The organism is Lacrimispora sphenoides (assembly GCF_900105215.1).
Taxonomy (GTDB): Bacteria; Bacillota; Clostridia; order Lachnospirales; family Lachnospiraceae; genus Lacrimispora; species Lacrimispora sphenoides_A.
Genome location: NZ_FOIP01000002.1, coordinates 1384117 through 1440814, shown reverse-complemented (window position 1 = coordinate 1440814; position 56698 = coordinate 1384117). Strand labels below are relative to the sequence as shown.

The following is a 56698-nucleotide window of genomic DNA, read 5'->3' as shown; positions in this document are numbered from 1 at the left end:
GTGCAATTAATTGCTTCATCATATTCATACCTCCTTTAAAACAATCCCAAGCAGAACATAGGTTCTTTTTCTGTCATTATCATATCACTGCGAACATATGTTTGTCAATTGATTTTGCATTTTTTCGAACAAAGGTTTGCATTTTTATCGAACATATGTTACTATAGTCTTAATGAATAAGGATTGAGGAGGCCGTACCATGGCGCAAGAGAGAATTACCCCAAAACAGAAGGAAATTTTGGAATATATAAAAGAAACAATTTTAAAGAAGGGTTATCCACCGGCAGTCAGGGAGATTTGCGAAGCGGTCTGTTTAAAATCAACATCATCCGTACACTCTCACTTGGAGACGCTTGAAGAAAAAGGATACATAAGAAGAGACCCAACCAAGCCCAGAACCATTGAGATCATAGACGATTGCTTTCAGCTGACACGCAGGGAAGTTGTAAACGTTCCACTTCTTGGTACCGTAGCGGCCGGACAGCCTCTTTATGCTGAGGAAAACATTGAGAATTATTATCCCATACCAGCTGATATTCTCCCAAACGCCGAGACCTTCATGTTAAAAGTTAAGGGAAACAGCATGATCAATGCAGGCATACTTGAGGGTGATCAGATTATTGTTGAACACTGCCCGACAGCCCATAACGGAGAAATTGTGGTGGCATTGGTTGATGATTCCGCAACTGTAAAACGGTTTTTTAAAGAAAAAGGACATTACCGCCTGCAGCCAGAGAATGATTCCATGGATCCGATTATTGTAGACAATGTAGAGATTCTGGGCAAAGTAATCGGTTTGTTCCGTTTGGGGATACATTGATATTTTTATTTGAGAAACGTGATTCCAGCCAAAGGTTTACATAATGATTTTATGTAAACCTTTGGCTGACTAAAATATTGATTAATCAATTACATTCATTAATTCAATTATTACAAGACTTGTAACAAGACATAAAATAAAACATAAAATAAGACATAAAAAAAGACAATACTGATATAGCATAAATATTAGCAATTTCACACTTCTATAGAACTGCACTAAAAAACTGTAATGAAAAAAACGGCTCACAGATTCTGTTAAGCCGTTTTACCCAATTAATTTCCGTTCTTATGATAAAGCTTCCAATTCGTCAGCCTCAATTTTCTTTCCATCTCTCCAGATTCTTTCCAGATCATAGAACAAACGATTATCACGATCAAATACATGGACAATGATATCACCGTAATCCATGAGTATCCAGTTAGCAGACTGATAGCCTTCTATCTGTTTGCAGACAAATCCCTTTTTTCCAAGTTCTTCCTCTACATTGTCAACCATAGCCTGTACCTGATTTGCATTGTTACCGCTGGCAATAATAAAATAATCTGCCATTACGGATACTTTGCAGATATCAATAATTCTGATATCTTCCCCTTTTTTATCTGATAAAGCCGCATAAGCGGTTTTTACCATCTCAACTGACTGATTCATCCTTGTTCTCCCTTCTTTTCTTCGTGAACCTGCTTATAATAAGCATATGCCTGCTTTGACATAGAGTCCACAAAACTGCCTCTTCCTTCCAGATAATCCAAGGTTTCCTTAAGGATCTGATAAACACACTCATCTAAGTCCACAAATGCTACAGACCGCACAAGAGCCAGATTCACCGCTCTGTCGCGTCTGGGTTCAATATAATCTGCCGTAAAAACGATTTTTTCCAGAATAGACATCTCCGCTCTGCCGGTGGTATGCCATCGGATCGCGTTTATGATCTCTTCGTCATTGATACGGTATTTATGCTCTGCAAGCCATGCCCCATATTTCGCATGGAGCACGACCGGGGCCCCCAGTTCATCGTCAGTTAATGGAAGATCTTGTTTCCTGCATTTTCTGATAATATCTTCATCTCCATAAGGCTTGGCGCAATCATGAAGCAGTCCGGCCAGCTCCGCTTTATTTAAATCACATCCATAGCGCATTGCTAATGCGGTGCAAATAAATGATACACTGATCGTATGCTCAAACCTGGAAGGAGTTAATCTCCCCTTTAAATCATTTCTCAACTCTAAGATCAGATCTTTCATGGTTCCAACTCCTGATATAAACCGTGGGCTTCGATAAATTCGATGACCTCCCGCGGTACATAGTCTGATATGGACTGCCCCCTGGCAATCATGCGGCGTAACTCTGCAGAAGAGATATCCATTTCCCCGCAGTGAAGCGTGCGGATATCCGCGCCATACTTAGAGGCCAGATAAGCGATCTGCTTGTCCATGGAACGGTCCGCTTCCTCATATTCCCGCCGGGCAGCCAATATGACTGCCTGAGTCAACACCTGGTCCGGCTCATACCAATTCTCAATCTCATATAAAGAATCAGCTCCAATGATGAAATAAAAGGAATGCTCCGGGTATTCTTCGCGCAGCAATCTTAACGTCTGCGCCGTATACGTGTTTCCGGTTCGTCTTACTTCAAAATCCGAACAGACAAAGCCTTCATGATCTTTCACGGCAAGTTCTGTCATGGCAAGACGGGTAGCCGGTTCTGACACATTACGATTCTTTTTATGAGGCGGATGTCCGGAAGGCATATACCAGACTTCTTTTAAGCCATATTCCTTATATGCCTGCCCGCCAATCATTAAATGTCCATTGTGGATTGGATCAAATGTACCGCCCATAATGCCTATTCTACCCATAATCTTTGACTCCCTGACCCAAAAATGAAACAGGATTATTTTGGAAGCACGATCTTCCTCTTATTTTCCTCTTTCGCCTGCTTATAAAGGATAATCTTTCTTCCGATCACCTGAACGACCTCGGAGTGAGTTCTCTCTGATAATACTGCAGCAATACTGCTTCCATCATCCAGGCAATTCTTTAGTACCGTAATCTTTATTAACTCTCTGGCTTCCAGTGCCTCTGCAACTCCATTGGTGATCTCAGGTGTGAGGCTGGACTTTCCAATCTGGAAGATAGGATCTATATTCATCGCCAATCCCTTTAAATAGGATCTCTGCTTACTTGTCATATTATTCTCCTCTGCTATTTGTAATAGTCAAATTCAAGACCATACATGCGGACCGTATCTCCTTCTTCAATTCCCGCCTGTTCCAGCTCATCTAAAATTCCGTTTTCTTTTAAGAATTTCTGGAAGAAGGTAAAGCCTTTTTCTGATTCCAGATTCGTATAGCCTAACATCTTTTCAATGCGGGGGCCTTCTACCACGTAAACTCCATCTTCTGTTACTTCTACAGTATATGGAAGGAGTGCATCACGCAGGCTCTTAACATCGAATTCCTTTTCAAATATAATCGGACTTAAATTCACGGTCTGAAGCAGTTCATAAATAGCATATAACAATTCTTTTACGCCCTTGCCGCTTACTGCGGATATAGGATAAACCTTAACACCCTGAGGTTCAAATTCAGCCTTAAGCTTTTCAACCGGATCTTCCCCGTCATCATAGATCGCATCAGTCTTATTGGCCGCAATGATCTGAGGACGTTCCATCAACTCCGGATTATAAGCCTCCAGCTCTTTATTAATGGCATGGATATCCGCGATGGGATCTCTTCCTTCCGTAGATGCGGCATCCACCACATGAACCAGGACTCTTGTCCGTTCGATATGACGGAGAAAATCATGTCCTAATCCAACACCCTCAGAAGCGCCCTCAATAAGCCCTGGTATGTCAGCCATAACAAAGCCTTTTCCACCATCCATATCTACAACGCCCAAATGTGGGTTTAAGGTTGTAAAATGGTAATTGGCTATTTTAGGCCTTGCATTGCTGACTCTGGAAAGAAGGGTGGATTTTCCAACGTTTGGAAAACCAACCAGGCCTACATCCGCAATCACCTTTAATTCAAGCTGTACCCAAAGTTCCTGGCAAGCCTGTCCAGGCTGGGCATATTTGGGGGCCTGCATGGTAGGAGTTGCATAATGCATATTCCCCTGTCCGCCTTTGCCGCCTCTTAATATAACTTCCCTGCGATTTTCTCCGGACATATCGGCAATAACTTTTCCGGACTCAAAATCCTTGAGCACCGTGCCTTCCGGAACCTTGATCACTAAGTTTCCGCCGTCTTTTCCATGGCATCGGCGTTTTCCGCCTGATTCCCCGTCCTGGGCGGTATATTTGTGAATTTGCCGGAAATCACTTAATGTGTTAAGGCCTTCATCTACTTCAAATATAATATCACCGCCGCGGCCGCCGTCACCGCCGTCAGGACCGCCGCACGGAACATAAAGCTCCCTCCGGAAACTGACATGACCGTCACCGCCTTTTCCGGATCTTATAAATATTTTTGCTCTATCGGCAAACATTCATTCACCTGTTACCTTTCTTTTCGATTAAAATTAGGGTTTAACCCTTCCTTTAAAGGGTTAAGCCCCTTTCTTAAAGGGTTCAACCCTAAATTGAGCATAAGCAGCGAATTTTTGAATACAGGCAGCCAGGCAGGTCCTGTATTTTAAAAAACGGCTCCATACGTCTAAGGTATGAAGCCGGTCCAATTATTCGTTAATTGCTTTTGGATAAACAGAAACCTGCTTTTTGTCTCTGCCTTTTCTCTCAAATCTTACAACGCCATCCACTAAAGCGAATAATGTATCATCACCGCCACGGCCTACGTTGATGCCTGGATGAATGTGAGTTCCACGCTGTCTATAAAGAATATTGCCTGCTAACACGAACTGACCGTCAGCTCTCTTGGCACCTAATCTCTTAGCCTCGGAATCTCTACCGTTCTTGGTAGAACCAACACCCTTTTTATGAGCGAAAAATTGAAGGTTCATTCTTAACATTACTTACACCTCCTTAAATCGGATTTTAATATATGGTTCTCCATATTCTTCTTCAATATCTTGTAATCCCAATACCAAAGAATTCATTAGGAGTTGTGATCCTGAACTGATACTTGATGTAAAACGGAAATGAAAAGCACCTGACTTCTCTTCCTGATCCACTTCAAAGGAATCTTCAGTAAACTGTTCCACGCTGTTAGTCATATTAAATGTAAGTGCCGACACTGCAGCACAGACAAGTTCCTGTCCTTCCTGATGATCATCAGATAAACCGGCATGTCCTAACATCTGGATTCCAGCATAATGCTGTTCTGAATCAACCATTACGGTTACTCTTATCATAATTAAGCATTGATCTTTTCGATCTTAACCTGAGTATAAGACTGTCTGTGACCATTTTTCTTATGGTATCCGGATTTTCTCTTATACTTGTAAACAATAACCTTCTTAGCCTTGCCTTCCTTCACAACTGTACCTGTTACGGTAGCACCTGCTACGGTTGGGCAACCAACTGCTAATTCACCATTGTTTACAACAAGTACTTGGTCAAATGTGACAGCTTCGCCAGCGTCAACACCAAGCTTTTCCACTTTAATGATATCGCCTTCCGCTACTTTGTACTGCTTTCCACCTGTTGCAATAATCGCGTACATATGGCACCTCCTATTATCATTACTCGCCAACTGCGGTGTTCCAAATAAATGGAAACTTTTTAACCTCATTGTGCGGCATACTTTATTAATATATCATTCCCAAACTGTTCTGTCAATATCTTTTAAATAAAAAATAATCAGTTTTTCCGCCTGCAGCAAGGCTTTTCCTTGTATTTGTTTCTGGTGTCCAGTATAATAGAAGCCATCAGATAAAACAAGGGGATATGAATAGAAACAGTTGGGCATAAATAATCATATATTTACCAGCTTCTGTCATAAACATGCTATCAGTATAAGGAGCGTTCGGTTTACGTAAAATTTTTCATAAGCAAACGAAAGGAGTTCAGACTATGAGAAACTTTTTTAACAGAGAATGGAGTTTACCTGAAAAACGGCTTTCAATCGTGTCAGCTTTTCTGTTTGGCTGCGTCCTTGGCTTTTTATTCGCACCAATAAAGAAAGGAGTCTACTGCGGCAATCATAACGGGAACAGAAATGAAAGTCTTCCGGAAAAAGGCACTAAGGGAATCCTGTAGCATTTCATTACTCTCTCCACGCAACAGGGCCGCAGAGCTAAAATATCTGCGGCCTTTTCTTTTCTTAACTATTTTTCCATGTAGAAGGTGCAAAAATCAATAGCAATGGGAATACCTCCAAACGTCCCGCAAGCATGTCAAACATCATGACATATTTAGACAATGCAGAAAATTTGGAGAAGTTCTGGAGAGGACCGGCTCCTGCCAGTCCTGGTCCGATGTTATTAAAAGTTGCAGCAACAGCAGTAAAATTAGTAGCAAAATCAAAGTTATCCAGACTGACAATCAGCACAGAGAACGTAAAAATTACGATGTAAGCACATAAAAATGTATTGATGGACCGGAGCACATTATGTTCAATGGGCTTTCCATCCAGCTTTAATACCTTTACGCTTCTGGGATGGATCAAGGATCCCAGTTCTTTTTTTACAGCCTTTAAAAGGATAACGACTCTTGATACCTTAAAACCTCCGCCCGTACTTCCTGCACATGCACCGATAAACATGAGAGCAACCAGGATCCCCTTTGAAAATTCCGGCCATAAATCAAAGTCAACGGTGGAATAACCCGTTGTGGTAATAATCGAGGCCACCTGAAAGGCCGCATGATGAAAAGCGGAAAACAGGCTTCCAAAGCTGCCGCGGATATTAAAGGTAATAAATAAAACAGACGCCGCAATGATTCCAAGATATGCCCTGGCTTCCTCACAGCGGAAGGCTTCTTTGGGGTGGCGGGTTAAAAGCAGGTGATACACATTAAAGTTTATACCGAATAAAATCATAAATACGGTAACAACTCCCTGCAGGTAGTAACTATCATAAAAGGCCATACTGCTGTTTTTGATTCCAAATCCACCGGTACCGGCTGTTCCGAAGCTGATTGCCAGGGAATCAAACAGCGGCATACCTCCTATCAGCAGAAGAATGATCTGCAGCACCGTCATAAATAAATAGATTGTATAAAGGATTTTAGCGGTCGACCGCACCCTTGGCACCAGTTTTCCTACGGAAGGGCCAGGGCTTTCTGCCTTCATAATGTACATATTATAACCGCCAGAAAGAGGCAAGAGGGATAAGATAAATACCAGAACTCCCATACCTCCAATCCAGTGAGTAAAGCTCCTCCACATGATCATGCATTGGGAAAGAGATTCCACATCCGTCAAAATACTGGATCCGGTAGTCGTAAAGCCGGAAATCACCTCAAACATGGCATCTTCAAATCTGGGGATCTCCCCACTTAAATAAAAGGGCATTGCCCCAAAAAAGCTTAGAACAATCCAGCTTAGTGCAACGGAAACAAAGCCTTCTTTTGCAAAGAAAACCATGTTTTCAGGCTTTTTGCGTGTTAAAATAATTCCAATGCCTCCGCAGACTGCCATAACTGCCAGAAACCAATAACCGCTGGTTTCTCTGTAGATCAATGCAGTGACGCACGGCAGCAACATAAAAACTGCCTCAATATTTAAAATCCAGCCCATCAGATAGATGATAACTTTTTTATTCATAGCCTTTTCGCCTTTTCTACCTTAGTATGTCCTTTAAGTCATTAAGCCCGGTTACCGTGGTGACTACGATCACCCGGTCGCCTTCCTCCAGGGTGTCCTTTCCGCGGGGACTGATAAACTGTCCCTTCCGGTTGATAAAGGCCACAAGAAGATTATTTTTAAGCTCAAGCTTTTCAAGTGGAATCCCTACGATACTCGGCTCATTTGCAACACGGAATTCCAAAGCTTCCGCCCGGTCCGCCACAATTTTATAGAGGGTCTCCACATTGCTCCCCATGGAATTCTGCATGGCGCGGACGTATTGGAGAATGGTCTCACTCGTGATGAGTTTGGGATAAATCACACTGCCTAAATTCATGGAATCAATGACATTTTCAAAAGCGATCCGGTTTACTTTTGTAATAAGTTTTGCCTTGGACTGACTTGCTGCATAAAGAGAAAGCATAATATTCTCCTCGTCAAAGCCGGTAAGAGAAGCGAAGGCATCGATCTGACCGATTCCTTCCTGAAGCAGCAGTTCCTGATCAGAAGCATCTCCATGTATGACCATAGCCTTTGGAAGAAGCTCGCTCAGTTCATTGCAGCGCTCCATATTCTGCTCCAGAATCTTTACGTTGATCTTTGTACTTTCCATCAATTTCGCAACATAATATGTAATCTTTCCGCCGCCTACCATCATTACTGTCCGAATTGTATTGTTATCAATCCCTGCCTGTTTGAAGAACTCGTTGGCTTCTGCAGGTGATGCGATAAACGATATCTTATCTCCTGCCATCATGACGGATTCTCCGCTTGGGATGATGACTTCACTGCCATGCTCAATGGCACAGATCAGCACATTGCAATGAAGCTTTGACAGGACCTCCCGTACCCTCATGTTATGAAGGATGGAATGATCCGGCACCAGGAATTTCAAAATTTCAATCCTACCCTTGGCAAACGTATCGATTTTGATTGCAGACGGAAATCGAAGCAGCCTGGCTATTTCCATGGCTGCAGCCATCTCCGGATTAATAGCCAGAGAAAGTCCAAGCTCTTCCCTGATATAGTTGATTTCAGAGTGATATTCCGGATTACGGATCCTGGCAATGGTATGACAGTCTCCTGCCTTCTTCGCAATCAGGCAGCATAGCATATTCAGCTCGTCGGAATTAGTTGTGGCAATTAAAAGATCTGTCTCCTGAATCCCTGCCTCCATCTGTACTTTATAAACTGCCCCATTTCCCACGACGCCCATGACATCGATTCTCTCCGTAATAGAGTTAATGACATCTGCGCTTTTATCAATGAGCATAATATCATGATGCTCATTGTTCAGCTGTTCTGCCAGGGTTGCACCTACCTTACCGCAACCCACGATTATGATTTTCATAATGAAACCTTCTCCTTCATCTGCAATGCCTGCTCATAAAGAGGCTTTCGTATTTTTTTTCTGGTCACTTCCACCAGATTTAATTTTGTCATTTCAACAACGGTCGTTTTGACCGGATCTTTGGACAGAATCCCCTCCAGACGTTCCATAAGGATCCGCCTGTCTTCTTCTGCTTCCATATCAATAAAATCAATAATTATGATACCGGATAAATTTCGAAGCCGAAGCTGATGCCCGATTTCTTCGGCAGCCTCTAAATTAACCTTTTTGATCGTTTCCCGGAGTTCTTTTTTTCCGGAATATTTACCTGTATTTACATCAATGACTACCAGGGCTTCCGTAGGTTCAATGACCAGATAACCCCCTGATTTCAGCCAGACCCTTTTCCCCAAAGCTTCATCCATAGTCTTTTCTATCCGGTAAAGCTTTCCTAAGGGAAGCAGATTGTCCTCATACCTTGTAAGAAGCCCCAGATCTTCCGGCTGGCACTGGGTAAGATAATCTTTTATAGCATCGTATATATCCGGTTCATCGGTAATGACTGCTTCCAGGGAAGATTTAAGGCTGTCTCTTAAGCCGGTCAAATAGGAAGGGGCTGAACTGTAAAGAAGGCTGTAGCAGGTTCTGTGTTTTGCATTGTCCAGCATCTCTTTAAAAGAATCCATTAACTGGATCAGTTCCGACTCCAGTTCCTCTTTAGGAACCTTATAGGCATTGGTGCGGACAATCATACCAAAGTCTTCTTCCTTCCTGGATTCCAGATAGGACTTCATCTCCTGTTTCCATGCCTGATCCGTGATCTTGGTTGAAAAGCCAATCTGTTTCTTTCCGGAGGTCAGTACAAAATATCGGCCGGTAACATTTAAGTTTCCAGTGAGAACCGGAGCCTTTGTCTTTACCGCGTCCCGTTCTACCTGGACGATAATTTCATCGCCCTGGCGAAGTTTTCCATTATAAGTCCGCTGGTCCACAAAGAGGATATTGGCGTCAGACAGACTTAAATATCCCATCTGTCCCCCTCCAATATCTACGAAAGCTGCATTGATATTTTTTACGATATGATTTACTTTTCCTATATAGATATTGCCCAAAACAGACTGGTTTTCCTCCGGTTCGATGTTGACCTGAACCGTCTCTTTTCCTGACTGGAGAAGGGTGATGACCGAGCCGTTCCATCTTGTTATGATTAACTTATTCAAGGGATTCTCCTATATGCCCCAAAGGCACAAGCATTCTATGTTCCTCGTCGACCTTATTGCCGTAAACCTCTTCTCTCTGAATCTGGAAGGCAAACTCCGGACAGGTCTGTCCAAGCCACTGATAATAAGCCTCCATCACCAGCTCTGGCTTTACATTATCTGCACTTCCGGCAGATATCTTCATGAAGATCGTCTCTCCATGAACCGAGAGTTCATAGATAAAAGCTTTTAAGTCTATTTCTCTTTCGCCCTTTTTCGTTTTTTTGGTGATAAAGATATGGTCCTGTCCCATAAAATCTGAAAGGCCGTTTAGAAATGCATCCAAATCGTTTGTCTGCTTTCCTTCCCGGAACGTCAGCGTATAGTCTGCGGCAGCAACAAGAGACATGGCATTTTTCGCCCGTTCTTCAAGGATATGGCATTCCATGATCTGGATTCCTTCTGCCATTACTTCATTTAACTGGCTCACCATGGTTTTGCAATCCTCCATGGAATTCACTTCAATATCCATGTATTCTCCATTGCTGGTAAGCCCCACTCCTAAAGGTGCTGCAAAAGACATGATCTGATGCGGGCTGAAGCCTTCACTGTATTTGATATCAATCCCAGCCCTTCTCATAGCCTTCTGAAAATAACGCATCACATCCAGATGGCCTACGAATTTGACCGGGCCTTGCTTGGAAAATTTAATTCTCAGTTTCATAGCAGACTCCTCCCTCGAAATTCATAGCCCCACAGCCGGAACATCTCTCCCTGCAGTTGGGGGTGACTTTCGCATCGATGGCATTCTGCCATTCTCTCTTTAAAAATTCTTTTGATACGCCTGCATCAATAAAGTCCCAGGGGAACACTTCCTCTAAATCCCTCTCCCTGACCGTATAGAAATCCGCATCCAGGCCGCAGGTCTCAAAAGCTTTCATCCAGATATCATTTTTAAAATGTTCGGACCAGGAATCATACAAGGCGCCATTTTTATAAACTTCTTCAATCAGGGGGGAGATTTTTCTGTCCCCACGTGCCAAAACACCTTCCAGAACCGTCAAGTCAGCTTCATGATAATTATATTTTAAGCTCTTTTGATTCAGCATCTTCTTAAATTTATCTTTAACGACATAAGCTCTTTCTAAAAATTCTTCTTTTGTGCACATCCTCGCCCACTGGAACGGGGTAAATGGCTTTGGAACAAAGAAGGAAGAACTTGCTACTACCTGGACCTTTCCGTTTCTCTGATCCTTTGGAATATCATAGTAGACTTCCGCCACCTTTTCTGACAGTTCTGCAATCCCTTCCATATCCTCTACGGTTTCAGTAGGAAGTCCCAGCATAAAGTAAAGCTTTACCCGGTTCCAGCCGCCCTGAAAGGCTTCTCCTGCTCCTTTTAAGATGATCTCTTCTGACAGTCCTTTGTTAATTACGTCACGAAGTCTTTGGGAACCAGCCTCAGGAGCAAAGGTTAAACTGCTCTTTCTGATATCCTGAACCTTGCTCATGACATCAAGAGAAAAAGCGTCAATCCGAAGGGAAGGCAGGGAAATATTGACTCCCTTGTCCTTAAATTCATCAATCAGGAAATTCACAATTCCCTCTAAATGGGTGTAATCACTGGAACTTAAAGAGCTAAGAGAGATTTCTTCATGTCCGGTGCTCTTTAAGAGCTTGCTGGCGTAGTCCTTTAAATATTCCAGACTGTGTTCCCTTAGTGGACGGTAAACATTACCGGCCTGACAGAAACGGCAGCCCCTGATGCAGCCTCTCATGACCTCTAAGACCACCCGGTCCTGAGTCACCTTAATAAATGGAACTACCGGCTTTTCAATGTAATAAGCCTCATCCATAGTGACAACCAGCTGCTTCGTTACCTTTTCCTTTGCGTGGAGATTGTTGGGCTTCATGCTCTCTATAGTGCCATCCTCATGATAGGATACATCATAAAAAGCCGGTACATAGATACCATCAATCTCTGAAGCCATCTCCAGAAATTCCCGGCGGCTTCCTCCCTTCTTCTTATTTTCCTTATAACGGTCCATAAGCTCAAAATAAACGGTTTCTCCTTCGCCGATATAGAACATGTCAAAGAATTCCGCCAAGGGCTCAGGATTGTAGGCACACGGGCCTCCGCCGATGATAATAGGATCTTCCTCTGTCCGGTCCTCCCAGTGAAGGGGAATTTGTCCCAAATCAAGAACCTGGAGGATGTTTGTATAGCACATTTCATACTGAAGGGTGATTCCAATAAAATCGAATTCCTTAATAGGATCCTGGGATTCCAAAGCAAAAAGAGGAATATGCTGCTCCCTCATGATCTGGTCTAAATCCGTCCAGGGGGAAAAAATACGCTCGCAGTAAATATCCTCTCTACGGTTAAACATATCATATAAAATCTGCATTCCCAAGTGGGACATCCCAATCTCATAAACATCCGGGAAACACATGGCAAAACGGATGTCCACAGCAGACAGGTCTTTTTTTACCATATTTACTTCGCCGCCGATATAGCGGGCCGGTTTTTCAATTCTCAATAAAATCTCATCGCTTAATGCTAGTTTTCTCATGGTCATTCCTTTTTATTATTTGCAGTTTATGAAGCTTTTTAGTAGCTATCTGTTATAAAGCTGTCAATGAAAACCAGCGATCGCATAAATCTGCAGCCGCTTCATTTTCTCCAACGAACCATTCTTAATGATACTTTGCATAATTATAGGATACTTTCAGGGATTAATCAACTCAAAAATTACCTGTGTGAATCCAGACATGGAAAAACCCATAGAACACAGAAAAAGGCAGCGATCCATGGGGCTCATTATTAGTCTTTCGGATATTCGCAATCCAATTCGCTACTTGATGAGGTAAATGTCCCGGTATCCATTTCCGGAACCCCTAATTTACAAAAGCAGAGGCTGGCCAGCTTTTTGTCCTTTCTTTTCTATACCAACGGTTATCCAGGATACCAATAGCAGCACACAAGCCATCCAAATCGCCTTTTCTTCCAACCGGAAGGATAGCCAGCCTCCTGTAAGAGCTCCGGTGAAAAAGGCCAGCAAGATTCCCGAGTAATGATATGCTCTTATCCGGCATTCTCTGTCCTTTCTGACAAAACCTTCGTAATACATTTCCGCACAGGAACGCATATTTCCCGTACAAAAAACCGGCGCATAGGCGGCATTCCCTCCAAAGTTTCGGAAGGTACAAAATTGCACTGCAGCGGCAAATGACACCGCCGTGTTGGCAAACAGGTGCGGCAAGGTGTGAGGAATGAAGCCGACCAAAAACAATACGGCAATTTCCAGAAATAAAATACCCGATATCCAATGGGTGTGTTTTTCATTATATATTTTATAATAAATATGTCTTGCAAGAAAAACCCCCAGCCAGAACGCTCCGATGGGCACAAATGCCCGCCCCATGCCTTTATAGTCCTTTGATAGGAAACGAATTGCAGCCAGTACGAAATTCCCTGTCTGGCCGGTGGCAAATACATTGCCTCTGTCAACATAAGAATACGCATCCATTAATCCGCCTATTGCAGCCAAAAGCATGTGAAATCCGATGTGGTCAGTAAACTTTTTATTTGATTCATTTCCCATATGCCAATATCTCCTTACTTCCTAATGCCCATGGCCTCCTAACATTATAGTACATTCCTTCAGCAAGTACAAGGGTTGCAGGGATAATGTAAAACCAAATCTAAGCCCTAATCGTGAAATCCATGTTTAAAAGCGCGAAACTGACATTGCCAGTTTCACGCTTCCGTATCAATACTCCCCTGTTAATTATATTTTATTACTTAGCCCTATAATAACCTGCAATCCCCTTAAATATCAATTTTCCAACAACAGAACCGCCGTCTAAAATGCCGACGCTGCGATCTGCCGAATAAGCAGCACGCCCGTGGACTGCCCGCATCTGCCGTGTAGCTTCCGAACCCTGTCCTGCTGCCTTCTCCGCTTCCATCACTGCCGTTTCCGGATCAGATGCATGCTTTAAAAGGGCTTCTGCTCCCGGATACAGGGCGTCAAGAATGGTCTTCTCTCCCACCTTTGATTCCGCCTTTGCCATGATATTTTCCACTGCTGCAAGCATCGCCCCTGCTGCCTCTTCAAAACCCACCTCTTCTTTTCCCTTTAACGCCTTTGCCATGCCCATAAAGCCAAAAGAAGTAATCGTTCCAAGGGAAGATGGAGCGGATGCATTGAATACCTTGCCGCATGCCATAAAAAGCTTCCCAAGATCCTTTTCTTCCGCAGTTTTTAAAAATTCCACCACCGCCCGGTAGCCGTCATCCATGGATATCCCTAAGTCCCCATCTCCGTTTACCTGATCCAGTTCCACCAGATAATCCCGGTTTGCAGACATTTCCTTGCTGATCGCTTCCATGATTTTCTTTACTGATTCCCGATTCATGCCACATTCCTCCCTATTTATTAGAATTGGTATAGAACGGAGATTCTGCCGGAGCCTGAAGCAATTCCTTTAATTCCTGATCCAGTTTAAATATCGTTACAGAAAGACCGGCCATTTCCATGGAAGTTGCATATTCTCCTATGTGGGGCATTACAATGCTGACTCCTGAACGGGAAAGGATCTGATGCACTTTTCTGTACACAATCAGCTGTTCCTCCAAGGGGGTTCCTCCAAGACCATTGACCATAACGGATACTTCATCCCCGTCTTTCAAAGGCATATCTTTTATAATCGTATTCACCAGTGTTTCCGCTATCTCGTCAGCGGTCATCATCTTCCTTACCTCAATACCTGCTTCTCCATGAATCCCCATTCCAATTTCAATCTCATCCTCCTCTATTGCAAAGGTCGGTTTTCCCGCCTTGGGAACGATGCAGGGAGACAGGGCAACCCCCATAGAACGGATGTTGTTTAAAGCTTTGGTGGTCACAGCAGCCACTTCTTCCAGATTCATCATGTTATCGGCAGCCGCCCCGGCTATTTTAAAAGCATATACCATGCCTGCAACACCCCGGCGCTTCTCTGCATTTTCCTGAGGAGAGCTGGCAACATCATCCTTTACAAGCACTGCTTTTGTTTTAATATCGTCAAATTCCACTTCCTCACAAGCCATGGTGAAATTAAAGCGGTCACCGTTATAATTTCCGTATAAACACAGCACTCCATTTCCTCTGTCACAGGCGCGGATCATGTCAGCCATTTTAGCGGCTGCCGGGGAGGCAAAGACTTCCCCTACTGCACAGCCGTCCAGCAGTCCTTTCCCAACATATCCTAAAAATACAGGAAGATGGCCGCTTCCTCCGGCTGTTACTACGCCGACCTTTCCCTCTTTGGCCGGATAATTGGATACCAGTACCTGAAAATCATTATGTAACAGCTTCACCTTATCACCGTATCCACAGATAATGCCTTCCATGGTATCCTGCACGAATGTGTCCGCACTATTGATAATCTTTTTCATATAATCCCTTTCTTTCTATGGTTCAGATCTACCTAATTTTCCTTTACTCCCCATGCACTGCGAAGCAGCTCCGGATATGGCTCCAAATGGGCATAATCATTAAACCGTTCCAATGTAAAATTCCCTTTTTCTTTCCGGTAATGAAGCTCAGTAATGCTTCCATTCTCAAATGTGACACCCATGGTCCTCCACTTTGCCATATCCATACCAAGAATATGGCAGAGGACTGCGCGGATCCATACCCCATGGGTTGCAATGGCGATGCTGCTCTTATGCCGTCCGGTAACTTCTATCAGCTTGGGCATTGCCCTACGTACCAGCTCTGTTGCAGATTCCCCTCCCGGATAGGGGATATCCTCCTTCCTCTCGTCCTGATTTGCTTTAAACTCACGGAACCTACCTTCGATCTCTTCGTCATACAGTCCTTCCATATCGCCAAAGCACAGCTCCCGGAATTCCGGAATAATTTCATGAGGCACATTCCAGTATTGGTTTGCATAGTAAGCAGTTTCCTTAGCCCGAAGCATGTCACTGGAATAAACCATCTCAATGCCCCAATCCTTCATCCGCATTCCAACCTGCTTAGCCTGGCGGATCCCTTCTTCCGAAAGAGACACATCCACATTGCATCGTTTATCACATTGCCGTCCATGCCGGATCAGATACAGCTTCAAAGATTATTTCCTCCTTATCATACACTGGGAAACGAAATCTCTCTCGGATATTCCCACCTTTGCAGCTCCTTTTGAGCAAAACCATCCGGCTCTTTTCCCCCGCCTGCGGTCAATGCCAGATAATATAATTCTGCCAGTTCTTCAATATAAGCTGCCTTTAAAAACGCTTCATAAACATCACGTTCATCCACTGCAACGGCTCCATGCTTTTCCAGCAAAAAGCAATCTGCCTCCAGGCAGCTTTCAATGACGCTGTCCGCTAGTCCGGTGGTTCCCGGACGTCCATAGGGGGCGACAGGGACACGGGCTTTTGTCAGGCCTAAATTAGCTACTTCATACACAACTGCCGGAATCGGCTTGTTCAGTAAGGCAAATGCAGTGGCATAGGCAGAGTGTGTATGGGCGATAGCCGCCGCTTTGGATCTCTGCCGGTAGATCATAAGATGCATCAGGGATTCGCTGGTCGGTCTTAAGCCGGACAAGTTTTCAATAACCCTGGCCTCCAGATCCATGACCACCATATCCCTTGGAGTCAGCAAGTCCCGGTCAACACTGGTTGGAGTAATGACCACATAGCCGGTTTCTAAATCCCGTGCGCTGAAATTTCCAGACTTATGCTTACACAAACCATCTCTCTGAGCACGTTTTGCAATTTCACATACATCTTTTTTCAATGTTTCAAGCATTCTAATCTCCTCTTTTCTATTTCATTTTTGCAACCTATAGTAATTCTAAAATGTTATCAGCTGTCTTGGCCTCCTTCATGGAGGCCAGCTTCTTTTCATCTTCTAAAATATTGATTAACTGGTTTAACGCTGCCAAATGACTCTCATAATCCGGAGTTGCCAGCACAAAAATCACCTTTACCTCCATGTAATCATTTACCATTATGGTCTGGGGAAGCAAAAGCATGGAAAGTCCCACATCATATACCCCTGCATCGATTCCCGCATGAGCAATCATGACATGCTCTGCAATTAACATGATCTGCTGATGTTCGATAATATTAGAGATAATCGTTTCAACATATTGGTACTTGATAATATTTTTATACAGCAGGGGAACTGCTGCAAATTCTATGGCTTCCTTCCAGCCCATGCGTTCCTTAATGATCCTGATGTTGGATCTTGTCAGCAATTCCCTTAAGTCTGGTTTCCTTTTCTCTATGGTTTCTCCTGCTTTCCGGTCAGACTGTACCATGTACGAATCAATTTCCATTCTCAGCTTCTGAAACACACTTTCGTTTGTATGCTTTTTTATGATCTGAAGGATTGTCTCTACCTGGGGAAAGATCTCCCCTGAACTTTTCAGGCTATCGAATACATTTTTACGAAGTTTCCTTCTTCTTTCCTTGTCCAGCAAAGGTTCGATCACAAACTGTTTTTTTGATGTTCTTAAGGATGTTGTCGTAAATACCAGGTCGAAGTCTTCCTCGTACTGATAGAATTGGCGCGCCGACATATAGTTTAGAAAGTCGATTTCCGGAAAGGTGTGCTTTAATGAGGTCAGAAGAAAGTGGGATACGGTAATGCCGTTCTGGCATACCACCACAGCCCTTGGGCGTCTGTCTGTTTTCTCTTCCTCATCCTCCCTGCTGGTCTGGGCAATAAAAATCAGGGTAATATAAACCAGTTCACTTTCCGGAAAAGACATTCCGATGATTTTTTCCAGAGGTGTCACAGACTTTTTCACCATATCATGTACTTCCTGATATGCAGGAAGTACGTATTCAGAAATATCCGGACCGATATGAAAATTATATCTGATGCGGTACAGGGCAGGCAGGCTGTGGTTCATGAGCAAATGTAAGGTATTCTCTTTATTCTCAAAGCAAATGCAGGCGATCCGTTCGAAATTGCGGATGGTTTCCTCCACTGCCTGATAAACCTCTTCCTGCCCTGCAACAGCCTCCAAATGGGTGTTGATCTTCATGCTCTGGATATGGGCGGTAAAATACATGGTTTCCTGGATGCTGTTTACGCCCTCGGCAGACAGGCAGGATTTGATCACCATATACTCCTTTGTTCCTGCCACATGGCGGAAGGTTTCCGGAACCGTATCTAAAGCCATACCGTCCCGGATCCTTCTTAACACCAGGGTGAAAAAGCACCGGTTCACTTCAATCATTTCGTCCGTAAAACGGGTTTTCAATTCCCCTTCAATGGTTTCCGTCATATTCCGCATATGCTCCATCTGCTTTTGAGTGATCTTTCCGATCCGAAAAACCTCTGCCTGCTGCCCTCGTCCTGACAAAATATTTCGCAGTACCAGAAACAGCCGCTGCCTCAAATCATATTCCCGGCCTTCCAGCTGGTAACCCTTTTCCCTGCTGTATATCAGCTGAATGCCTGAATCAGGCAGTTCTTCCTTTAAGCGCTTTAAATCCGAAAGCACCGTATTTTTACTGGCCTTTAACTCAGCAATGAAATGCTGCAGCGACAGTTCCTGCTGTTTTGTAAGCAGCATCAGCTGAATGATATCTCCCCGCTCTTCCTTAGTAAGCCAGACATCCTGATTCTCCTGCTCCAGCTGCGTGAAATCCAGCTGTTCTATAACCTCATTTGGGATGAGAATCCTCCCGTTATTTACTCGTTCCAGAATCGGCAGCTGCTGTTCCTCCAGATATTCATTAATTCTAGTAATCCCATACTCCAGTTGTTTTCTTGAGAGATGTAATTTTACCTCCAGAGCCTTTCCCGTGACAGATGCACTATGATTAATAATTTCTTTCAAAATCAAGCAATTTCGTTGGCCGATTTTCATGTTACGCTCTTTCCTTTGCCAGGTCTTCCTTCTTTTCCTGAATCAGGCTTCTCGAATAGAGTACAAAAGACACGATCCACAGAACCAGAATAATCAGCGGAAGGAAATCTCCCTGCAGCGCCTTTACTGCATGTGAAAATGCATACGTAAATATAGGGCCGTCAATGCTTGAGTTGGAAATCATCTGCCCAGGCGCAAGCTCCACAGCCTTTGTGGTATTTGCCAGCTCTGTCATAAAGGGAGCAAAGGCAGTACCCACCCATAAAAATACCGGTGTAAAAATGGTACATTGAATCAGCATGCGAAGGATGTTTCCCCTGCACACCAGGTATGCAGGCACTGCAATGGCAATGTTAATGATGCCGGCAAAAGGCAATATCTTATTACCTGGAAGGATAAAGGACATAATAAGGGTCACGGGTACGGTCCAGATAACAGCCAGCCAAATCTCATTGGCCCCGCCAAGAAACGGCCAGTCTAAACCTACATACATCTCTCTGTCTGCAAATTTGCTCTGCATAAATTCCGAAACCGCGTTGGAGATCGGCTCCAAGGCCTGCATAAAGTATTTCGAGATCACCGGGAATAAAGTGAGGGCAGTGGCGCACTGTACTCCAAGAGTTAATATCCCTGCTAAATCGTACCTTGCCAAAGCTCCGAATATAATCCCTAAAAGGAAACCTAAAATATGATTTTCCGCAAAAATACCAAGCTTTTCTTTTAAGTCCTCTGCATTAAATGATTTGTTAAGTCCGGGAATCTTGCGGAGTATACAGTCTACAATATACATAGGTGCTGCAAGAAAAACCATCTTATGAGTACAGGTGACTCCCGGAATTCCGGAAAGCTTACTGATACGGTGCTGATGGAAATCAGCGGATTTCAGTTCAAAAACAACCTGAACTGCCGCAACGATAAATGCTACGATTACATTGCCGGTTATGTAGTATACTGCAACTGCCGTAAAGATTTTCCCCCATACATTCCATAGATCCGCATTAAAGGTATCCGTCTTGTTCATGGCAAGCATGATAATATTAATTATGATTAAAAGGGGAAACATCAAAAATGCATAAGGCCAGGACCAGGAAATCGTGGACATTGTGGTCCAGCCTCCATCGGTAATGGGAAGATCAATACCGGAAAACTCCAGCATGGCAGTTGCCGCCGGTGTGATCACGCCGGTCATGTAGTTGATCAGCATGCTCATTCCCGAAAATGCCACACCAAGGGTAATGCCTGATGAAACAGCGTCTTTTACTTTCATTTTAACAATTAATCCGGCTATGATAATGATTACCGGTACAAATACAGCAGCCCCAAGCCCCAGAAAGAAATTTACAGTATTCGCTAATATCTGCATCCTCTTTACCTCCTTATTTTACAAACTCTAATTTTATAGATTCTTCTTTTTGTAATCTGCGATTGCTTTTAACAGTTTATCAAACTCCTGATCTTTCCCAATGCCTGTGAGAAATGCGATTCCATTGATCACAGGAATCGGGTATTCCTTGGCATTTTTAACTATGGTAATATAGGCTGCGCTGCCGTCCATATAACGGTCAACAGACTTTAAATCCACTGCCTCCACCAAAGCATCCACTTTCTTTTCCTTTAACATACGGTTTACCTTGCTTGCTACTGTCTGTGAAGTAGCTACACCGCTTCCGCAGGCTACAATAACTCTGATTCCCATGGTCAAAACCCTCCTCTGATTTCATACGGATCCTTACGATTCCATACCCTTGATGCCGCAGACCAGCTCAAAGTATTCATCTGCTGTTTTGGCATTGTTTAAACGCTCCATTAATTCCTCATTCTGAAAACTCTCCACCAATATCTGAAGCAGATCAATGTGTTCATCTGATTTTAAAAATCCCAGCATAAAAATAAATCTGACTTGATGGACTTCATCATTGTTTGCCATTTCCCTCCATTCAACAGCTTCTTTCAGCCGAATAGGAGCAATAAACGGCCGGATGATCTGGCTGATATCTGTATGGGGAATGGCAACCGAATAAGGCTTAATGGGTAGTGCTGTGGGATAGCTTTCTTCTCTTACCTTTAGTGACTCCAGATAAGTTTCTTTTACAAATCCTTTTTTAAACAGAATGTCTGCCATCCGTTTAAACACTTCGGTCTGGTCCGCCGCTTCCCAATCCAGCTGAACCAGATCCCGAAATAACATATCCTTTTTCAAATGTAACCTCCTTTAATGCTTATCATTTACCGGTAATAATCAAAGCAATTTGTTATGTGCAAATTATACCATTGGACCACCCCATTAGCCACAAGCGTTGTGTACAATTATCAATTTCTCCATTGCGCAAAATTGGGCTCATGAAAAAAAGCCCTGTCTGATATGCCCGAAATCATCCGACAAAAACCTCAAAAGCCCACCCCTTTGAAAATGGGGCAGGCTCTGCATAACTTCCAACAGTCAGACTATCATAGCGTGATTAACGCTTTAGAAATTAACTTTCATATTTATTGCAAAAGGCCACATCAGTCAAACTGAGTGGCCTTTTTATCAATTCTATCTATAAAACTCACCAACGTCTGCCATTACCCAGTATCATTTCCACTAGTTACAGCTGGAAAAATCGGATGCACACTGGCGCCCCGGCATTCATTTGGTTTACCTGACTCATATGACCATTCTCTTTGATTTCAAATACTGTGATTGTATCACTGTCTTGATTGCCAACTAAAATATATTTTCCAGTCAGGTCAATTGCAAAATTCCGAGGCGTTTTTCCACCGCAGAGTTGTCTTTCAACGAATGTCAGACTTCCATCCTCTTCGATTTGATAGCATGCCAGACTATCATGTCCGCGATTCGATGCATAGAGAAACTTTCCATTTGGAGTAATATGTAGATCAGAGCATGTATTATTCCCAGTAAAATCCGACGGAAGTGTATTCACGGCATTCTGAAATTCCATCTTGCCAGCAACATATGTAAAATGCATTACCTGTGAACTAATTTCATTAATCAAATAAAAATGCTTCCCATCTTTTCCGAACTCTCCATATCTGGGGCCGCTTCCTGCAGGCACTCGAACCGAAGCACTATTCTCAGAATATGCAACGCTTCCTTCATATCGATATGCTACAAGATTATCGATTCCCAAATCGGCAACATAAAGCAATTCCTGATCCGGCGCAAAAATACAACTATGGGCGTGGGGGCTTTCCTGACGTGACTGATAAATACTGCTGCCCTCATGTTTAAATAACTGGTAATCATTTTTTACATATCCTTTTTCATCCATTGGATACACAGTCACTGAGCCGCTGGAATAATTAGCTATAGCAACAAATTGTCTGTTTGGCCCAATTGCAATATGACACGGGTCTTCCCCATAAGTATTCCAGCTTCCTTCTATGCTCATATTGCCTTCGTCATCATAAGTGAGCTGGGTCATACCGCCGCCGGTCTTTCCCAAATATTCTTTCATCTCATTAACTGCATAAATCTTTTTATTTATCTCATCTACACATAGGAAAGAAGGATTTTTGACTGCAATTTCTTTTTTTATTTCTATTTTGCCATTTTCAAACGTACAGAATGAAATTCCCTTTCCTTTTCCTTGAAATACCTCACCTGTTCCAAATAAAATCGGTTCCGTGTAACTGCCTATAACAAAATATTGTTTCATAGTTCTTATTCCATCCTTTCTACTAGCTTTTAAAGTATGAAACCATATCAATCAATCGGATATTCGCAATCCGCTTCACTACTTGATAGGTTAAATACGATCCTGTTTACTGGTAATCTTTACAGCCTAAGCGATAAACTGATCTCTGCCACTGCCAGATCTGTTTTATCACCCAAAACAACTTATACGAGAGGAGCCAGAGTCCAACTCATAGCTGCAAGGTATCGCTTTGATTAAATATTGTCTATATTATCTATACTTTTTATTTTTTTTGTACAATACGAGGTTTCTTTCTTATTTCAATCAGCTTTATCGCATCATCTAAATCATCTTCCGAGAGTATCCTAACATGCACCCAGCCGCCATTGTTACCGCAAGGATAGCGATTCTCCCAAAGGGACTGCGTTTTTGATGAAAGCGTAGATAGTACCTGATTGAGCAACTGCACTTCTTTATCGCCTATTTGTAAGGTAATTGTGATTGCATCTTTCTCAAAAAAAGTATAGCAAAGGTGTTTTGTTTTATGGGAGTATTTGTACCCCCAACCGTAATTATTGCCAAATGGAAAACGTATCTCACGTTTTATATCATACCGTATCATTAATGCGTCTTCTAAGAACTGTAAGAATTTGCTGCCGTTCAATCCGATGTGCTGTTCAATGTCATTTATTTCAGGCTGAACACTTTTATCCATCATTCTTTCATACATTTTCTTCACCAATCCCTCCAGCCATATTTAAACCTTCTTAAATAATTACTCACATTCCTTTGCTATTTTCTCCCTGTCCAATAACCATACCTATAAATATATAAATTCATTCTTTCTTCCATAATATACCACTATTTTACCACATAACTTATCATATATAAATGACATTCTCTGTTTAATATTACTGCAAACAAAAACTGCTGACTTATAAAGTCAACAGTTTTTGTTTGTCGCATACCCTTTACATAATTGCACTATTCTGATGCGAATCTATTTAAGTTTTTCATATCAATTTTATCAACTTCTCTGAGCTCGTACCCACTATGAAATACCTCTTGAGCCTCTACAGAAATGCACGGAATTATTCGATCATTAAACAATGCACTTGTAAACCATTCTTCCTTAAAGTCATACCAATCATCATTTAGCCCAGCCTGCCTAAGTAGAATTCTACTTTGTCAATAGCTGCTTTTTTAATCTGAATTGCAGAGTACTATTCCCTCTGCATATTATCTTTCTGCAAACTTCTCTACGATTTTAAGAAGCAGCTCTACCACTTTCTCCATGGACTGAACCGGAATGAACTCAAACTTTCCATGGTAGTTATAGCCTCCGGTGCACAGGTTTGGACAAGGAAGCCCTTCATAAGACAAACGGGCCCCGTCCGTACCTCCGCGGATGGGGGTTACCAGGGGTTCTATTCCGATTTCCTCCATGGAAGTCTTTGCTATATCGATCAGGTACATGTGAGGCTGGATCTTTTCCTTCATGTTATAGTAACTGTCCTTTAAAGTAAGTTCCACGGTCCCTGCATAATAGCGGCTGTTGAGATATTCCGCCACCCTCTCTATAAATATCTTTTTCTCTTCAAATCTTTCTTTGCTGTGATCCCGGATAATATAATCCATGCGGGCTTCTTCCACCGTTCCGCTCATAGAATCCAAATGGAAAAATCCCTCATATCCTTCCGTATACATAGGATTTTCAGCAGCTGGAAGCATGCTGTGGAACTCCATAGCCATAAGCAGGGCATTTCTCATTCTTCCCTTGGAAGATCCTGGATGGATGCTGGAGCCGTGCACCCGGACCTTTGCGGAAGCTGCATTGAAATTCTCATACTCCAGCTCTCCTAAGCCACCGCCGTCTACGGTATAAGCTACATCTGCGCCAAAGCCCTTTACATCAAAGAAATCTGCGCCTCTTCCAACCTCTTCATCCGGTGTAAAGCCAATGCGGATGGTTCCATGGGGAATCTCCGGATGGGATAAAAGATACTCCGCCATAGCCATGATCTCGGCAACTCCGGCTTTGTCATCCGCGCCCAACAGGGTGGTTCCGTCCGTTGTAATGATATCCTGTCCCTTGTACTTTAATAGATCCGGAAAATCGCTTGCTTTCATGATCAGTCCGGTTTCTTTATTCATCAAAATATCACTGCCGTCATAATTTTTCACGATCTGCGGCTTCACTCCCGTCCCGGAATATGCAGGCGCGGTATCCATATGGGCAATAAAACCAAGCACCGGAACAGGCTTTTCCATGGTGGCAGGTATGGTAGCATAAACGTAGCTATGCTCATCCACCATCACATGCTCTGCCTTCATGGCCTGAAGCTGGGCCGCCAGTTCTCTGGCTAATACCCGCTGCTTTTCTGTACTTGGAACTGCCTCCATATCCTCCTTAGACTGCGTGTCAAAGGATATATACTTTAAAAAATTATCTAATACTTGTGACATAATCAAATCGCCTCTTTTTCTAAAATTTATTTTTCATATTTAAAATGGCTTTTATAGCTCCCGCCGCGGACCATATGGACAGGCCATAACCAATGGCAAGGTCAATGAAAAATCCTCTCCACATATCCATATCGGACATCAGTTTTCCAAAGTTGGAGAAAACATAGGTTAAGGTTTCAAAGCTGGCTTCATACTGGAAGTATCCCCTTGTCATGGATACTGCATAATCCAGAAGATTGGCTCCGGTGATCATTCCGGCTGTTATTATAAGACAAATGACGGCCCCCTTTTTATCCAGCGAACCTCCAAGCTTCTGATAGCCACTTAAGGCAAGCTTCAGCATAACAAATCCGGCTATTCCGGCAACAAATCCCACCTGACCGATGAGCACCCAAAGCCCCACTCCTAAAAGAGAGGCAAACAGCGCCCCGATCACGCCAAAGAACGGATTGGAAGGCTTTTGTTCAAGGGAGGCGGATACCTGTAGAATCGCTTCTGGATCCCCATTTTCAGGATACTGGTGGTATTCCCCGGTCAGAATATTTTCCGCTAATTCCTCTTTTTTATCCTCAATTTTCCTTTTCACCTGGGTGATGAGTTCCTGGAATCCATCCTTGTTCTTTCTTCCCCCCATAGCAAGGGTATGGTATTTCTGATCCTTCGTTTCAACCATAAGCCTTTTTCCCGTTGCATAGGAGGTATCATAAATCCGCACAACAGCCTCATATGGGATGATAACAAATCCTTCTGCATTGGCAATGATATAATCATTGGTCAAGTAAAGCTGTTCTTTTTCATAGGAGGAGGTACTGGCCCCATTAAGCTGTCTGTCTAATGCAAGCAGTCTTTCTCCTGTCCATGCCTTTAAGGTTGTACGGCTTATCTTAAACCTCCGGCTTTTAAGCTTCCATACCAAAAGCAAGGTTCCTGCCAGGGCGGCCAGAAATCCGTATGAAAAAATGAGAGAAATTGTTTCCGAAGCATTGGAGGCCGGCTTTCTGGTGGTATCCAGATAGTATTCTCCGAAATAATCCGAAAAATTATCCTCCGTTACAAGTTTCTCTCCCAACATCTCATTGTAGCTTTCCATGGCATACTCCCGGATATCAGCCTCAATGCGCGACGACATTCCGTAAAATACCGCTGGCTCCGGTGCTTCCTCGGACTCATCGTACAAATAGGATTGAATCTGTAAATATTCCTCAGGCAGGTCCCCATGGACCTGTACAATATAAGGAAGCAGGTTTTCATCATAAGCAAAGTAATAATGATTGGTTTCCTTAAAATCCGATGCAAACTCCCATGTCATCATATGGGCCTTTAAGCTGCTGTAAATATCTGCGCCATCATACACATGAAACCCTATCGGTTCCACACCAGGCTTCGTATTTCCCAAAAGCTTCATGCCCATTCCTGCACCAAAAAAGGAAACGGCGGTGATATACAGGAAAATAACCGGTAACACCCAGTTGTAAATCCGTGTCATCCGTGTCATCCTGCCAGACATCTGTTCTTTCATACCCATAGCCTCCCATAATTTCCATTTTTTTATTATACCATGGAACAATCAGGCTGTCCATGGCTCTATGTACACAAAAAACGCTGGAAAAGCAAGCAGCCTTCCCAGCGTTTTTATAAAGTTTATCGATTGGACAGTTCTCTGGTAATATCTTCCCAGGATACTCCTTTATAAGCCATGAGCACCATCATATGATAAAGGAAATCTGAAATTTCGTATTTTACTTCCTCCGGATTTGGATTTTTAGCTGCTATAACAATTTCCGTTGACTCTTCTCCCAGCTTTTTTAATATCTTGTCAAGACCTTTGTCAAATAAATAATTGGTATAGGAACCTTCCTTTGGATTTGTCTTTCTGTCAAGGATTACATTAAATACCTCTTCAAATACCTTTAAGGGATTGCTCTCCTGATATTCTTTTTTTACCAGATTCTGATAAAAGCAGCTTCTCGCCCCTGTATGGCAGGCAGCTCCGATCTGGTTCACTTTTGCTAACAGCGTATCATTGTCGCAATCTATGTCCAGGGACTTCACATACTGATAGTGGCCGGAGGTTTCTCCCTTCCGCCAGAGGCTTTTACGGCTTCTGCTGTAATAGGTCATGCATCCTGTTTTTAGCGTTTCGTGAAAGGCCTCTTCGTTCATATAGGCCAGCATGAGCACTTCTCCTGTCCTGTAATCCTGGGTGATTACAGGAATGAGGCCAGCATCACTAAGCTTAAACTGGTCAAAGCTTACCGGGCTTTCAAAGGTATCTACTCCGATTCCAAGGGCTTTTAAATCCTGCTTCAAATCCATGCAGTTCACTTCCCCGTCAAAGCTTCCCACCAGGCCTTCCACATTTTCCACTCCAAGGGCATAAGCAAAGAGATCTGCATCTTCCCCGCAGCTGGTGATCAAAAAGGCCTCTTCACAGGCTGAAACAGCCTGGAGTTTTTCTTCTGTGACTTCATCCCCCAGAATCATGACAGAAGCACCCAGCTGGGCGTATTCCTTGGTCCGCTCCAAATACGAACAGTCCGGAAGATAAGCATAAATCTTATCATCTCCGAACCTGTCTGCCGCCTCTTTCATCAAATCCACATTTTCATCAAGGCTTACGTCAAGAAATGCTGCTTTTGCTCCTGCGTAAAGGTATTTCTTCACATCTTCCAGCCGCCTGACTCTTCCCCCTAAAATCACAGGAATATCTGACAGCCTTGCAATTTCCTTCATAAGGCCGATTGTACGTTCATGATCTTCCTCTGACTCAGACAGATCATGCAGAAAGAGCTCATCTGCTCCGCTGTCACCGAAAAAACATGCCAGCGTCAAAAGATTTTCTCCATAGCACGTCATTTGATCATCAAGCCTTACTGCCTTCCCTTCCCGGATTCCAAAACCTGCAATTAGTTTTTTATACTCCATCATCATATCCTCCCCTGATGATCCCGCTTTTCAAAGGCTTTAATGGCTTCCTTTAAATCGATCCGCTTTTCATACAACGCCTTCCCTATGATGGCACCGCGGACACCTGCACGATAAAGCTGCCTTAAATCTTCCATAGAAGACATTCCGCCGGACGCAATGATATCCATTCCGGTTTCTTCCGTCAGCTTTTTCGTATACTCCACATTGGGTCCTGTCAGCATCCCATCCCTGGATATATCGGTATAAACGATATGGCGGACACCATATTCCCTCATCCTGTTGCAAAGCTCTGATGCAGTGATTCCGCTGATCTTTTCCCAGCCTTCCACCGCTACCATACCATCCTTTGCGTCAACGCCTGCCACAATACGGTCCTGCCCGAACTTTTTCACCATATCCCGGATAAATTCCGGATTCTCGACGGCCTTCGTCCCGATGATTACCCTGGCTACTCCCAGAGAAAGCATGGATTCGATTGCCTCTTCGCTTCGGATGCCGCCGCCTATTTCGATTGGCATGGAAACGGTATCCGCTATTTTTTTGATCACCTTTTCATTAACAGAACGACCGGCCAAAGCCCCATCTAAATCTACCAGATGAAGAAATGTAGCGCCCTGGGACTGCCAGAGGGCAGCTACCTCCTCCGGCTTTTGGGAATATACGGTGATCTCCTTAAATTCTCCCTGTTTTAAACGGACGCACTGCCCGTCTTTTAAGTCAATTGCTGGATAAAGCTGCATATGGATTCTCCTTTATAATGTTCCCTTTGTAGACAGTACCCCTGTGATTCTTGGATCAGGGGATGTTGCCTCATCCAAGGCCTTTGCAAATGCTTTGAAGGCTCCTTCGATCACATGGTGGTTATTCTCTCCTGCCATTTTTCTGATATGCAGGTTCATTTCAGAAGCATATGAAACAGCATAGAAAAATTCCTTCAGCATTTCTGTCTCAAATTCCCCCACCCGTTCGCTGGTAAGCAAAACATCGTAGCCTAAATACGGCCTGCCGGATAGGTCAATGGCGCAGAGGACCAAGGTTTCATCCATAGGAAGGATCATGCTGCCGTAACGCCTGATGGATTTCTTATCACCAAGGGCCTGTTTGATGGCAGTTCCCAGGACAATGCCCGTATCTTCAACAGTATGGTGGGTATCTACCTCAAGATCTCCTTTTACCGACAAGGTTAAGTCAAAAAAGCCATGACGGGCAAAGCTGTTTAACATGTGATCAAAAAATCCAATCCCCGTATGGATGTCAGCTTTTCCGCTGCCGTCTATATCAAGGTTCAGCCGGATATCTGTCTCACGGGTTACACGGGAAATCTCTGCACTTCGTCCCATTTTTTAACCTTCTTTCATGTTTATAATTAGGTGACTCCGCAGTGGCGCTCGCAAAACCTGCGGTTTTACTCACTCACGGGCATTCGCCCTATGGAATAGGCCGGAAGAGAAATTTCTTACGTGCAAGCACGACGAAATTTTTCTACCGTCCTATTCCGCACTGCTCATTGCTTTCGTGGAAAAGCGCACTTTCACAGAATTGGCGTGGGCGGTTAAATGCTCTGCCTCGGCAAATGCTTCGATATCTTCATGGATCTCTTCCAACGCTTCCTTTGAGTAATAAATAATGCTTGATTTCTTTATAAAATCATCCACACTTAAAGCTGAGAAAAATTTTGCCGTGCCATTGGTAGGAAGCACGTGGTTTGGTCCGGCAAAATAGTCTCCAAGAGGCTCAGAACTGTACTCTCCAATAAAGATTGCACCTGCATTATGAATCCTGGTCATGTCCTCAAAAGGATTTTTGGTGATGATCTCCAAATGCTCCGGAGCGATCTCATTGACAGCATAGATGGCTTCCTTCATAGTATCTGCCACTAGAATATAGCCGTAATTATCCAGGGACTTTTCAATGATCTCTCTGCGGGACAGTTCCCGGGTAAAAGTCTCTATTTCCTCTGATACCTTCTCAGCTAACTCCATACTGGTAGTTACTAAAATAGCAGAAGCCAACTCATCATGTTCTGCCTGGGACAATAAATCTGCCGCCACAAAGCGGGGATTGGCGCTCTCATCTGCAAGTACCAGAATCTCACTTGGACCGGCAATGCTGTCTATGCTTACATGCCCGTAAACTGCCTTTTTCGCCAATGCCACAAATATATTCCCGGGTCCTACGATCTTGTTGACCTTAGGGATGGTTTCCGTACCAAAGGCAAGGGCCGCTACCGCCTGCGCTCCGCCCACCTTATAAACTTCAGTAACACCCGCCAGATGAGCTGCTGTTAAGGTGACAGGATTGACCTTTCCATCCTTTCCCGGCGGAGTCACCATGGCAATGCGGCTCACGCCTGCCACTTCTGCCGGAATGATATTCATCAGGACCGAAGACGGATAAGCCGCCTTTCCGCCTGGAACATAAACACCCACGCTTTCTAATGGAGTGATCTTCTGGCCCAGTATGGTACCGTCCGGCTTACTGTCAAACCAGCTGTACTGCCTTTGCTTTTCGTGAAACTGACGGATATTTTTCATGGATTTTTTAAGGATCTCTATGAGTTCCGGGTCCACTTCCTTCATGGCTTCTTCAATTTCCTGTTCGGTCACCTTTAAGTTTCCGGCCTTTATTTCCGCCTTATCAAATTCCTTTGTATAGGCAAATACTGCCTGATCTCCATCCCGTTTCACCGTTTCCACGATTTCCTGGACCGTGTCAGCATATGTGCCGTAATTATTAGGATCTCTTTTTAACAGATCAGCAAGAATATTTCGTCTGGAAGTTTCGTTAAGATTTACAATTCTCATCGGTTTTCCTCCTGCAGCAAGGTACGCAGATCATGGATCAGTTTCGTGATCCTGTCATTTTCCCGTTTCATACTTACCTGATTGACCACCATACGGGCGGATAAGGGGCAGATTTCTTCCAATACCGCAAGTCCGTTTTCCTTAAGGGTGGCACCTGTTTCCACAATGTCCACTATGACCTCGGAAAGCCCTACAATAGGAGCCAGCTCAATGGAGCCGTTAAGCTTTATAATTTCAACGGTCTGATGTTTTTTATTATAAAAATAATCCTTGGCAATCGCCGGATATTTGGTGGCTACACGGATCCTTTCGTGGTGCTTTAAAAGCTCCCCTGTCGATGGAGGACCGCAGACGCACATTCTGCAATTTCCAATTCCCAGGTTCATGACCTCATAAAGCTTTCTTCCTTCTTCTAAAATGGTATCCTTCCCCACTATGCCAAGGTCAGCCGCTCCATACTCTACGTAGGTAGGCACATCGCTGGCCTTTGCAAGAAAGAACCGAATGCCCAGCTCCTCGTTGGTGAAAATCAGCTTCCGGGAATCCTTATCCTTCATCTCTTCACAGGTGATCCCGATTTTTTCAAACATTTCAAGTGACTGTTTTGCAAGCCGCCCCTTTGCCAGGGCAAAAGTCAGATATCTCATACGTACCCCCGATTATTTTAAATATTCCGACAGAGGTATCTCATCTGTACGGTCCAGAATAAGGTTCATGACCTTTACGGAAAACCCGCTTTGGTCCAGATACAGCAGATTATTTAAATCCCGGCGCCTTGCGTATGCCTGATAGTCCTCAAGGGATCGGGCCGTATCCTTACGCTGAAGCTGGACCGCCATGCCGGATTCCCGGAAATGGCTGGAAAGCCGGATTGCATGTTCCCTGGCTTCTTTCTCATATAGGATCATGGTGTTCACCAGATCAACCTTCATCTCGATCTTCTGCCTGGAAAGGGCCAGTAAAAGCTCATCCACCGAGATTCCGAATCCCACGGCAGGAGCATTTTTACCAAACTGTTCCAAAAGCTTATCATATCTTCCACCGTTGACCACGTAATCTCCAGTCCCGTACGTATAAGCCTTAAAAATAATACCGGTGTAATACTGATACTGACTCAGCATGCCAAGGTCATAGGAAACGTAATCAGAAAGCCCATAACATGCAAGAATCCGGCTTACCTCTTCCAAGCGTTCAATCGCCTTTAGCGCCCTTGGATTGGAAGTCAGTTCCCTTGCTGCCTGGATCTGTTCAAGGGAACCGAACAGTTCCGGGAGCTTTAAAAACACCTGTTTTAACTCCGCATTAATGGGCTGGGCCATTACCAGTTCTTCTACGCCAAAATAATTCTTATTTTCAATAAGCTGTCTTAAGGCCTCCTCCATTTCCTCATCCATGCCGGCTTCTTCCATCAGACCTTTAAAAAAGTCCACTTCGCCTAATTCCACCTGGAATTCCGTTAATCCTGCTGCCTTTAAGGCCCTGATCACCATCGCAAGGATTTCTGCATCCGCATCCGCGGAATCGTCTCCGATAAACTCCACTCCGGTCTGACTGGCTTCCTTAAGCCGGCCCTGATAGCTGGAATTATTGATAAAGGTTCTCTCTATATAGCAAAGACGGATGGGCATATCCTCATCCAGAAAATATTTGGCCGCACATCTGGCTATGGCAGGCGTTTCATCCGGACGCAGCACTAAGGTGTGGTTATCCCTGTCAAAAAACTTAAACATCTCCTTTGCCTTGACACTTCCCCTGGACTCATTGAAAATATCAAAAAATTCGAAGGTGGGAGTTTCAATGTCCTGATATCCGCACAGATGAAAAACTTTTAACATCTTCTCCTGTACAGCAGCCTTTCTCGTACACTCTACTCCATAGATATCCCGGACTCCATCCGGCGTATGTAACAGTTTATTTGCCATAATAACCTCCGTCTTCTGCTTCGATCTTCCATGATAAGCCGCCATAATATGCAGCGAAGAAAATTATTTTCACGGTTTATCATTTTATATCACTTTCTTGTAGTAAAGTGATAATTTGATAACGTATAGTCGATTATAGGGGAAAAAGTGGTTCTTGTCAATCTCTTCTATCCAAATCTTTCTGAATCAGTTCCAGGTAGTGAACGAAAATATCCCGCAACCTCCGTATCCGCCAGGTTTTATCCACCTCTTCATAGGTAAAGCTTTTCCGCCCGCCCTCTTCCATTCGTGTCCAGAACCGTTTCAGCTGGTCAAATGGAAGATAATACATCTCATCCTTCTGGGTATAAGATAAAATGATAAAAGCAATACCTCCCTGGCTTTCAAACTCTTCCATGAAAGCGACTTGATGAGGGTGGATATTTTGTAGGGGAAATGTGCCAGCCGAGCATTCCTTGGCATCAAAGCATACCGGAATCCCCTGTACAGCCCCGATATAATCCACTGTACTTTTCTGGTCGAAATACGCCAGGGTGATGTGGCGGCTTTCCTTATCAATGGAAATAGGGGTGATCGGCGTGGGTATTTTCTGGATCAAAGCCAGTCCTTTTTCCCGGTAGCTATCATTACTTCGGTTAATCAGATCTTCAAGTGCAGAGCCTCTTAACCCTCTTGTATTCCAGGTTCCCATCTCTGCCTCCTATCTCCAGTCCCTGCATATTTTGGAAAAGGTCTTTGGTAAAGGCGCATAAAAAGTGCGGCCAGATAAATAGGCAAGGGGCTCCGCCAGCTCCGGAAATGTCACCTGATAAGAGTGTAGGAGCTGGGACTGAATGTGATAAAGCTTTTTTGCTTCCTCATTCACCCTGCTGTCCCCATATTTATAGTCTCCTACGATTGGGTGTCCAATGGAGGATAAATGAGCACGGATCTGATGGGTACGTCCTGTGATCAGAGTGACCTTAAGGAGAGTGTATCCTTCATGCCACTTTACCGGCTCATATTCCGTCTCAATCGGAGCGCTCCCGGGAACCTCCTGTATATGGACCGTCACCTGATTGGTTGCTTCCGACTTGGTTAAATACCCTGTGATCACCTGTTTATCTGAAATCTGCCCCTTTACCACGCACTGATAATACTTGTGGATGCTCCTGTCCTTAAAGGAGGCTGACATGAGCTGAAGACCTGGAAGCGACTTACCACACACTACCAGGCCGCTGGTGTTCCGGTCCAGACGGTTGCACACGGAAGGCCGGAAGCTCCTTAACTGTTCTGTGGATAACTGGCCGCCTGAAACCAGATAATCGATCATGTATTCCACCAGGGATTCATCCGACTCCTTAGCTTTCTGGGAGAGCATGCCTGCAGGCTTATTTACCAAAAGGATGTGCTCATCCTCATATATAATGTTTAACGATACTTTTTTTACTTCCTGAAGCTTTAACTGGGAAAACTTTTCAATAGTTTCATCGGAAAGAAAAAGTTTGACCTCGTCTCCTTCTGCAAGCTTTTCCGAGCCTTCACACTTCCTACCGTTTAAGGTGATGTTTTTCTTTCTCATCATCTTATAAAGAAAGCTCTTTTCTGCAAGATTCAAATATTTGGAAAGCAGCTTATCAAGGCGCTGCCCTGCTTCATTTTTCGATACAATCAAAGACTGCATGTTTTATCCTTTCCATATACTACTCATGTATTTGGGACAGAGCCCGCCCCGCTTTATTGGGTGTAAAGGGATACCCGAAGGGTATTTCTGTCCTGCCGGTTACATGGATAAGCTTTTTAACAACGTGACTCCACGCTCCACGCTGCCGTCATCCTTGTACTCTGCTTCCGGTCTCAAGCTGGAAAGGTGTTTGAAAAATTCCTCTTCATCCAGAATGAGCCTTATATCCAGCTTTACCTGATGGCTGAGGAACATATCCTTAAAAAAACATTCTGCTTTTCCTGTGTCCAGCTTTTTAGCTGTACAGTAAGCATAGATGCCGGTTGGATGAACCGCAGCCACATCCACCGGCATGACCGCATCCCTTGAGGTGATGATCAGATCGTAAAGCAATCTGCTTTTTCCTTCATGGGAACATGCTTTTTTATAAAGTTCCTCGTTCAGCGTTTTGTACTTCCAGGAGGCCAAAAGGGGGGATGCCCAATTGGCCATCGGAAGAACGGATAAAATGGCTGTAACCGTCAGGATATTTTTAAAGGATGAGCTGTCTGCCATTGTCCGGGCCAATAGCTGTATGAGAATCAGGGCCGCCCCGGCAAGGACCTTCCCTAATTCTGTTCTTCTATGATAATTACGGTAACCGTACTGTCCCTTCCTGTATCGTTTCACTTTTGTATTCCTCTTCCTTTGCCTTCCTTTAAGTAGTCTTCATAAGCCCCTTCATAAGACGAAAGATTACGGTATGAGGGATTGTCTTGCACATAAGCCGGAAGGACTTCATGGTGGTTCCATACACGGAAACCGGACGCCCCATCATGCTGTCCCGCAAAGCAATTCGCACCACTTTCTTAGGATCAGCCATGACGATCCGCTTATAAAGAGGGATCTTTCCTGTGGTTTCCGCAATATCAAAAAATTCGGTTTTCACTGGTCCCGGGCAAACCGCCGTCACATAAATCCCCTTTTGCTTCAGTTCTTCATTCAGAGCCCTGCTGTAACTTAACACAAAGGATTTAGTAGCCGCATAAATGGCAAATCCGGGTTGGGGCAGAAAGGAAGCAGCAGAGGAAAACTGTATGATGCGGCTGTTCTTTGACATATAGGGAAGGACCATATGGGTTACGGCACAAAGGGCTTCGCAGTTTAATTCCACCATGCCCATCTCATCCCCTATATTTATGCTCCCCACGGCGCCGATTTTTCCATAACCTGCCGCGTTGATCAACCACTTTACCTCCGGTTTTTCTTTCGCCAGGATATCCTCTAAGCTCATCAGTTTACTCTTATCCGTCAGGTCAATGGCAAAGGTCCGGACCTTAACCGGAACATTAGGGGACAGCTCTTCCAGCCGGTCTTCCCTTCTAGCTATGGCCCATATTTCTCCAATCCCATTAAAACGGTCAGCAATCTGCATGATAAATTCTCTTCCCATGCCGGAAGACGCACCTGTTACAATGGCAATCTTCATAATCGTTCCCTTCTTTTCTCTTATTTTTGCCTACATATTTGGGGCAGAGTCCACCCCGCTTTTCCGGATGTGAATATACCCGAAGGGTATTTCTTTCAAGTCAGGATTATTTTTTACCTGCTTTTTTATGGACGTTCCTAATGGTCTTTTTCTTTTGTTCCCGACGATCTTTTGTCTCTGAAGCAGCCCCTCTTTTCCCGCTGTAAGGATTCTTCCCTGTTTTGTTATCTGAGAAACCGCCTGGAGCACCTGCCCTTGGACGGATTAAGCATTTTTTGTCATACCCGATCAAATCGGTGCGGCCTGCAAGTCTTAATGCCTCGGAAACCAATTCATAATTTTTCGGATTCCGATACTGGATGAGCGCTCTTTGCATGGCCTTTTCATGGGGATTGACCGGTACATATACCTTTTCCATGGTACGGGGATCATATCCCGTGTAATACATACAGGTGGATATGGTGGAAGGGGTAGGGTAAAAGTCCTGTACCTGTTCCGGCATATATCCCAAATCCCGTAAATATTCTGCAAGCTCCACAGCTTCCGAAAGTCCGGAGCCTGGATGGGAAGACATTAAATAGGGAACCAGATACTGTTTCATTCCAAGCCGCCCATTCATGTCCTTATATTCCTTTACAAACTGGCGATATACCTGATTCCGGGGCTTTCCCATTTTTGAAAGCACCTTATCCGACACATGCTCCGGTGCCACCTTTAGCTGTCCGCTGACATGGTACTGACAAAGCTCCTTTAAAAACTTTTTACCGGGATCCGCCAGCACATAATCAAACCGGATGCCGGAACGGATGAATACCTTTTTCATCTTTGGCAGGCTTCTCAGCTTTCTCAGTAACTCAATATAATCCGTATGGTCCGCTTTCAGATTTTTACATGGTTCTGGAAACAGGCACTGCCGGTTGGCGCAAGCCCCTTTCGTCATCTGTTTTTCACAGGCCGGGTACCTGAAATCGGCCGTAGGACCTCCTACGTCATGGATATATCCCTTAAAGTCCGGTTCCTCTGTCAAAAGCTTCGCTTCATCTAAAAGGGAGTTATGGCTTCTGGCTTGTATAATCCTGCCCTGATGAAAGGTAAGAGCACAAAAGCTGCAGGCACCAAAGCAGCCCCGGTTGCTGATCAGGCTGAATTTAATTTCACGGATAGCTGGAACTCCTCCAAGTTCCTCATAGGAAGGATGGTAATTCCTCATATAAGGAAGGGCATATACCTCATCCATCTCCTCCATGGATAGAGGCTTGGCGGGAGGATTCTGAACGACAAACAGATTGTCCTTATATGGCTCCACCAGACGCTTTCCGGTAAATGGGTCCGTATTATTATATTGAATGTAATAGCTTTTTGCATATTCTTGTTTTTCAGCCTTCATTTTATCAAAAGAAGGAAGGATCTGGGCATCATATACGGATTCCAGGCTATCCGTCTTATAGACAGTGCCATCGATAAAAGTGATATCCTTGATGTCGATCCCGCTGTTCAATGCGTCTGCAATTTCCACAATGGACGTTTCCCCCATCCCATAGGAAATTAAGTCCGCCTGGGAATCAATCAGAATGGAATGCTTTAACCGATCCGACCAGTAATCGTAATGAGCCAGACGCCTTAAGCTGGCTTCAATGCCGCCGATGATGACAGGCGCTTTCTTATATACGGACCGGATCAGATTACAGTAGACCGTAACCGCATAGTCAGGTCGCTTTCCCATAACGCCCCCTGGTGTATATGCATCCTGCTGTCTGCGTTTCTTTGAAACGGAATAGTGATTTACCATGGAATCCATGTTGCCGCCTGAAACCAGGAATCCCAGGCGTGGTTCTCCTAAAACCTGAATGCTTGCCCGATCCTTCCAGTCCGGCTGGGATATAATCCCCACTTTATAGCCATGGGCCTCTAAAAGGCGGCTGATAATGGCATGGCCAAAGGACGGATGGTCCACATAGGCATCTCCGGTGACATAGATAAAGTCACATTGCTTCCACCCTCTGATATTCATATCAGCCCGGCTCATGGGAAGATAATCGTGCATCATGATATTTCGACCTTTCTTTTCAGTATCTGGTGATAATCGTATATAAAATAGTCAGCCAGCTGCCGTTTTTCTTCTTCCATCTCTCTGGAAAATTCATCATCAATGGCGCAGACCGTCATACCGGCCCGCTTTCCTGCCAGAATTCCGGCAGGAACATCCTCAAAGACCAGGCATTGAGCGGGAGATACGGAAAGCTCCCCTGCAACCTTTAAATAAATATCCGGCGCAGGCTTTCCACAAGTCACCTCGCAGGAAGTAACCACTACCTGAAAATATTGCCCGATATTTAAGGAATCAATCACCGCATCCACCATCTGTCTGCCATTACTGGTGGCAATTCCGGTCTTTAATCCTCTTTCAGTAATGTATTTAAGAAAATCTCCTGCTCCCGGCTTTAACCAAACCTCGTTCCTATATTTTTCAATGGACATATCCGTCCACACAGCCTTGATTTCCTCAAGGGATTCTTTCAGCTTGAACCGCTCTTTAAAATAAAAAGCAGTTTCCGAAAAGCTCATCCCTTCAATCTCCTTTTGTAAATCTTCCGGACATGCAAGCCCTCTGCTGCCAAGAAATTCTATATCAATGGATTTCCACATCCACATGGAATCAACCAGTGTTCCATCCAGATCAAAAATTACTGCTTTCTTTTCCTCTAACATCTTCTGCTTTTGTCTTCCTTTCCTTGTTATCGCCCATGTAGTCTGGGCATTAAGGTATACCCGAAGGGTGTTTCCTTATTTACCATGACTTTTTAGTTTCAGGATTTCATCCTCTGAAAGCGGGCGGTATTCACCCGGTTTTAACTCCTCATCTAAGATCAGGCTTCCCATAGACATCCTCTTTAAGTATATCACACGGCACCCAAGAGTTTCAAACATTCGTTTGACCTGATGAAATTTTCCTTCGCGGATGGTCAGGTAGATTTCAGAAAGCACTTCATCCTTACCCCGCTTTCGTACTTCCAGCAGGGCTGGCATTGTGGGAGTTCCATCAGAAAGCACAAGACCTTCCTCCATACGTTCCTCTGCGTCATGCGGAAGCTCCCCTTCAACCCGGGCAAAATAAACCTTATCCACATGCTTTTTGGGAGACAGAAGGCGATGAGCTAAGTCTCCGTCATTGGTGATGAGAAGAAGCCCCTCTGTATCAATATCCAGCCGTCCCACCGGAAAAAGATCATCCCGTTTCCGCTCCTCAATGAGACTGATCACGGTTTCATAGCGGGAATCTTCTGTGGCAGATACCACGCCCTGAGGCTTGTTAAGCATGTAATATTCATATCGGACATAGGATACCGGACGCCCATCCACGGATACCTGTTGTTGTTCCGGATCGATTTTGCGCTCCGTCCTTTTCTCCGGTATGCCGTCTACCAGAATCCTGCCTTTTCTGGCCATTTCCTTGATCTGGCTTCTCGTTCCTTCTCCCATCTCTGTTAAATATTTATCAAGTCTCAGTTCCTTCATTATTGCCACCGCCATCCCGGATAGTATTTGTTTTTAAGTGTCGCTCCGCTCCCCTTGGCAAAGCCAAGAGGGAAGCCTTCCACACAGATCAGGCACCAGCCTTTGATAGGTTCCTCTCCGTCTTTCAAGGAAATGGTTTCTCCCTTTAAATAGCGGATTACCCTATCATCCTGCTTTTCCCAGGAGACAACTTGTTTGAACTCTTCCGGCTTTAAGGCCATAGCAAAGGCCTGTCCCGGCTCAAAACGGTCCTTTTTCATCTCTCCCAGCAAAAGTCCGGTCCTTAAGTAGCGCAGGCCTTTTGTATTCTCCTGAAAATGTTCCGGCAAATAGTAAACCGCATCATTCTTTATCCGGATCCGGGAACTCTCCAGGGGCTTTGAGACCATGGAAAGAAAATTAGAAAGTTCAGCAGGAAGGGGGGACTGTTTGCTTCCGGTCTTCCCATAATCCTTATATCCAGCCGGGCTTCCTTTCTTTTTTAACAACGCCATAAAATGGCCCTCTCCCTTGATCTTATGGGGAAAAAGGCGGAGGCAGCCGGGGAGGCCGATCCCACCGCTGGCTCCTTCAAAAAGAGGAAGCCTGATAAGCTCCATCTCCTCATGGCACTCCAGAGTCCGTCTGATGATGTCTTCATTCTCACAGGCTGAAAACGTGCAGGTAGAATATAAAAGATATCCGCCAGGTGCAAGCATGTCTGCCGCCTGATCCATAATTCCCCTTTGGATCGCAGCATAATACTCCGGCCCGTGTTCCTCATAGCTTTTCACCATATCCGCATCCTTGCGGAACATCCCTTCTCCGGAACAGGGAGCATCAACCAGTATTTTATCAAAAAATTCACCGAAGGTTTCCTTTAATTTTTTTGGTTCCTCGCTGGTGACACAAATATTCTCAATCCCCCACAATTCTAAGTTCTTAAGCAAAGCCTTTGCCCTGGAATTGCTGATGTCATTGGACACCAAAAGGCCTTTGCCTTTCAGCTTTGCCCCCAGCTCCGTGCTTTTCCCTCCTGGCGCTGCACAAAGATCAAGTACCTTGTCTCCCGGAACCACGGGAAGCAGGCTTGCCGGCGTCATAGCGCTGGGTTCCTGGAGATAATAAAGCCCGGCGTAGTAATAAGGATCTTTTGCCGGACGTTCTTCCCCCTCATAGTAAAAACCGTTATGAATCCAGGGAACGGGCTTTAGCTTAAGGGTTGTCATGTTTGTAAATTTTTCCAAGGTTATCTTAAGGGTATTGATACGCAGCCCATAGAGCCGCTCCTCATCAAAGCTTTTTAAATACGCTTCATACTCTTCTTCCCCTAATAAATCTTTCATTCTGTTTAAAAATTCTTCTGAAATCTTCCGTTCTTTCACGTTGTCGCTCCCATCTTGCGTCAAAGATGTTCGATTCGCCTTAAGCTCATCGAACGGCTAGTTTACCAAAGCATGGCGTGTAATTCTGCCTTCATTAAATAAACTATGCCTATGTAAGCAATCTTAATATAGCATATCGAAATTTGCAAGGCAAGTTTCGATAAAAAGCCGGTATACTAATACGAATATTTCAACCGGTATTTCTCCAGATATTTTAAGACCCAATAGGGATTTACGCTCATCTCCTCATTATGATCGGTCCGCAAATAAATTCCCAAATGCAAATGGACTGGAAAGTTGCCGGTAGTACCCTCTACCTGGCTGTAACCAGTGTCCCCCATAAAGCCCAAAAGTTCTCCCGCAGTTACCTCGTCCCCTTCCTTCCACTGCTTGCTGTAGCCGTAAAGATGGGCATAATAAAGATACGCTCCCTTAGGAGTCCGTATCCCGATCCGCCAGCCGCCCTTTTCCAGCCACCCCACTTTTTCCACCACTCCGTCGCTCATACTGACCACCGGATAATGCCCTCTTGGCTGATCATTGCTCATGATGTCGCAGCCTTCATGCCCTCGTTCTCCTCCATAGGTCCTGGTGTCCATCCAGCCGTTTTGATAGCTAATATCCGGAGAACCGGGCTGAACGGATAAGGGGATCGGAAAAAACTTTAAATCATATAAAATAGTTTCATAAGCCTGACGGAGCTTTCTATACTCCGCCGGCTTTACCTTTAATAGCCGGTCCGTATGGGTATCACGGTCTGTGACCCCAGTCAGATCATATTGATGCTCCACCATTAAGGAAGTCAAAGTATCATAATCAAGAGAATCCCATTCTGCCACCATTTTTCCAAGCTTTAAGCTTCTGAAGTCATCGCTTTCCCAGGTATAAGCGTCGAGCTGGTAAAAGGTAGGATTATTATACAGGTAATCGATCATGGTTACCTGGAAAACAGAAAGGATCAGGATGAAAAGAAGAATCACCATCATATCAGTCATGCCATTTCATATAATTGTATAAAACAATCTATTCAGGTGTACATGAAAAAATCCTTCTTCCGTCTGCTTTCCGTTGCTGCCTTAATTCTATTGCTCCGTTTTCCGTCCACAGCCTTTGAAGGTGCAAGAAACGGACTTGTTTTATGGGGCTCTGTAGTGATACCCACTCTTTTGCCCTTTATGATCTGCTCCAATGTCATTGTTGCCTTAAATGCAATCCGCATCCTTATTTTCCCCTTCAGAAGGATCCTGCATCGATTCTTTTGCCTTTCGGATGCCGGAAGCTATACCCTTGTTTCCGGACTTCTCTGCGGTTATCCCATGGGAGCCAGAACCTGCAGTGATTTCATGGATAATGGACGTATCTCGGAAAAAGAAGGAAGATACCTTTTAGCCATCTGCAATCATCCCAGCCCCATGTTTTTATTAGGCTATGCTGCCGGAGGGCTTCCACCAGCCGTACCAGTCTGGCTCCTTCTTGTCTGCGTTTACCTGCCCATAATTCCTCTTTCCATTGCAGCCCGGAGCTGTTATGGCATAAACGGACCTGCCCTGTCCCTTCCGGTCACCAGAGAATCTTCCAAATCCTTTGATGACAGCTTAATGGATTCCTGCGAAGTCATGGTAAAAATTGGGGGATATATCATGCTTTTTTCCATCCTGGCCCTCTACATAACTACGATTCCCATAGACCTCCCCCAGTATAAGGCCCTTATCCTGGGATTTGTTGAAATGACCACAGGAATCAAGGCTGTTTCCCAGGCCTTTTCAGGAGTCTCTACAGGCTTATGGATCGGAACCGTAACCGCATTTGGAGGATTATCCGGCATCTTTCAGACAAAGAGTGTTATAAAAAATGCCGGATTATCCATCCGGCACTATGTAGCTTGGAAAGTACTTCACAGCTTCCTTACCATCATATTTTTTATTCTGTTGTCCCGTTTTCTTCCGTTCCTTCCACGGGCATGACAGCTCCTGTCAGCTCCTGGCGGTTAGAGGAGACGATATCATAGCTTGACTGCATGGAAGTCATAAAGGCATCAAAACGGCCCTGAGCTCCTTCCATGGAATGACTGATAATAGTCTGAAGGCTCTTTAACATGTCATCCGTATACTGGACAGAGCTTTGCCTGATTCCGTTGGCGTCAGAAACCGCCTGTTCCACGATCTGCTGGGCTTGGCTGTTAGCCTGTTCAATAATATCATTGGCCTGGGTATATGCTTTCTGCATAATCTCATGCTCATTAACCAACTCATTTGTCTGAGCATTGGCCTGGGCCAAAATAGAATCCGCCTGCTGGCGGGCTTCACTCATAATGGCGTCACGATTGCTTATGATCTTCTGATACTGCTTGATTTCATCCGGAATGCGCAGACGAAGTTCTACCAGAAGCTCTTCAAGTTCATCCCTGTTGACCACAATCTTACTGTTGGAGAGCGGCTGGTATTTGCAGCTGTCAATATATTCTTCAATTTCACCGATTAACTGTTCAATTCTGCTCATCATAATACGAACACTCCTTACTTTTATTTCATTCTATCTTCCATCTTCTTCATTACACGCTCTGCAACGCATGCAGGTACAAACGTGTTTATCTCTCCACCATAGGCGGCGATCTCCTTCACAATGCTGGAACTCAAGTAAGAATATTTTAAATTCGTCGTCAAAAACACAGTATCAATTTCTGGGGCCATGACCCGGTTTGTCTGTGCGATCTGCAATTCATATTCAAAATCCGTTACAGCCCGAAGCCCGCGAATCACTGCATCCGCCTGTTTGGCTCGTACAAAATCTACCAAAAGTCCTCCAAACGACTCCACCTCCACGTTGGGAAGGTGTTTCGTAAGGCTCTTTAACATATTAACACGTTCTTCTACAGAAAACAACGGAGTTTTTGAATTATTATTTAAAACTCCTATGATCAGATGGTCCGACATCCTGGCAGAACGTTCTATAATATCCAGATGACCAAACGTCACCGGATCAAAGCTTCCCGGATACACTGCTTTTCTCATATGGTCTCTTCCTCTTCCTTATTATTGTCCATGTATTTTGAGCAATTTCTTATAGTTCTTTCCTTGCTATAAAAGCATGTTTATTGGTTTTATAATTCTTTTCCCTTATCATCCGGTATCCCAGATTCTCCAAAAAATCAAAAGAAGTTTCTAAAGAAGCTTCCACAATCATCGTCGTGTCCTCATCAATCAGCCGGGAATCAGCCAGATACTGCAAAACCTTTTTTTCCCAATCCTGATTATAGGGAGGGTCCATAAATATAAAATCAAATACATACCCTTTCCCTTCCAGCCTTCCAAGTCCTGTCATAACGTCACAGTTCATCACAATGGCGCCATCCTCCAGCCTGGTGGTCATTAAATTCTCACGGATGCATTCCGTTGCCCCCGGACTCTGTTCCACAAAAACCGCCAGCCTGGCTCCCCGGCTCAGTGCCTCAATTCCGATAGCCCCACTGCCAGAGAATAAATCCAAAAAACAGCAGTCAGGCATGTCCCCTTGTATCATATTAAAAAGTGTTTCTTTAATTCTATCTGTCGTAGGCCGCGTATCCTGCCCCTCTATCGTCTTCAAAACAAGCCTCCTGGCTTTTCCGGCAATTACTCTCATAACAATTCCTCACTTTATTTTTCCAAACCATTATAGTATGAAATCGGCAGATATACAACTGATTTTTCGCGCCAGCAATGAGCCATGGTGAAAAAATGCAGAAATTCAGGCGCGTTGTGCTTGCACATAAGCACCTGAACTTCTGTATTTTTTCATAGGGCGAAGCCCGCGACCCTGACTGCGCTCCGCGCAGTCAGGGTTCCATGGCGGACTCAACTACCGCACCAACCCTACCTATACCATCCCACCCCAAATCAAAAAAAACAGGAGCCACAGCCCCCATAACTGATTGTCAGTTACGAAACTGCAACTCCTGCTTCCCTTCAATCGTCCATGCTATTGGACTAAATGTTATTTCTTGTTATATTCGAAGGGTGTTTCATTGTTTTTTACAGATTATTTACCTGCCATCTGTCTTTCCTGGGCTTCGATCATCTTCTTAACCATATAACCGCCTACGGAACCGTTCTGAGCAGAAGTTAAGTTACCGTTGTAACCGTTGGTTAACGGAACACCAATCTCGCTAGCTACTTCCATTTTAAAACGATCCATTGCTTCTTTTGCCTCTGGTACATTTGTAGTATTAGATCTACCTGACATAATGATATGCCTCCTTTTCATCTATTCACCATGATTTTGTTTTTTTAATAATTCATGGTTGTTTTGTGCTACACTCCTATTATGGCTGGAATAGAATGAAATACACTAGAAGGTTTTTCGTAAAATGTTTTTTTCTGGAAAAAAATCTAGCCCTCAAAAACATTCTCATGCAGATACATTATTAACCCTAATTAACAGACTCCAATATCTTTTCAATATTCGTTTTCACCAACTGAAACGCAACCTCATTCATGCCGCTGTTTATAATAACATCTGCCATTGGTTTCGTAGGCTCCACATACAAATAATGCATAGGCTTAACTGTGGTTAAATACTGTTCCACAACACCCTCGATATCCCGGCCTCTTTCCTTTACATCCCGGATCACCCGGCGAAGGATCCGTTCATCGGCGTCAGCCTCCACAAAGATTTTTATATCAAACATGCTCCTTAAGCGCTCATCCGCAAAAACCAGGATCCCCTCGACTAAAATAACCTTTTTAGGCTCCACCTTCACCACATTTTGAGAACGGTTGTGCATGGAATAATCATAAACAGGACAATCAACCGATTCACCTGCCCGAAGCTTTCGAAGCTGATCCAGCAAAAGCTCTGTTTCAAAAGCTTCGGGATGGTCATAATTCATTTTCTTTCTCTCTTCAAAAGAGATTCCATCCTGCTTTTTATAATAATTATCATGATAAATAACCGCGATATCATCACAAAATGCATCCTTTAACCGGTTGGTAAAGGTCGACTTCCCTGAGCCGGTTCCTCCGGCAATTCCAATTATCACACACTTCATCTTCCGTGCTCCTCCACTCGTTTACCGTACAAAAGGGTTCAACCTCTTAAAAAAGTTTGAACCCTTTTATCTTTTACTCAATTACAGTCGCTTCCTCAAATACAACCGTATTAGGCTTTATTGCATTATAAAAATTAGTAAAAGTAACCTTCATATAAGGATATACATAAATGAAAGCAATACCGCAGGTGACAAGGCCTAAAAGCTGCCATAAAATAAAGGACAGCTCCAGAACAAAGAATTCCCACTTATGTCCTACCATCATTTCCTTACTTTCACGAATGCATTGCATAATACCTTTACTTGGATCCTCAACCATAATAATAACAGCCTGTGAATAGCGGTAAGCAGCTATAATTCCCGGAATGATTAAAAGCAATGTCCACAAAAAAGTAAGTAAAGACACCATGAGAATCAATCCCAGAGCTTTTAACAAATACCTTACAGATCCGAATAAATCCCCATATGACATAGTATCATCCCTGTTAGCAACTTTTAAACAGTAAGACTGATACCCAAACTGGATAATGGTGCTAACAACAATATTAATAACTAAAAAAATAATGCTGCTGACTGCAAATGCTCCGGTCTGGCCCAAATCATAAGCGCCAGCATTGTCTATCATTTTCTGCCATATATCCAAAAAACCTTGCACCGCAGATAATATAACCATGATGACACCCATTATTAATGTAACTATAATAGGACTTACCAGCGCATCCCTCATGGCATCCTTTGCATCAAATTTTAAGGCTTTTCTACTCATTACATTCCTCCTGTTTCCTTGCATTCATAATTTTACGTAAATTAGTGTATCATTTGCAGTCGATTATTGCAAATATTTTCTGCAAAAATCAAAAAACCAGATAATTATAACTACAAATTAAGCTTATCATAGCTTTTCTCAAGATACTCTTGCAGCTTGCCTTTCAGTTCCTGGTGTTCCTCTTTTTCCAGCTCCGGATCCACATGAAAAAGCCGTTTCACTTCTTCTGATACAGTCTTTAACAGGTTTGCATCCGTAAAAATATCCCCCAGTTTAAATTCCAGATCCCCACTCTGCCTGATTCCGAAAATATCGCCGGGTCCCCGAAGCTTTAAATCCTCTGAGGCAATAAAAAAGCCGTCATTGGACTGGTTTAAGATATCCAGGCGTTCTTTCGTCCCTTCCTGTTCCGAAGCTCCTACCATAATACAGTAAGACTGATATTTTCCCCGCCCTACACGCCCTCTCAGCTGGTGAAGCTGAGCCAGCCCGAAGCGCTCTGCATTTTCAATCATCATTACCGTTGCATTGGGAACATTCACTCCTACTTCGATTACAGTAGTGGAAACCAAAACTTTAATTTCCCCACCTGCAAATCTTTCCATGATCCCGTTTTTTTCCTTAGGCTTCATTTTCCCATGAAGAAATTCCACAGAAATTCCCGGAAGTGCCTCTCTTAAGGTTTTCGTATAATCCACTACATTTTCCGCATCAATCATCTCGCTGGCTTCTACCATAGGGCAGATCACATAGGCCTGCCGGCCGCTTGCTATCTCTTTCTGGATAAATTCATAGGCCTTCTTCCGGTAGCCGGTATCTACCACACAGTTTTTAATGGGCAAACGGTTTGCCGGTAGCTCATCAATAATAGAGATGTCCAGATCCCCGTAAATGATAATGGCAAGGGTTCGTGGGATGGGCGTTGCGCTCATAACCAGAACATGAGGCTCTTCTCCCTTTTTACCCAGCATTTCCCGTTGGCCGACTCCGAACCGATGCTGTTCATCGGTGATCACCAGTGCCAGATTATCGTATACCACCTTCTCCTGAATGAGGGCATGGGTTCCGATTATGATATCCGCCTCATGGGAAGCTATCTTTTCGTATGCAATCCTTTTTTCCTTTGCCGTCATGGAGCCTGTAACAAGTATGGGCTTTTTGTCGATCTGATGCGCGTCAAACAGCACTGTCATGGATTCAAGATGCTGCTTTGCCAGTACTTCCGTAGGCGCCATAAGAGCTCCCTGATATCCGTTATACGCTGCCTGAAGGAGGGCGAGTATGGCAATGATCGTCTTACCGGAGCCTACATCTCCCTGAATAAGCCGGTTCATGACCCTGCCTCCCGACAGATCGCCGTATACCTCATTTAAAACCTTTTCCTGGGCATTTGTAAGAGAATAGGGAAGACTTTTCCTCAAGGCTTCTACTTGAGGAGAGAGGCTTAAAATATAAGCACTTTTTTTATCCTCTCTGCCATCCTTTAAACGCCGGACCGCCATGAGAAAAAGAAAAAATTCATCAAACACCAGTCTTTTTCTGGCAAATAGCAGTTCGCTCCGGTCCGTCGGAAAATGAATATGTTCAATAGCAAAATTATATTCCGCCAGTTCGTGTTTTTTTCGCAATTCAGCAGGCATATAATCCCGTACCATACTCCGGAGGCTTAACGCCTGTCTTTGAGCTCTTACAATGGTTTTATTGCTCAGCCCCTTGGTCTGTCCATAAACAGGCTGCATGGAATGCACCACCTGCTCATAGGCTTCTTCCGTAAATACCTCCGGCTGTTCCATGGTAAGACGTCCGCTTTTCTTCACCACCCTGCCCCGGAAAATAGCCCGTGTTCCTGCTTTTAAAGTGGAGTGAAGATAGGGCATATTGTACCAGGTGAGCAAAAGAGTTCCCGTCATATCCTTTAAAGTTGTTGTGATGACCTGGATATGGCTGTACCGTTTAACATCCGGAGTCTTGTAAAGCATACCGGCCACAGTCATCACCTGATCCGGTTTAAGCTCCCCAATAGGGCAAGGCTCCTCATAGGTGTCATAGGCCCTTGGATAATATTCCAGAAGATCCCCAACGGTTATCACTCCCACCTTTTGAAACAATTTCCCTGTTTTTTCACCGATTCCCTTTAAGGAATCAATTGACTCACCATTCAAAGACGGGTTCCCCTCCTTTCTTTTTCCCTGCACAGCAAAACCGGGCAGACAGGCCTCGTCTGCCCGGTATATAAAATGCCGCTGGCTCTTTTTATTCTACTGATATGAGATAATAATAAATTGGCTGGCCGCCTGCATGAAGCTCTACCTCGCAATGGGAAAACAACTCTTCTGCTTTTTCCTTAAGCTCTTTTGCCTCATCTTCTTTGACATCCTTGCCGTAATAAACGGTCACTAATTCAGATTCTTCTTCCACCATGGCTTCCATGGCTTCTAACACTGTGGACTCAATTTCCTTTCCAACAGCCAAAATACCACTGTCGCCAAGCGCCATGATATCCCCTTCCCGGATCTCAATATCATCGATCATGGTATTGCGGACCGCATAGGTAACCTGTCCGGTTTTCACTCGGGACATCTCTGCTGTCATGATCTTTTCATTATCCTCCGGTGATAAATCCGGAGCAAAATTGATGATGGCAGTAATGCCCTGTGGTATGGTTTTTGAAGGGATCACAATAACCTTCTTGTCTTCCACCAGGCTTTTGGCCTGCTCGGCAGCCAATATGATGTTTTTATTGTTTGGCAGGATATAGATGGTATCGGCATTCACCTTTTCGATGGCATTTAACATATCCTCTGTACTTGGGTTCATGGTCTGACCGCCCTGAATCAGGTAATCTGCGCCGATCCCCCGGAATATTTCATCAAGTCCTTCCCCTGCCGATACGGATATAAAGCCATAGGGTTTTCTCTGCTCCGCCTTTTTTTCGCTCTCAGCCTTTTGCTGCGCTGCAAGCTTTTCTGATTCTTTAATTAATTTTTCCTGATGCTCTTCCCTCATATTATCGATCTTCATGCGGGATAAAGAGCCATAAGTAAGGGCCTTCTGGATTGCAAGTCCCGGATCATTGGTATGAACATGGACTTTTACCACGTCATCGTCTGAAACAACCACAATGGAATCACCGATAGATTCTAAGTATCCCTTGAAATCGTGTTCCTTCTTATCATCATAGTGGTTTTCCAGATTAATAATAAATTCGGTACAGTAGCCGAACCGGATATCAATGTCAGCAGTTGTAGCCCCTGAGGCTCCGGCAGTATCAACCGGGCGCTTTTCAACCTCTACAGATAAGTCTACCTCTTTGCCCGACAGGCAATCAAAGGCACCCTTCATTACCTGCATAAGGCCCTGGCCGCCGGAATCTACTACTCCGGCCTGCTTTAAAACCGGAAGCATCTCCGGCGTCTGGCTTAATACATAATCACCATGTTCGATTACCTTCTGACAGAACTCAAGGATATCCTCTGTCTCGGTGACCAGCTCCGCAGCCTTTTCTGCCATTCCTCTGGCTACAGTAAGAATGGTTCCCTCTTTGGGTTTCATGACTGCTTTATAAGCAGTTTCTGTTGCCCGCACAAAGGAATTGGCTAAAACGGTGGCAGTTACCTGATTGGCGGTAGCGATCTCTTTTGTGAAACCACGGAACAACTGGGACAGGATCACACCGGAGTTTCCTCTCGCTCCTCTTAATGAACCGGAGGAAATTGCTTTTGCTAACGATTCCATGGTAGGATTCTCAATGGCAGCCACTTCCTTTGCCGCCGCCATGATCGTCATGGTCATGTTGGTTCCGGTATCTCCATCCGGTACTGGAAACACATTCAGTTCATTAATCCATTCTTTCTTTGCTTCCAGTCCTTTTGCTCCTGCCAGAAATGCCTTTTGCAGCATTTTGGCGTCTATATACTTCATACCCACGGGTAGTTTCCTCCTTAATCAATCACTCTTACGCCTTCGACAAAGATGTTAATCTTATCTACTGTCATACCTGTGAATTCTTCTACTTTGTATTTTACATTTTCAATCAAGTTATCCGCCACCGCAGAAATGCTGACCCCATAGGCTACAATTACATGGAAATCGATGGTGATATGGTTGTCCTGGATGTTCACATTGATTCCGTGAGTCAGGCCTTCCCGTTTTAAAAGTTTAACAAGTCCGTCTTTCATGCTGACAGCCGCCATACCGACGATACCGAAGCATTCCACTGCGGTCGTTCCGGCATACATAGCGATAACATCAGGGCTTACCTGGATTTCGCCCAGTCTATTATTAATATAACCCTTCATAGTCTCTACCTCCGTTCTTTCTGTCTGTTTTGATTATACATTATTTTTCCAAAAAAAGAAACAAATTTTTAATTTTCACTTGCAAATCCATGTGTTTTCTGTTATCATACATTTGTTGTGGATTTTTCAACCATAAAAAGTCCAAGTCGCTTTTAAGGAGGTGCAATCATGGCTAAATGTGCAATTTGTGAAAAAGCTGCTCACTTTGGCAACGCAGTGAGCCATTCCCATAGAAGATCCAATAAGATGTGGAAAGCAAATGTGAAGTCCGTTAAAGTTAAAGTTAATGGCGGCGCTAATAAGAAGATGTACGTATGTACTTCCTGCTTAAGATCCGGATTAGTTGAAAGAGCTTAATCGAAGGAAACTCCTGGCTGATAACAGTCAGGAGTATTTTTTTGTCTTTTTTCATGAGGCCGGACCTTTTATAAGGCTGGCCTCATTTATTTTTAACAGCATTGCTTATTCAGCAGCAGAACAGGTTATATCCCAGTACCAGACATCCGATAATAAAAAGGATCGTTACGATAGTCGCCGGGATAAAAAGCAGAATTGCCATGCCCGCTCCAAAGCAGAACAGCATAAGTCCGCATACTCTTCTCATATCATCCCTCAATCCATTCAGGCTATATGACATCCTATGCGGCTTATCCCTTTATTATTCTTCCGCTTTTTGTTTCTCTTCAGAAGCAGCCATCTCCTCCGCCACCTTTAATGCTTCCGGGGAAACCTCTTTTGTTCCACCGGCAAATTTATTGACAAAATCCGGTACCATATCCAGAATTTTCGTTACAGCATCCTGCTGTTTGATGTTAACCAGCTTTGTTACTCCATTCTGAATGATTAACACCGCACTGGGGCTCATCTTTGCATGCATGCCTCCTGCCCCGTTATGCTTTGTATCTCCCGCAAAGGATCCGGCGGCCATGCCGCAGGTCACATCCACCAAAGGCAGAATGATCGTATCATCCACCTTTACCGCATCTCCTACCACAGTTTTTGTCGCCACAAAAGAATCCATTCCCTTAAACAGCGACTCTACCGTAGATGTAAAATTATTCTCTGCCACGTTAAGCAATTCCTCCTTTATGAAGCCATCCTTTTAACAAACGCCTGAAATTTCTATCCAACAGCATCCGCGATCCAATGAGAAGAACCGTTCCCATACGGATCCTGCCGCGAAACGTTCCTTCCACCGTAAACACAGTCTGGTCAAAAACCGGATACAGGTTCAAATGCTTATGGCAAAGCGGATAAATAACGCTTGCATAGGTGAGCACCTGACCGGTCAGATACGGATCATCAAAGCCAAAGGTTATATTTCCCTTTCCCCGGCGGGGAAGGATATGGCGGACCAATCTTTTTACCTGTCTAAAAAGCAGCTTTCCTGTCTTCTGGTTCTCCTTATTGGAAATCCAGGCATAAATCTCATCTTTTTTGTCTTTTATTGTTCTCAGTGTATCACAGATCCGCAGGAAAAAAAACTTAAGTTTTGTAAAAGCCCTAAGAACCTTCTTCTTTAGCTTTTCAAACACTCCCATGACCCGGAATCCTTTTTTCTTTTTTGGTTCTTCCTTTGGAGGCGTCGGACTTCTTAACTCCTCCTTTGGAGGCGGCAGGTTCTTTGGTCCTTCCTTGACCCTGTCATGAATTTCATCTTTCACTTCCAGTGCTTCTCTTATGGGTTCCGGTTCCATTATTTCCATGGCCTGAACCATAATATCTTCCGCTTCCTTAAGCTCTGAATCCATCTTTTTGGGTTTTCCTATGCGGAATCCCAAAATCCGGACCCTCACGATTAAGTCTTCCTCGTACTGAGCTGATACGGAAAGGATATGTAGCAGCCAGGTAATCCTGGCTTTCCCCCTAACCTTTCCGTCATAGGATCCCTCTGCCTGGTACCGTACCGGGACCAGAAGGATTAGCAGTGCAACAGCGAGGACGAGCCCTAATACGATAAGCACCAGCAGCCCTAAAATTTTAAGTATAAACAATATTATATGAAGCATGAACACCTCACACCTTACCGGCTTCCATCCCTATAAAGGCAGGCAGATCGAAGCCTCCAGTTTTCCGGTACATATCACCGATGATATTCCCGGCCACCTCTAACGCTTCCCAGTAACCGGACGCAATGCCTAAAATGAGAAATTCCTCCTCCCGGTAAAGAGGCCACAAAAGTGTCATTGCCGGATAGATATCAAGTATATTATTCCCATTTGCAGCAGGCGTAATCACATAAATCCCTGGTCCAGGCTTTGACCTGCGGATTCCCTGAATAATCCGGTAACGTTTCTTCTTCGCTTTCTCGCCTACGTACAAACGGTCAAACCAGCTTATTTTCATCATCCATCAGCTCTTCCAATAATTCCTTGCAAGTTTCCTTTTCCGCTTCATCCAGGCAGCTTTTTAAGCTTCCTACAATATATTCCTGTATTTCGTCAATTGAATTAAAATAGACAGGCAGGTCTGATAAAACCTTCGCCATTATGGACCGGATCACAGGTCTGGAGACGCCAGAGAATACTTCCTCAAGCTCTTTAAAATACTCCTTCGCCGTTTTCTCCAGATAGGAACGGTCAACAACAGCCGCATTATCCGCTTTACCTGTTTCTTTCCGCTCGTCCCGGCTTTTTAATTCCACAAAAGAACTTCCGGATAAAAGCCTGTCTACATTTACAGCTTTCACGTAATCCGGATCTTTATTCCAATCGTTGCTCTCTTCCGGCAGTTCGGTCCTTAAATACCGCTCAAAATAAGCTTCCTGCCTTCCCTCCAGCTGAGTAAGCCTGTCAAAAAACGCTTCTCCTGCAGGGGAATAATCTTCTTTTATGAACTTTTCTAAAATCTCCTCAACCATGGAGAAGTAAAGTTCTTCCTCCATTACATCAACAACTGCTTCCGGTCTTGCAAATATAAGAACACAAAAATCATTGATAATGTCCTGGAGCATGATATAAAGGCCGGATTCATCCATAAGCCCCTCGCAGGCAAGGCCAAGTTTTTCAGAAGCTTCTTCAAAGCCTTCAGCGGTCATATTCCCGTAATCCATAAGACGGAACTGTTCCAGAAGCTCAAAAAGTTCCTTATGCCCTTCTTCCATTCCTGAAGGAAGCTTCACCATGGACGACCCGCGGAGGTTATACATCATATCCTTAAGATTCTCTATGGGAGAACCAATGTAAACGGACAATCCTTCCATGACAAGACTGAAAAACTTCTGTTTTGTCAGTCGGACCGGAAGCTGCCCGATGATCTGCCTGATCCTTCCGTTCATAACGGCCGTTTCCTTTGTATCCGTTACGAATCCCATAAGGCGCTGTGCAAAGCTTTCATCATCACCTTCGGTTTCCGGCAAAGACATAAACTTCCGTTCCAGGCGGTTTATAACATATTCATAAATCTGAAAGCAGTCTGTGTAGGAAGTCAGAACCTCCACTTCATGAGTGATACTCTCACGAAGCTTAAGCAGCTCCTCTTCCACATCTTTTCCGAAAAAATGCTCCTTTAGCAGCCCGTTAAGCTGCAGACAGTAAGCAATAATCCTCTCCGGAATCACCGGCTCCTCCCCTACGGTTTCAAATAAAGTATAATAATTCAGCACCAGTCTTACATAGGAGTACTGGTAGGCTGCAGTCATCTGTTTTTTCAGCAAACGGGTCTCCAAATTTATCTCCTCCCGGAAGGTTTTATGAATGATAATTCTTAAGAATGGAACGGCGCAGCAGGTCTAGTGCCTTTACTACAGACTGTTCCCTGATCTTCTCCCGGTTTCCCTTAAAATGATATTCTTCCACTGAAACCTTATCCTTCATATAACAGGCCATATAAACAAGTCCTACCGGTTTTTCCCCATCAGAATCCGGTCCAGCGATTCCTGTCACTGCGATGCATACATCCGAATCAGCTGCGAAAACACCACCAATCGCCATTTCTTTGGCAGTCTGTTCGCTGACTGCACCGTATTTCTTCAAGGTGCCTTTGCTTACATCAAGATGTTTTCTCTTCGCCTTGTTGGAATAGGTGATAAAGCCTTCCCGAAACACTTCGGAAGCCCCCGGTACGTTCACCAGACGTCCTGCAATCAGTCCTCCGGTGCAGGATTCCGCTGTAGTCACCGTCAGCTCATATTTTTTCAGGAGACGGACGACTGCCATTTCAAGGGTTTCTTCCTCTTTTGTGGTATACACATCATTCCCAAAACGGTTTTTAATCTCTTTTACCACCGGTTTCAAAAGGCTTTTGGCTTCCTCTTCACTTGATGCCTTTGCCGTGACTCTTAAATGCACCTCAGCCGTCTTCGCATAGGTAGCAATGGTTGGGTTGGACTGTCCGTCAATGAGGTCAAGTAGCTTATTCTCTACCTGGCTCTCTCCATGTCCGCAGATCTTGATCATTTGAGAACGGATCACTTCAGGCTGGAGCTTCTGAAGGTAAGGGAATACCTGATCGCGGAACAGGGGCTTTAACTCATTTGGAGGTCCGGGCAGCAGGATTACTGCCTTTCCATCCTTTTCCAAAATCAGTCCGGGAGCAGTACCGTTATGGTTGTCAAGTACAGCCGCTCCCTGAGGAACCAGCGCCTGCTTCCAGTTATTATCTGGAATCTCTTTATAAATGCTGTTTTTAAAATACTCTTTAATTCTCTCCTTTGTATGGCTATCTTCCATCAAAGAGAATCCCATGACCTCTGCGCAGACTTCCTTTGTCAGATCATCCTCCGTAGGTCCAAGGCCTCCGGTCAGGATGACAACATCTGAACGCTTTAGGGCAGTCTCAAATGCCTCTGACAGACGTTCCCTGTTATCACCAACCGTAACCTGATGATACATGGAAAGTCCCAAAAGAGCACATTTCTCCGCCAGATACTGAGTATTGGTATTTACAATATTTCCAAGAAGAAGTTCCGTTCCAACTGAAATCAGTTCAACAACCATGATCACATACTCCCTTCCATAAGAACGCGGTAATTTTTTGCTATATAATCAACTAGTGAAACCAAGGTAAGGATAGTGGCGACCCAGACAAACACTGTTGTGAGGATGGACAATGCCGGAATATTCAGGATAAGTAGAACCGACATAATCATCTGGGACACTGTTTTAAACTTTCCCCAATAGCTTGCCGCGATCACCACGCCATTATCAGAAGCTACCAGACGGAAACCACTGATAATAAATTCACGGCTAATAATCACGATAACAATCCAGGCAGAAAGCTGGCCCAGGGCCGTAAAGCAGATAAGTCCTGCGCAGACCAGCAGCTTATCCGCCAGAGGGTCCATAAACTTGCCAAAATTAGTCACCAGGTTATACTTTCTTGCGATATTTCCATCAAGAAAATCCGTAAAGCTGGCCACAATGAATATGACCGCCGCAATATAACGGTATGACGCATTTGCACCTCCGTCAAGCAGCAGAAACAGAACAAAAAACGGAATCATAATAACTCTTAAAATCGTAAGCTTATTCGGTAAATTCATCCTCCAACTCTCCTATCAAATCATATTCCATAGCCCCAGTCACGCGGACTCTTGCAAAATCACCTGACATCAGTTCTTCGGCTGTCTGAACAAAAATCATTCCATCCACACCAGGACCATCCATAAAGGTACGTCCTACATAAGCGTTTTCATCCGCCACCTTGCCTTCTATCATGACCTCCAGAGTTTTCCCGATCATGGATTTAGAAAAATCAAAGGAGATCTCCTGCTGAAGCTCCATGATGGCATCACGGCGTTCTTCCTTTGACTCCTGCAAAACCTGATCCGGAAATTCCGCAGCAGGTGTATCTTCTTCTGCCGAATATGCAAACACTCCCAAACGCTGGAATTCCATCTCATCCACGAACTCCATCAGTTCTTCGTGATCTTTCGGGGTTTCCCCTGGGAATCCCGAGATCAATGTGGTCCTAAGAGCAATA

The 56698-nt window shown here is 44.2% G+C and carries 64 protein-coding genes (2 of these 64 running past the window's edge); 4 read left to right on the top strand and 60 right to left on the bottom strand.

Features of this window, described 5'->3' with window-relative positions; all coding sequences use genetic code 11:
• Nucleotides 1–22 carry the start of a LysM peptidoglycan-binding domain-containing protein gene (locus BMW45_RS23450; protein ID WP_092249642.1) on the bottom strand. It extends 287 nt beyond the left edge of the window, so the window shows 22 of its 309 coding nt (coding positions 1–22); it begins with the start codon at nucleotides 20–22; its stop codon lies beyond the left edge, outside the window.
• 177 nt (nucleotides 23–199) lie between these two features.
• Here BMW45_RS23450 and lexA point away from each other — a divergent pair, with 177 nt between their 5' ends.
• Complete coding sequence (gene lexA, locus BMW45_RS23445) at nucleotides 200–820, top strand: transcriptional repressor LexA (RefSeq protein ID WP_025233061.1); 621 nt, start codon at nucleotides 200–202, stop codon at nucleotides 818–820.
• Nucleotides 821–1108: 288 nt separating this feature from the next.
• Here the strand turns inward: lexA and rsfS are convergent, their stop codons facing one another.
• The 8 genes from rsfS to rplU form a co-directional block, all read right to left on the bottom strand.
• Nucleotides 1109–1471, bottom strand: coding sequence for a ribosome silencing factor (rsfS, locus tag BMW45_RS23440; RefSeq protein ID WP_092249639.1), 363 nt, complete (start codon nucleotides 1469–1471; stop codon nucleotides 1109–1111).
• Nucleotides 1468–2064, bottom strand: coding sequence for a bis(5'-nucleosyl)-tetraphosphatase (symmetrical) YqeK (gene yqeK, locus BMW45_RS23435; RefSeq protein WP_092249636.1), 597 nt, complete (start codon nucleotides 2062–2064; stop codon nucleotides 1468–1470). The genes rsfS and yqeK overlap by 4 nt, the downstream gene beginning before the upstream one ends.
• Nucleotides 2061–2678, bottom strand: a complete 618-nt coding sequence (gene nadD / locus BMW45_RS23430; protein WP_092249633.1) for a nicotinate-nucleotide adenylyltransferase — start codon at nucleotides 2676–2678, stop codon at nucleotides 2061–2063. The genes yqeK and nadD overlap by 4 nt, the downstream gene beginning before the upstream one ends.
• A 35-nt stretch (nucleotides 2679–2713) precedes the next feature.
• Nucleotides 2714–3010 carry a ribosome assembly RNA-binding protein YhbY gene (gene yhbY / locus BMW45_RS23425; protein WP_054791227.1) on the bottom strand — a complete coding sequence of 99 codons (297 nt, stop codon included), beginning with the start codon at nucleotides 3008–3010 and terminating at the stop codon, nucleotides 2714–2716.
• Between the two features lie 14 nt (nucleotides 3011–3024).
• Entirely contained in the window at nucleotides 3025–4308 is a 1284-nt protein-coding gene (gene obgE, locus BMW45_RS23420) for a GTPase ObgE (protein ID WP_092249630.1), read from the bottom strand.
• A 189-nt stretch (nucleotides 4309–4497) separates the two neighbouring features.
• Nucleotides 4498–4788: a 50S ribosomal protein L27 gene (gene rpmA / locus BMW45_RS23415; protein ID WP_025233055.1), complete on the bottom strand. Its 291-nt coding sequence runs from the start codon at nucleotides 4786–4788 to the stop codon at nucleotides 4498–4500.
• Nucleotides 4789–4791: 3 nt separating this feature from the next.
• On the bottom strand, nucleotides 4792–5130 hold the full coding sequence (locus tag BMW45_RS23410; RefSeq protein WP_092249627.1) for a ribosomal-processing cysteine protease Prp: 339 nt from the start codon (nucleotides 5128–5130) through the stop codon (nucleotides 4792–4794).
• A gap of 2 nt (nucleotides 5131–5132) precedes the next feature.
• Nucleotides 5133–5441: a 50S ribosomal protein L21 gene (rplU, locus tag BMW45_RS23405; RefSeq protein ID WP_025233053.1), complete on the bottom strand. Its 309-nt coding sequence runs from the start codon at nucleotides 5439–5441 to the stop codon at nucleotides 5133–5135.
• 350 nt (nucleotides 5442–5791) lie between these two features.
• On the opposite strand from rplU, the gene BMW45_RS23400 reads away from it, so the two are divergent.
• Nucleotides 5792–5977, top strand: a complete 186-nt coding sequence (locus BMW45_RS23400) for a hypothetical protein (protein WP_092249624.1) — start codon at nucleotides 5792–5794, stop codon at nucleotides 5975–5977.
• Nucleotides 5978–6041: 64 nt separating this feature from the next.
• Here BMW45_RS23400 and BMW45_RS23395 read toward each other — a convergent pair whose 3' ends face one another.
• From BMW45_RS23395 to BMW45_RS23230, 34 genes are all read right to left on the bottom strand, one after another.
• The gene (locus BMW45_RS23395; RefSeq protein WP_092249621.1) at nucleotides 6042–7484 is read right to left on the bottom strand and encodes a TrkH family potassium uptake protein; all 1443 of its coding nucleotides are present in this window, start codon (nucleotides 7482–7484) and stop codon (nucleotides 6042–6044) included.
• Between the two features lie 16 nt (nucleotides 7485–7500).
• A complete protein-coding gene (gene trkA, locus BMW45_RS23390; protein WP_092249618.1) occupies nucleotides 7501–8856 on the bottom strand; it encodes a Trk system potassium transporter TrkA in 1356 nt (451 codons plus the stop codon).
• Entirely contained in the window at nucleotides 8853–10055 is a 1203-nt protein-coding gene (locus tag BMW45_RS23385; RefSeq protein WP_092249615.1) for a ribonuclease E/G, read from the bottom strand. Before BMW45_RS23385 ends, trkA begins: the two co-directional genes overlap by 4 nt.
• Entirely contained in the window at nucleotides 10048–10758 is a 711-nt protein-coding gene (locus tag BMW45_RS23380) for a TIGR03936 family radical SAM-associated protein (RefSeq protein ID WP_092249612.1), read from the bottom strand. Before BMW45_RS23380 ends, BMW45_RS23385 begins: the two co-directional genes overlap by 8 nt.
• The gene (locus tag BMW45_RS23375; protein ID WP_092249609.1) at nucleotides 10742–12607 is read right to left on the bottom strand and encodes a TIGR03960 family B12-binding radical SAM protein; all 1866 of its coding nucleotides are present in this window, start codon (nucleotides 12605–12607) and stop codon (nucleotides 10742–10744) included. Before BMW45_RS23375 ends, BMW45_RS23380 begins: the two co-directional genes overlap by 17 nt.
• 330 nt (nucleotides 12608–12937) lie before the next feature.
• Nucleotides 12938–13639, bottom strand: a complete 702-nt coding sequence (locus BMW45_RS23370) for a YoaK family protein (protein ID WP_092249606.1) — start codon at nucleotides 13637–13639, stop codon at nucleotides 12938–12940.
• Nucleotides 13640–13835: 196 nt separating this feature from the next.
• Nucleotides 13836–14456 carry a dihydroxyacetone kinase subunit L gene (locus BMW45_RS23365; protein ID WP_092249604.1) on the bottom strand — a complete coding sequence of 207 codons (621 nt, stop codon included), beginning with the start codon at nucleotides 14454–14456 and terminating at the stop codon, nucleotides 13836–13838.
• Nucleotides 14457–14469: 13 nt separating this feature from the next.
• Nucleotides 14470–15477, bottom strand: coding sequence for a dihydroxyacetone kinase subunit DhaK (locus BMW45_RS23360; protein WP_092249601.1), 1008 nt, complete (start codon nucleotides 15475–15477; stop codon nucleotides 14470–14472).
• A 32-nt stretch (nucleotides 15478–15509) separates the two neighbouring features.
• On the bottom strand, nucleotides 15510–16151 hold the full coding sequence (locus tag BMW45_RS23355; protein WP_092249598.1) for a histidine phosphatase family protein: 642 nt from the start codon (nucleotides 16149–16151) through the stop codon (nucleotides 15510–15512).
• Between the two features lie 17 nt (nucleotides 16152–16168).
• The gene (locus BMW45_RS23350) at nucleotides 16169–16837 is read right to left on the bottom strand and encodes a class II aldolase/adducin family protein (RefSeq protein ID WP_092249596.1); all 669 of its coding nucleotides are present in this window, start codon (nucleotides 16835–16837) and stop codon (nucleotides 16169–16171) included.
• Between the two features lie 34 nt (nucleotides 16838–16871).
• Nucleotides 16872–18914, bottom strand: a complete 2043-nt coding sequence (locus BMW45_RS23345) for a BglG family transcription antiterminator (protein ID WP_092249593.1) — start codon at nucleotides 18912–18914, stop codon at nucleotides 16872–16874.
• 1 nt (nucleotide 18915) lies between these two features.
• A complete protein-coding gene (locus BMW45_RS23340) occupies nucleotides 18916–20277 on the bottom strand; it encodes a PTS galactitol transporter subunit IIC (RefSeq protein ID WP_092249590.1) in 1362 nt (453 codons plus the stop codon).
• Between the two features lie 33 nt (nucleotides 20278–20310).
• Nucleotides 20311–20610, bottom strand: a complete 300-nt coding sequence (locus BMW45_RS23335; RefSeq protein ID WP_025233041.1) for a PTS sugar transporter subunit IIB — start codon at nucleotides 20608–20610, stop codon at nucleotides 20311–20313.
• 33 nt (nucleotides 20611–20643) lie between these two features.
• On the bottom strand, nucleotides 20644–21114 hold the full coding sequence (locus BMW45_RS23330; protein WP_092249587.1) for a PTS sugar transporter subunit IIA: 471 nt from the start codon (nucleotides 21112–21114) through the stop codon (nucleotides 20644–20646).
• 388 nt (nucleotides 21115–21502) lie between these two features.
• The gene (locus tag BMW45_RS23325; RefSeq protein ID WP_092249584.1) at nucleotides 21503–22576 is read right to left on the bottom strand and encodes a lactonase family protein; all 1074 of its coding nucleotides are present in this window, start codon (nucleotides 22574–22576) and stop codon (nucleotides 21503–21505) included.
• Nucleotides 22577–22838: 262 nt separating this feature from the next.
• Nucleotides 22839–23285: a DUF3788 family protein gene (locus BMW45_RS23320; RefSeq protein WP_092251167.1), complete on the bottom strand. Its 447-nt coding sequence runs from the start codon at nucleotides 23283–23285 to the stop codon at nucleotides 22839–22841.
• 254 nt (nucleotides 23286–23539) lie between these two features.
• Nucleotides 23540–23734, bottom strand: a complete 195-nt coding sequence (locus BMW45_RS29200) for a nucleotidyltransferase domain-containing protein (RefSeq protein WP_416388675.1) — start codon at nucleotides 23732–23734, stop codon at nucleotides 23540–23542.
• 60 nt (nucleotides 23735–23794) lie between these two features.
• Entirely contained in the window at nucleotides 23795–25021 is a 1227-nt protein-coding gene (gene pepT, locus BMW45_RS23310; protein ID WP_092249581.1) for a peptidase T, read from the bottom strand.
• Between the two features lie 19 nt (nucleotides 25022–25040).
• Nucleotides 25041–26540 carry a hypothetical protein gene (locus BMW45_RS23305; protein WP_092249578.1) on the bottom strand — a complete coding sequence of 500 codons (1500 nt, stop codon included), beginning with the start codon at nucleotides 26538–26540 and terminating at the stop codon, nucleotides 25041–25043.
• A 122-nt stretch (nucleotides 26541–26662) separates the two neighbouring features.
• Nucleotides 26663–27949, bottom strand: a complete 1287-nt coding sequence (gene hisIE, locus BMW45_RS23300; RefSeq protein ID WP_025233025.1) for a bifunctional phosphoribosyl-AMP cyclohydrolase/phosphoribosyl-ATP diphosphatase HisIE — start codon at nucleotides 27947–27949, stop codon at nucleotides 26663–26665.
• Entirely contained in the window at nucleotides 27949–28689 is a 741-nt protein-coding gene (gene hisA / locus BMW45_RS23295; protein ID WP_092249575.1) for a 1-(5-phosphoribosyl)-5-[(5-phosphoribosylamino)methylideneamino]imidazole-4-carboxamide isomerase, read from the bottom strand. The genes hisIE and hisA overlap by 1 nt, the downstream gene beginning before the upstream one ends.
• Nucleotides 28690–28701: 12 nt before the next feature.
• Nucleotides 28702–29289, bottom strand: coding sequence for an imidazoleglycerol-phosphate dehydratase HisB (gene hisB / locus BMW45_RS23290; protein ID WP_092249572.1), 588 nt, complete (start codon nucleotides 29287–29289; stop codon nucleotides 28702–28704).
• A gap of 150 nt (nucleotides 29290–29439) precedes the next feature.
• Nucleotides 29440–30753: a histidinol dehydrogenase gene (gene hisD / locus BMW45_RS23285; RefSeq protein ID WP_092249570.1), complete on the bottom strand. Its 1314-nt coding sequence runs from the start codon at nucleotides 30751–30753 to the stop codon at nucleotides 29440–29442.
• Entirely contained in the window at nucleotides 30750–31400 is a 651-nt protein-coding gene (gene hisG / locus BMW45_RS23280) for an ATP phosphoribosyltransferase (RefSeq protein WP_092249567.1), read from the bottom strand. The genes hisD and hisG overlap by 4 nt, the downstream gene beginning before the upstream one ends.
• A 12-nt stretch (nucleotides 31401–31412) precedes the next feature.
• Nucleotides 31413–32675, bottom strand: coding sequence for an ATP phosphoribosyltransferase regulatory subunit (hisZ, locus tag BMW45_RS23275; protein ID WP_025233020.1), 1263 nt, complete (start codon nucleotides 32673–32675; stop codon nucleotides 31413–31415).
• A 157-nt stretch (nucleotides 32676–32832) separates the two neighbouring features.
• On the bottom strand, nucleotides 32833–33366 hold the full coding sequence (locus BMW45_RS23270) for a Holliday junction resolvase RecU (RefSeq protein WP_092249564.1): 534 nt from the start codon (nucleotides 33364–33366) through the stop codon (nucleotides 32833–32835).
• 9 nt (nucleotides 33367–33375) lie between these two features.
• Nucleotides 33376–34338 carry an RluA family pseudouridine synthase gene (locus BMW45_RS23265; RefSeq protein ID WP_092249562.1) on the bottom strand — a complete coding sequence of 321 codons (963 nt, stop codon included), beginning with the start codon at nucleotides 34336–34338 and terminating at the stop codon, nucleotides 33376–33378.
• A 99-nt stretch (nucleotides 34339–34437) separates the two neighbouring features.
• Nucleotides 34438–35007 (bottom strand): O-linked GlcNAc transferase-like protein, encoded by a 570-nt coding sequence (locus BMW45_RS23260; protein ID WP_092249559.1) that lies wholly within the window; start codon nucleotides 35005–35007, stop codon nucleotides 34438–34440.
• 28 nt (nucleotides 35008–35035) lie between these two features.
• On the bottom strand, nucleotides 35036–35806 hold the full coding sequence (locus BMW45_RS23255; RefSeq protein WP_092249556.1) for an SDR family NAD(P)-dependent oxidoreductase: 771 nt from the start codon (nucleotides 35804–35806) through the stop codon (nucleotides 35036–35038).
• Between the two features lie 106 nt (nucleotides 35807–35912).
• On the bottom strand, nucleotides 35913–37853 hold the full coding sequence (locus BMW45_RS23250) for a YgiQ family radical SAM protein (RefSeq protein WP_092249553.1): 1941 nt from the start codon (nucleotides 37851–37853) through the stop codon (nucleotides 35913–35915).
• Nucleotides 37850–38515: an HAD family hydrolase gene (locus tag BMW45_RS23245; RefSeq protein ID WP_092249550.1), complete on the bottom strand. Its 666-nt coding sequence runs from the start codon at nucleotides 38513–38515 to the stop codon at nucleotides 37850–37852. The genes BMW45_RS23250 and BMW45_RS23245 overlap by 4 nt, the downstream gene beginning before the upstream one ends.
• A 75-nt stretch (nucleotides 38516–38590) precedes the next feature.
• Complete coding sequence (locus tag BMW45_RS23240) at nucleotides 38591–39322, bottom strand: pseudouridine synthase (protein ID WP_092249547.1); 732 nt, start codon at nucleotides 39320–39322, stop codon at nucleotides 38591–38593.
• On the bottom strand, nucleotides 39322–40686 hold the full coding sequence (locus BMW45_RS23235) for an RsmB/NOP family class I SAM-dependent RNA methyltransferase (protein WP_092249545.1): 1365 nt from the start codon (nucleotides 40684–40686) through the stop codon (nucleotides 39322–39324). The genes BMW45_RS23240 and BMW45_RS23235 overlap by 1 nt, the downstream gene beginning before the upstream one ends.
• A gap of 176 nt (nucleotides 40687–40862) precedes the next feature.
• Nucleotides 40863–41672, bottom strand: coding sequence for a M23 family metallopeptidase (locus tag BMW45_RS23230; RefSeq protein ID WP_092251166.1), 810 nt, complete (start codon nucleotides 41670–41672; stop codon nucleotides 40863–40865).
• Between the two features lie 51 nt (nucleotides 41673–41723).
• Here BMW45_RS23230 and BMW45_RS23225 point away from each other — a divergent pair, with 51 nt between their 5' ends.
• Nucleotides 41724–42650, top strand: coding sequence for a nucleoside recognition protein (locus BMW45_RS23225; protein WP_092249542.1), 927 nt, complete (start codon nucleotides 41724–41726; stop codon nucleotides 42648–42650).
• On the opposite strand, the gene BMW45_RS23220 is transcribed toward BMW45_RS23225, so the two are convergent.
• From BMW45_RS23220 to BMW45_RS23180, 9 genes are all read right to left on the bottom strand, one after another.
• A complete protein-coding gene (locus BMW45_RS23220) occupies nucleotides 42607–43188 on the bottom strand; it encodes a vacuolar family H+-ATPase subunit H (protein ID WP_025233009.1) in 582 nt (193 codons plus the stop codon). The genes BMW45_RS23225 and BMW45_RS23220 overlap by 44 nt on opposite strands.
• A gap of 20 nt (nucleotides 43189–43208) precedes the next feature.
• The gene (gene coaD, locus BMW45_RS23215) at nucleotides 43209–43697 is read right to left on the bottom strand and encodes a pantetheine-phosphate adenylyltransferase (protein ID WP_025233008.1); all 489 of its coding nucleotides are present in this window, start codon (nucleotides 43695–43697) and stop codon (nucleotides 43209–43211) included.
• Nucleotides 43698–43746: 49 nt separating this feature from the next.
• Nucleotides 43747–44307 carry a 16S rRNA (guanine(966)-N(2))-methyltransferase RsmD gene (gene rsmD / locus BMW45_RS23210; RefSeq protein WP_092249539.1) on the bottom strand — a complete coding sequence of 187 codons (561 nt, stop codon included), beginning with the start codon at nucleotides 44305–44307 and terminating at the stop codon, nucleotides 43747–43749.
• 396 nt (nucleotides 44308–44703) lie between these two features.
• Nucleotides 44704–44907 carry an alpha/beta-type small acid-soluble spore protein gene (locus BMW45_RS23205; RefSeq protein WP_038281954.1) on the bottom strand — a complete coding sequence of 68 codons (204 nt, stop codon included), beginning with the start codon at nucleotides 44905–44907 and terminating at the stop codon, nucleotides 44704–44706.
• A gap of 187 nt (nucleotides 44908–45094) precedes the next feature.
• Nucleotides 45095–45712 (bottom strand): uridine kinase, encoded by a 618-nt coding sequence (gene udk, locus BMW45_RS23200; protein ID WP_092249536.1) that lies wholly within the window; start codon nucleotides 45710–45712, stop codon nucleotides 45095–45097.
• 73 nt (nucleotides 45713–45785) lie between these two features.
• Nucleotides 45786–46478 (bottom strand): DUF975 family protein, encoded by a 693-nt coding sequence (locus tag BMW45_RS23195; protein WP_092249533.1) that lies wholly within the window; start codon nucleotides 46476–46478, stop codon nucleotides 45786–45788.
• A gap of 110 nt (nucleotides 46479–46588) precedes the next feature.
• Nucleotides 46589–48640 carry an ATP-dependent DNA helicase RecG gene (gene recG, locus BMW45_RS23190; protein WP_092249530.1) on the bottom strand — a complete coding sequence of 684 codons (2052 nt, stop codon included), beginning with the start codon at nucleotides 48638–48640 and terminating at the stop codon, nucleotides 46589–46591.
• Nucleotides 48641–48731: 91 nt separating this feature from the next.
• Nucleotides 48732–50405, bottom strand: coding sequence for a DAK2 domain-containing protein (locus BMW45_RS23185; RefSeq protein WP_092249527.1), 1674 nt, complete (start codon nucleotides 50403–50405; stop codon nucleotides 48732–48734).
• A 14-nt stretch (nucleotides 50406–50419) separates the two neighbouring features.
• On the bottom strand, nucleotides 50420–50776 hold the full coding sequence (locus tag BMW45_RS23180) for an Asp23/Gls24 family envelope stress response protein (RefSeq protein ID WP_054737680.1): 357 nt from the start codon (nucleotides 50774–50776) through the stop codon (nucleotides 50420–50422).
• 168 nt (nucleotides 50777–50944) lie between these two features.
• Here BMW45_RS23180 and rpmB point away from each other — a divergent pair, with 168 nt between their 5' ends.
• Complete coding sequence (gene rpmB, locus BMW45_RS23175) at nucleotides 50945–51133, top strand: 50S ribosomal protein L28 (RefSeq protein ID WP_025233002.1); 189 nt, start codon at nucleotides 50945–50947, stop codon at nucleotides 51131–51133.
• A 109-nt stretch (nucleotides 51134–51242) separates the two neighbouring features.
• On the opposite strand, the gene BMW45_RS28135 is transcribed toward rpmB, so the two are convergent.
• The 8 genes in view from BMW45_RS28135 to rimO are tightly spaced (at most 54 nt apart) and all read right to left on the bottom strand, a layout consistent with a single transcriptional unit that may run on beyond the window.
• Nucleotides 51243–51380: a hypothetical protein gene (locus tag BMW45_RS28135; RefSeq protein WP_013272624.1), complete on the bottom strand. Its 138-nt coding sequence runs from the start codon at nucleotides 51378–51380 to the stop codon at nucleotides 51243–51245.
• A gap of 54 nt (nucleotides 51381–51434) precedes the next feature.
• A complete protein-coding gene (locus BMW45_RS23170; protein WP_025233000.1) occupies nucleotides 51435–51845 on the bottom strand; it encodes a GerW family sporulation protein in 411 nt (136 codons plus the stop codon).
• A gap of 1 nt (nucleotide 51846) precedes the next feature.
• The gene (locus BMW45_RS23165; protein WP_092249524.1) at nucleotides 51847–52785 is read right to left on the bottom strand and encodes a DUF2953 domain-containing protein; all 939 of its coding nucleotides are present in this window, start codon (nucleotides 52783–52785) and stop codon (nucleotides 51847–51849) included.
• A 7-nt stretch (nucleotides 52786–52792) separates the two neighbouring features.
• On the bottom strand, nucleotides 52793–53125 hold the full coding sequence (locus tag BMW45_RS23160; protein WP_330390863.1) for a hypothetical protein: 333 nt from the start codon (nucleotides 53123–53125) through the stop codon (nucleotides 52793–52795).
• Nucleotides 53103–54443 carry a hypothetical protein gene (locus BMW45_RS23155; RefSeq protein WP_092249521.1) on the bottom strand — a complete coding sequence of 447 codons (1341 nt, stop codon included), beginning with the start codon at nucleotides 54441–54443 and terminating at the stop codon, nucleotides 53103–53105. Before BMW45_RS23155 ends, BMW45_RS23160 begins: the two co-directional genes overlap by 23 nt.
• A gap of 22 nt (nucleotides 54444–54465) precedes the next feature.
• On the bottom strand, nucleotides 54466–55713 hold the full coding sequence (locus BMW45_RS23150) for a competence/damage-inducible protein A (RefSeq protein ID WP_092249518.1): 1248 nt from the start codon (nucleotides 55711–55713) through the stop codon (nucleotides 54466–54468).
• A 2-nt stretch (nucleotides 55714–55715) separates the two neighbouring features.
• The gene (gene pgsA / locus BMW45_RS23145; protein WP_092249516.1) at nucleotides 55716–56258 is read right to left on the bottom strand and encodes a CDP-diacylglycerol--glycerol-3-phosphate 3-phosphatidyltransferase; all 543 of its coding nucleotides are present in this window, start codon (nucleotides 56256–56258) and stop codon (nucleotides 55716–55718) included.
• Nucleotides 56242–56698, bottom strand: partial view of a 30S ribosomal protein S12 methylthiotransferase RimO gene (gene rimO / locus BMW45_RS23140; protein ID WP_092249514.1) — the final stretch only. Its footprint extends 884 nt past the window's final position; 457 of the gene's 1341 nt are visible here — the last part of the coding sequence; the start codon falls outside the window, past its right edge; the stop codon is at nucleotides 56242–56244. Before rimO ends, pgsA begins: the two co-directional genes overlap by 17 nt.

What these genes read in the sequence shown, in the direction of transcription:
- lexA (WP_025233061.1), top strand. Translation starts at nt 200, where the DNA reads ATGGCGCAAGAGAGAATTACCCCAAAACAGAAGGAAATTTTGGAATAT.
- rsfS (WP_092249639.1), bottom strand. Translation starts at nt 1,471, where the DNA reads ATGAATCAGTCAGTTGAGATGGTAAAAACCGCTTATGCGGCTTTATCA.
- yqeK (WP_092249636.1), bottom strand. Translation starts at nt 2,064, where the DNA reads ATGAAAGATCTGATCTTAGAGTTGAGAAATGATTTAAAGGGGAGATTA.
- nadD (WP_092249633.1), bottom strand. Translation starts at nt 2,678, where the DNA reads ATGGGTAGAATAGGCATTATGGGCGGTACATTTGATCCAATCCACAAT.
- yhbY (WP_054791227.1), bottom strand. Translation starts at nt 3,010, where the DNA reads ATGACAAGTAAGCAGAGATCCTATTTAAAGGGATTGGCGATGAATATA.
- obgE (WP_092249630.1), bottom strand. Translation starts at nt 4,308, where the DNA reads ATGTTTGCCGATAGAGCAAAAATATTTATAAGATCCGGAAAAGGCGGT.
- rpmA (WP_025233055.1), bottom strand. Translation starts at nt 4,788, where the DNA reads ATGTTAAGAATGAACCTTCAATTTTTCGCTCATAAAAAGGGTGTTGGT.
- BMW45_RS23410 (WP_092249627.1), bottom strand. Translation starts at nt 5,130, where the DNA reads ATGATAAGAGTAACCGTAATGGTTGATTCAGAACAGCATTATGCTGGA.
- rplU (WP_025233053.1), bottom strand. Translation starts at nt 5,441, where the DNA reads ATGTACGCGATTATTGCAACAGGTGGAAAGCAGTACAAAGTAGCGGAA.
- BMW45_RS23400 (WP_092249624.1), top strand. Translation starts at nt 5,792, where the DNA reads ATGAGAAACTTTTTTAACAGAGAATGGAGTTTACCTGAAAAACGGCTT.
- BMW45_RS23395 (WP_092249621.1), bottom strand. Translation starts at nt 7,484, where the DNA reads ATGAATAAAAAAGTTATCATCTATCTGATGGGCTGGATTTTAAATATT.
- trkA (WP_092249618.1), bottom strand. Translation starts at nt 8,856, where the DNA reads ATGAAAATCATAATCGTGGGTTGCGGTAAGGTAGGTGCAACCCTGGCA.
- BMW45_RS23380 (WP_092249612.1), bottom strand. Translation starts at nt 10,758, where the DNA reads ATGAAACTGAGAATTAAATTTTCCAAGCAAGGCCCGGTCAAATTCGTA.
- BMW45_RS23375 (WP_092249609.1), bottom strand. Translation starts at nt 12,607, where the DNA reads ATGAGAAAACTAGCATTAAGCGATGAGATTTTATTGAGAATTGAAAAA.
- BMW45_RS23370 (WP_092249606.1), bottom strand. Translation starts at nt 13,639, where the DNA reads ATGGGAAATGAATCAAATAAAAAGTTTACTGACCACATCGGATTTCAC.
- BMW45_RS23365 (WP_092249604.1), bottom strand. Translation starts at nt 14,456, where the DNA reads ATGAATCGGGAATCAGTAAAGAAAATCATGGAAGCGATCAGCAAGGAA.
- BMW45_RS23360 (WP_092249601.1), bottom strand. Translation starts at nt 15,477, where the DNA reads ATGAAAAAGATTATCAATAGTGCGGACACATTCGTGCAGGATACCATG.
- BMW45_RS23350 (WP_092249596.1), bottom strand. Translation starts at nt 16,837, where the DNA reads ATGCTTGAAACATTGAAAAAAGATGTATGTGAAATTGCAAAACGTGCT.
- BMW45_RS23345 (WP_092249593.1), bottom strand. Translation starts at nt 18,914, where the DNA reads ATGAAAATCGGCCAACGAAATTGCTTGATTTTGAAAGAAATTATTAAT.
- BMW45_RS23340 (WP_092249590.1), bottom strand. Translation starts at nt 20,277, where the DNA reads ATGCAGATATTAGCGAATACTGTAAATTTCTTTCTGGGGCTTGGGGCT.
- BMW45_RS23335 (WP_025233041.1), bottom strand. Translation starts at nt 20,610, where the DNA reads ATGGGAATCAGAGTTATTGTAGCCTGCGGAAGCGGTGTAGCTACTTCA.
- BMW45_RS23325 (WP_092249584.1), bottom strand. Translation starts at nt 22,576, where the DNA reads ATGAAACAATATTTTGTTATAGGCAGTTACACGGAACCGATTTTATTT.
- BMW45_RS23320 (WP_092251167.1), bottom strand. Translation starts at nt 23,285, where the DNA reads ATGTATGAAAGAATGATGGATAAAAGTGTTCAGCCTGAAATAAATGAC.
- pepT (WP_092249581.1), bottom strand. Translation starts at nt 25,021, where the DNA reads ATGTCACAAGTATTAGATAATTTTTTAAAGTATATATCCTTTGACACG.
- BMW45_RS23305 (WP_092249578.1), bottom strand. Translation starts at nt 26,540, where the DNA reads ATGAAAGAACAGATGTCTGGCAGGATGACACGGATGACACGGATTTAC.
- hisIE (WP_025233025.1), bottom strand. Translation starts at nt 27,949, where the DNA reads ATGATGGAGTATAAAAAACTAATTGCAGGTTTTGGAATCCGGGAAGGG.
- hisA (WP_092249575.1), bottom strand. Translation starts at nt 28,689, where the DNA reads ATGCAGCTTTATCCAGCAATTGACTTAAAAGACGGGCAGTGCGTCCGT.
- hisB (WP_092249572.1), bottom strand. Translation starts at nt 29,289, where the DNA reads ATGGGACGAAGTGCAGAGATTTCCCGTGTAACCCGTGAGACAGATATC.
- hisD (WP_092249570.1), bottom strand. Translation starts at nt 30,753, where the DNA reads ATGAGAATTGTAAATCTTAACGAAACTTCCAGACGAAATATTCTTGCT.
- hisG (WP_092249567.1), bottom strand. Translation starts at nt 31,400, where the DNA reads ATGAGATATCTGACTTTTGCCCTGGCAAAGGGGCGGCTTGCAAAACAG.
- hisZ (WP_025233020.1), bottom strand. Translation starts at nt 32,675, where the DNA reads ATGGCAAATAAACTGTTACATACGCCGGATGGAGTCCGGGATATCTAT.
- BMW45_RS23270 (WP_092249564.1), bottom strand. Translation starts at nt 33,366, where the DNA reads ATGGGAACCTGGAATACAAGAGGGTTAAGAGGCTCTGCACTTGAAGAT.
- BMW45_RS23265 (WP_092249562.1), bottom strand. Translation starts at nt 34,338, where the DNA reads ATGCAGTCTTTGATTGTATCGAAAAATGAAGCAGGGCAGCGCCTTGAT.
- BMW45_RS23255 (WP_092249556.1), bottom strand. Translation starts at nt 35,806, where the DNA reads ATGAAGATTGCCATTGTAACAGGTGCGTCTTCCGGCATGGGAAGAGAA.
- BMW45_RS23250 (WP_092249553.1), bottom strand. Translation starts at nt 37,853, where the DNA reads ATGATGCACGATTATCTTCCCATGAGCCGGGCTGATATGAATATCAGA.
- BMW45_RS23245 (WP_092249550.1), bottom strand. Translation starts at nt 38,515, where the DNA reads ATGTTAGAGGAAAAGAAAGCAGTAATTTTTGATCTGGATGGAACACTG.
- BMW45_RS23240 (WP_092249547.1), bottom strand. Translation starts at nt 39,322, where the DNA reads ATGAAGGAACTGAGACTTGATAAATATTTAACAGAGATGGGAGAAGGA.
- BMW45_RS23230 (WP_092251166.1), bottom strand. Translation starts at nt 41,672, where the DNA reads ATGATGGTGATTCTTCTTTTCATCCTGATCCTTTCTGTTTTCCAGGTA.
- BMW45_RS23225 (WP_092249542.1), top strand. Translation starts at nt 41,724, where the DNA reads ATGAAAAAATCCTTCTTCCGTCTGCTTTCCGTTGCTGCCTTAATTCTA.
- BMW45_RS23220 (WP_025233009.1), bottom strand. Translation starts at nt 43,188, where the DNA reads ATGATGAGCAGAATTGAACAGTTAATCGGTGAAATTGAAGAATATATT.
- coaD (WP_025233008.1), bottom strand. Translation starts at nt 43,697, where the DNA reads ATGAGAAAAGCAGTGTATCCGGGAAGCTTTGATCCGGTGACGTTTGGT.
- rsmD (WP_092249539.1), bottom strand. Translation starts at nt 44,307, where the DNA reads ATGAGAGTAATTGCCGGAAAAGCCAGGAGGCTTGTTTTGAAGACGATA.
- BMW45_RS23205 (WP_038281954.1), bottom strand. Translation starts at nt 44,907, where the DNA reads ATGTCAGGTAGATCTAATACTACAAATGTACCAGAGGCAAAAGAAGCA.
- udk (WP_092249536.1), bottom strand. Translation starts at nt 45,712, where the DNA reads ATGAAGTGTGTGATAATTGGAATTGCCGGAGGAACCGGCTCAGGGAAG.
- BMW45_RS23195 (WP_092249533.1), bottom strand. Translation starts at nt 46,478, where the DNA reads ATGAGTAGAAAAGCCTTAAAATTTGATGCAAAGGATGCCATGAGGGAT.
- BMW45_RS23180 (WP_054737680.1), bottom strand. Translation starts at nt 50,776, where the DNA reads ATGAAGGGTTATATTAATAATAGACTGGGCGAAATCCAGGTAAGCCCT.
- rpmB (WP_025233002.1), top strand. Translation starts at nt 50,945, where the DNA reads ATGGCTAAATGTGCAATTTGTGAAAAAGCTGCTCACTTTGGCAACGCA.
- BMW45_RS28135 (WP_013272624.1), bottom strand. Translation starts at nt 51,380, where the DNA reads ATGAGAAGAGTATGCGGACTTATGCTGTTCTGCTTTGGAGCGGGCATG.
- BMW45_RS23165 (WP_092249524.1), bottom strand. Translation starts at nt 52,785, where the DNA reads ATGCTTCATATAATATTGTTTATACTTAAAATTTTAGGGCTGCTGGTG.
- BMW45_RS23160 (WP_330390863.1), bottom strand. Translation starts at nt 53,125, where the DNA reads ATGATGAAAATAAGCTGGTTTGACCGTTTGTACGTAGGCGAGAAAGCG.
- BMW45_RS23150 (WP_092249518.1), bottom strand. Translation starts at nt 55,713, where the DNA reads ATGGTTGTTGAACTGATTTCAGTTGGAACGGAACTTCTTCTTGGAAAT.
- pgsA (WP_092249516.1), bottom strand. Translation starts at nt 56,258, where the DNA reads ATGAATTTACCGAATAAGCTTACGATTTTAAGAGTTATTATGATTCCG.